This is a genomic window from Vibrio mexicanus (genome assembly GCF_001012815.1).
In the GTDB taxonomy this organism is placed as follows: domain Bacteria; phylum Pseudomonadota; class Gammaproteobacteria; order Enterobacterales; family Vibrionaceae; genus Vibrio; species Vibrio mexicanus.
In genome coordinates this window covers 1-57,671 of the sequence record NZ_JYJP01000001.1, presented here as the reverse complement: position 1 = coordinate 57,671, position 57,671 = coordinate 1, and the positions used below count along the sequence as shown (strand labels likewise).

Genomic DNA, 57,671 nt, shown 5'->3' with positions numbered 1-57,671 from the left:
CCTTTTTCATTTTTCAGACTTACTATTTAGTGTAAGACTGAGCAATGTTGTCGATACGCTCGTTAGCGCGCTCTGCTTCTTCTTGAGCAGCCATAGCCGCTTCTTTCGCTTTCATAGCATCAGCAGCGTGCATTTCTTTTAGTGAAGACACTTCTTGAGAAAGTTGACTTACTTGGTTGCTTAGCTCGTCTAGTTTGTCTGTTGTTGCTTGGTCTGGAGCTGCACAACCAGCTAGTAGAAGTACAGAAGACGCCGCAGCTGCGATTAACACTTTGTTCATAGATTAATTCCTTGCTTTAAAGTTCGTATCAATATCGTCCTATACATTCTTTATCATATAGTGACGCCATAAATTGTAGTCATAAACATAGAGAACACATAGCGATAAAAAGTCAAAAAAACCCAAGATTTTAGGTAATTACTGCAATAATTGACGCAAGTCTCATTCTTGGGAGCAAATATTGGTTAGAGCAATCATCATAAATTGATTAAATTTAGTGTGATCTCTATCCATTTTGACGGTTTTCACGGTATCATTACGTGTTAAAACTTTTTCGCTGCAAAAATGAGGCGGCGATTTGAAACTCATACCATTGGAGAATCCTTTGCACTTTAAAGATTTAGGCTTAGATAACCGCTTATTAAAAAACCTTAAGCACTTTGATTTTAAACAGGCGACAAAAATTCAGCAGCAAGCCATTCCGGTTTCGATTGCTGGAAAAGATCTACTTGCTTCATCAAAGACAGGTTCTGGTAAGACACTAGCGTTTGTACTGCCAATGCTGCATAAGTCTCTAAAAACAAAATCATTTTCTGCAAAGGATCCGCGTGGACTTATTCTTGCACCAACACGTGAGTTGGCAAAGCAAGTGTACGGTGAGCTGCGATCAATGTTGGGCGGCTTATCTTACGATGCGACTTTGATCGTTGGTGGTGAAAACTTCAATGATCAAGTGAAAGCGCTACGCCGTTACCCTAAGTTTATCGTGGCAACGCCAGGACGTTTGGCTGACCACCTAGAGCACCGTTCGCTCTACCTAGATGGCTTAGAAACGCTTGTTCTAGACGAAGCTGACCGCATGCTAGATCTTGGCTTTGCACCAGAACTGCGCCGTATCCACAATGCAGCCAAACATCGCCGCCGCCAAACATTGATGTTTTCAGCAACATTAGATCACGCGGAAGTTAACGATATTTCAGCGGAAATGCTGGATGCGCCAAAGCGTATTTCTATCGGTGTTTCGAACCAAGAACATAAAGACATCACTCAAAAATTCTACCTGTGTGATCACCTGGATCATAAAGAAGCCATTTTAGACCGTGTTCTCGATGAGGCTGAATACAATCAGGTGATCATTTTCACTGCGACTCGCGTCGATACCGATCGCCTGACTGAAAAGTTGAACGAACGTAAACTTAAAGCGATTGCCCTGAGTGGTAGCTTAAATCAGACTCAACGTAACACCATCATGAGTCAGTTTGAGCGCAATGTGTTCAAGATTCTAGTCACTACCGATGTAGCATCACGTGGTTTGGACATTCCAAACGTGACCCACGTGATTAACTTCGACATGCCTAAACACACGGAGGAGTATGTCCACCGTGTTGGTCGTACTGGTCGTGCGGGAAATAAAGGGGACGCAATCTCTTTAGTTGGCCCTAAAGATTGGGACAGCTTCAAGCGCGTTGAGTTATATCTTCAGCAAGATCTAAACTTCTCTGAACTGGAAGGTCTAAAGGGTAAATTCAAAGGAATTAAGCCGAAGAAGCCGGATTTCCGTAAAGGGAAACAAGCGACCAAAGGTAAGCCTGCACAGCGTAAGAAGGTGGCGAAGAAGCCTGTTAAACGCGATAAGAGCTTCCATCAGAATGTTGCAGTGGGTGATAGCGTGTTTATTCCGAAGAAGAAAACGCCACCGAAAGCAGAAGACTAGTCTGTACCAGCACTATAATAATTAGAGCAGTAAGTATCTGAACAATAATAAAGAGGGCAAACCAATGGTTTGCCCTCTTTTGCGTTAGATGTGCTTACAGGAGAGCCCTAAACCTTGAAGTAGCTCAATTGAGATTTCTGTCTCTCTGCTAATTGAGAAAGCTCCTGACTTGCCGCAGCTGATTGGGTAATGCCTGTTACGTTTTGGCTCACCAACTCATAGATATTGCCCAAGTTGTTGTTGATATCTTTGGTGACTTGGCTTTGCTCTTCAGAGGCCGTTGCAACCTGAGTATTGATGCCAGATAGTTGCTCAATCGACTGACCAATTTCAACCAGTGAGCTGCTTACTTCACCCGCAAGCGCTTGGTTGTTTTGCAGCATTTCAAGGCTAGAAGTCATGCTGTCGTTGGCACGGCCAGATTGGCTCTGTAACTCTTCAATGATTGACTGGATCTCTTTGGTTGACTCTTGTGTGCGCGCCGCGAGCATTCTGACTTCATCAGCAACCACGGCAAAGCCACGGCCGCTTTCACCTGCACGAGCCGCTTCAATGGCCGCATTGAGCGCTAACAGGTTGGTTTGCTCGGAAATGCTTTCGATGACTTCAATCACTTTACCAATTTGCTCAGATTGCTGTTTTAGCCCGCTAACTACATCAGCGGCTTCGGTGAGCTGATCTGCCATGTTTGCGTTTGCTCGGTTTGATTGCTCGAACATCTCGACACTTTTACGCGAAAGCAGGCTCGCACTCTTAGAAGCGTTATCTGCTGCGGCTGCATTATCGGTAACTTCTGCAGCAGCGCCATCAAGCTGATTAACCGCAGAGGCCACATGCTCAACTTGCTTTTTCTCCTCATCGGAGTTGACCGTTGCTTGTGTCATTACAGCAGCAAGCTCAGTCGAAGCAGACGCGACATCGACACTGATTCTGACCAGTGAGTCGACCGTTTCACGCAGTTGAACCACGGTACTATTCACATCTTTCGCTAAGGCCGTCACCTCGTTGTTGCCATTGACTTCAGCTTCAACAGTTAAATTCCCAGAGGCAACCTCTTTCATGACTGCTTGAAGACGTTTAATTGGCGCAACTATCCAGCCAGCTAGCACCCAACTCACCAGAGCTGCAAGAGTCAAAACGCCGATAAGACCCATTAGAGTTTGCGTTAATTCACTAGCATGCTCTTGTTCGTTAGCTTGCACTTTTCTTATTGCTAGCTTGTTGAGTTTGTCTGAAAGCTCTGAGATTGCTTTGACCATCTGCTTACCCGCATCGCGGTAGCTATCTGAGGCCATTAGATACTCTTGGTCAAACGATGCATCTAGTGCCATTCCACTGTGCTTCTTTTTGAGTAGCGGCAGCATGGTGTTGTTGGAGTAGTTGACGTAGTGAGTCATCGCATCGCGCATCTGGCGCACTTCATTTTGTAAGCCGTCAACGCTGTTAAGGGAATCTAACAAAGTGTGGTTATCGCGAAGACGTTCATTTAGCACCGTAGGCAGAACTCGAATCTCTTCGGCTTTAAACAGGCTGTAGATAGCGCTGATTCGCATGCCATAAGTATTGTCGATGATTTGCGTTAGGTGATCTTTATGAGTCACTAAGTCTTCAGTGGACTGGGAAACCTGTGAAAAAACGGATTTGAGATTATTGGTACTGTAAGTCACGCCTGATACAAGTAGTACCAAGGTGAGCAGAACAGGGACAACAACTTGAATCTTAATTGACAAGTTGCTGAGAAAAGTGCGCATTGTAAACCCTCTATTAATACTTCGTAATAATTATCATTATTACTTATGAGGGGTTGATTCTAATTCTATAGTGAAATAAATCAATTGCAATGTGGAGTAAGAGTTTCATTTTTGCGACAGAGCAATATGCACCTTAACTGACTGTAAAATAGACAATTAGCAGGCTATATTTTGTGATTGAAAATATTCCCTTACAAATCTGTATCAATTTTGTGCACCTGGTCTGGCTAGATCTTAACTGTCATGTAGCCTTCAAGTTAGTGAAACACAACTGTCATATTCGCATCCTAAAGTGAGCACCGTTCAAGTAAAACATAACGGCAATTCAGCCAACAAAGGAAATTGTGATGAAAAAGACAGTAATCGGTGCAATCGCACTTTTAAGCGCAATGGCAGTGACTTCAGTTTCTGCTAAAGAAACTATCTCTGTAGTGGGCTCAAACAGTGCTTCTCCGCTGGTTGAAGTTTTTGCAGAAACTTACATGAATAAAGGTGAACCAGTATTTATCGAAATCCAAGCACCTGGTTCTTCTGCGGGTATCCGAGCAGCGAAAAATGGTAGTGCAGACCTAGGCATCTCTTCTCGTAACCTAAAAAATGAAGAGAAAGAAGCGAGCCTAAAAGAACTTGTTATCGCTCGTGATGGTATTGCTGTTGTTGTTAACCCAAAGAACGAAGTTAACGCGTTAACAGCTGATCAAGTAACAGCAATCTACAAGGGTGAAATCACAAACTGGAAAGAAGTGGGTGGTGCAGATAAGCCAATCGTTGCAATCACACGTGACACGGCATCAGGTACTCGAGGCGCATTCGAAGATATCCTAAAACTTAAGATGAAAGTTGCAGGTAAGAAAGTTTCTGCAATCTCTCAACGAGCTCAAGTAGCTAACGGGAACGGTGCACTGAAAGTATCTGTCGCAAGCAACCCATACGCTATCGGCTTTATTTCTCTAGGTACTGTTGACGAAACAGTTCAACCTCTAGCGATCGACGGCGCTGCTGCAACGGTAGACAACGTTAAGAACGGTAGCTACAAAGTTGCACGTCCATTCCTAGTACTTTACAAAGATGGCGCTCCGTCAGCTGAAACTCAACAGTTCCTAGACTGGATGGTTCAAGACGAAGCTCAAGGCCTAGCAGCTAAAAAAGGTTACATCACAGTTAACTAATCTGTGACCCACTAAATTACGATTATTTGCTCAGCCTGCTTTTGGGCTGAGCCTTTTGCTTCTATTTCAGCATTTGCTTGAAATTGAGAGATTTATTATGACCATCGCGACAGATAGTAAAAATTTAACTAAGGCTAAGCCAACTGCCTCGCTGCGCTCAAAAAAACGTATTGATTGGCGTGAACGTATTTTCCATGGCTTATTCTTAACCAGTGCCATTATCGGCATCGTTTCATTGGCTGTTATTGCTTACTTCATTGTTATGGAAAGTATTCCTGCATTCCAAGAAGCGGGCGTAACAGGTATTGTTCTCGGCACACATTGGTTGCCACCAGCGCTCTACGGCGTTGCAACAATGATTGTAGCTTCAATGGTTTCTACCTTAGGTGCGGTTGTTGTCGGCGTACCCATTGGTGTACTTACTGCCATCTTTATTGCCGAAATCGCACCAAAGCGTGTGGCAGATATAATTCGCCCAGCAGTTGAGCTATTAGCGGGTATCCCTTCGGTGGTTTATGGCTTTTTCGGCCTTGTAATTATCGTGCCACTGATTCAAGACGTGTTCCAAGTTCCAGCAGGTAACACCATTCTGGCAGGTATTATTGTTCTTGGTGTGATGATTCTGCCGACAGTGATTACCGTATCGGAAACCTCAATCCGAGCAGTGCCTCGCACCTATAAAGAGGGCTCACTTGCACTAGGTGCATCGAATATCTTCACCATTTTTACTCTACTAGTACCGGCTGCACGTTCGGGCATCATGACTGGCGTTATTTTGGGTATCGGTCGTGCTTTAGGTGAAACGATGGCGATTATCATGGTAATGGGTAATGCCCCTGCTATGCCTGAAGGCATTCTTGATTCAGCTCGTACACTGACCGCAAACATCGCGATTGAAATGTCGTATGCAAGTGGCGTTCATGCAAATGCACTATACGCAACAGGTGTTGTTCTTTTGGTATTCATCATGATACTGAACGCTGCACTTCTGTACCTAAATCGCGAAAAAGCTCACTAAGCGCTCGGAGTAACAATGATGGATAGAGTTAAATTAAAACAATCTCGCGAGCGTAAAGACAAGATTCTCAATGCGTTCGTATGGTTTGCCGCTGCAGTGACAGTGGGCTTTCTGTTCTGGATTATCTGGTACATTTTGTCTAATGGCTTACAACATGTAGATTGGGCGTTCGTTACTGGTGACTACTCGCGCACGGGTGACTCACAAGGTATTTTCCCAATGATCATCTCAACCATTTACATGGTGATTGCATCCATTGCTGTGGCAGCGCCACTTGGAATTATGACTGCGATTTACTTGACTGAGTACGCCAAGGTCGGCAGTAAACTGGTTAAAGTCATCCGTTTCTGTACCGAATCTCTAGCGGGTATTCCTTCGATTATCTTTGGTCTGTTTGGTATGACATTCTTCGTTGTCATCCTAGGACTAGGATTCTCCATTTTGTCGGGTGCTTTAACACTGAGTATCCTAATTCTGCCAGTCATTATCCGTACCACGGAAGAAGCGTTAATGGCAGTACCACAGACGTACCGTGAAGGCTCATATGGCCTTGGCTCGTCAAAGATTTACACTATCTGGCGTCTAATCTTGCCTAGTGCAATGCCAGGTATCTTAACCTCGGTCATTCTAAGTATTGGTCGTGTAATTGGTGAATCGGCTCCGGTCTTCCTCACCGCAGGTATGGTGGCTCGTATTCCTGACTCTCTATTAGATTCAGGTCGTACATTAACAGTTCACCTATTTAAGTTAACTACTGAGCTATTCAGCGTTGATGAATGGAATCAGGCTTACGGTACAGCAACAGTGCTTATCGTGGTTGTGCTGCTGATCAACATGCTCACTAAGCTGATTGCCAAGCGTTTTAATACCGCTACTTACTAAACGTTATCTGAACCGAACAATTACACAAACTGAATTTAAGAATTACGAGAGATAAGCAAATGAACAAGTTTAATATTGAGAATCTAGACCTTTTCTACGGTGACAACCAAGCACTTAAATCGATCAATCTTCCTATTCCCGTTCGTCAAGTAACGGCGCTGATCGGCCCTTCAGGTTGTGGCAAATCCACGCTACTTCGTTGCCTAAACCGCATGAATGATTTGATTGAAGGTGTCACTATCACAGGTACGCTAGACATGGATGGAGTAGACATCTACGGCAACATCGACGTGGCAGATCTTCGTATCAAAGTGGGAATGGTATTCCAGAAGCCTAACCCATTCCCAATGAGCATCTACGAGAACGTGGCTTACGGTCTTCGTGCGCAAGGCATTAAAGATAAAAAGCATATTGATGAAGTGGTTGAACGCTCACTTCGTGGCGCGGCGCTTTGGGACGAAGTAAAGGATCGTCTGAAATCTCATGCATTTGGTCTTTCTGGTGGTCAGCAGCAGCGTCTATGTATTGCTCGTACTATCGCAATGGAACCAGATGTCATTTTGATGGATGAGCCAACGTCGGCACTTGACCCAATTGCAACGCACAAAATTGAAGAGTTGATGGAAGAGCTGAAGAAAGACTACACCATTGTTATCGTAACGCACTCTATGCAGCAGGCACGTCGTATTTCAGACCGAACGGCTTTCTTCCTAATGGGTGAGTTGGTTGAGCACAACGATACGCAAATCATCTTCTCTGAGCCGAAAGATGACCGCACTAAAGGTTATGTAAACGGCGACTTCGGTTAATCGAATTCACAAGGCAAATAATAACTATAAGCGATGGAAACTTTTGCCCCTCCCTAGAGGGGCTTTTTTGTGCCTGTGAACAATGGTCAGTTGTCGATTAGGTAATTATCGAAGGCTACTCTGCTTTTAGGCTACTGAGGGAGTTGGAATCATAGGTTGGCTTACAAAGTTAAGAGATAGTAGAAAAGAAAAAGGTGAAGACTAGCTTCACCTTTTGAGAGAGAAATATTAGATAGATTTGATATTAGTTTTGCTCTACGTAAACAGCATTGTAATTTGAATCATTAAGCGAAATATTTGCGTAATCGTAGCTTGATTGCACGACTTGGATGCCGCTTGAATCTGTTAGTGTATTTTCGCCACGGTTGCCGCTTGAGCTCACTAGGCGAATTTCGACGCCAGACTCGCTGCCGTTTTGATCAACGTCGATTTCGTTACGATCAGAGCTAGATAGGGATACAGTTGCTAGGTTTTCGTATGCCTGATCCAAAGTGATCACGTTTTTGTTAGACGAAGTAAGGGAAATGTCTGTCACGTTTTCGTAGTTTTGATTAACCGTGATTTCATTTTTATCAGATGCTCTAAGAACAAGCTTCGCTTCATTATCACGAGCAGTCTGTGTTACAGACAGTGTGTTTCCATCTGAATCATCACCACCTGACTCGACAACCTGGATTAATGTGTCATTCCAGTAAGACTGCTGATCTGAAGTAATTGTGTTGCCATTACCGCCATTGACTAAAATGTCCACATCCTCTCGGAAGTTTTGGTCAACGGTTACGACGTTTTTGTCGCCGTTATAAAGACGCACACGAGCTTCGTTGAATGTAGTTTGTTGTTCAACATCCACGGTGTTTCGATCTGCTGTGTTTACAACAACTTGAACCGTGTTTCCACGAGTTGAATACCCACCATCACTATTTTGGACGATTCGAACGTCATTGTGATCAGCTGATTGAAGGTCAATATCAGCTTGGTTATCAGAATAACCACTGTCTCGAGTTAATTGTAATTCTGGGACATTTGCAAGCACAGATGTTGACCCAATAAGACCAGCGATTAATATTGCTAACTTTTTCATGAATAGATCCTTGTTTTATCCGTTATTTTATTAATATCCTTTACGTAAACGTTCACTGTTTAACGTAAATACTGCGATTCATATGATTAATGAGGGTTATATTATCGCCCCCACTTTGTTCTATGCCGTAGCTGGCATTAGTTGTATCCACCACCCGGGCATAATTTCCGTCATTGTTTTGAATAATACTAATTTCACTACCACCGTAACTTCCGCTACATATAATGTGGTTGCATTGAATTAAATTAGCTTCGTTATAACTTCCGTTTTGCTCGATATAACCTGTATTGTCATGACCAATCTGGGTAAGCTCGGCGATATTTTCTGTTCCGTTGGTTTGTTTAACCAATGCCAAATTGTCATAGCCATACTGAACAACAGAAGCTGCACTGTTTGAAGATTGATCTTGAATGACCTTGGCTTTGTTAGTGCCAAAACCGTAACTATATTGAATAACCTTAACGCTAGAGTTATTGGTGTTGTTGAGTTCGACTTCGGCGTGGTTGTTGGCAGATGTGTTGAGGCTCTCGAGTTCATCGTATACAAGAGAACCGTCAAAAAAGCTCCCAAGCTGTGAAGGGGAGTCGATAGAGTAATTGACAGAAGCGAAGGCAGTAGGTGCAACACATATGAGTGTTGCAGCCCCTAATTGCTTTATCAGTTTTAATATTTCCCTTTCCATGACTATTAAACTCATTGCCGATGACTTGGGACTTATTATGTTTTACTGAGATAAATAGACAATAAACTTACCCTGTAAAATGCATGTTAAAAAAATAGATTAATGGTTGAGGATTTTTGTTACATATAAACTTAAGAACTATGGAACCTAAAATAGGTCTAGTTATTATTAATTATTTTTCTATTAATATGATTGTCGATGGCTAAATAGAAAATGCCGTCTCAGTTTTGAGATGGTCTAGAGCGTAGTATTCCAACCTGCATATTCGAGTTGAGTTTATTTGTGGAAATAAACTTGGCTTTAAGAAACGTATTCTCCTAGCTAGTTTCAGCTGGACTTGCAAATCGAGGTAGAAAGTCATGAGAGTTTTGCTTTTGATATTGGTCTTTTTACCTTCACTTGCTCTATCCAGTAACGCAGATGACAGTCTCCTTGAAGAAGAAGTCGGGGGACTGATTATCGATAGGACAGTGACTCGTTTAGGCGAAGATTTTTACTTCTTTTTTTCTCAGTTGATGAATGAACAGCATGAATCATTGCAAGAGAACTTTACGGTAAAAGAGCGTCCAACGGCGTTGTCAGGCAGCATTATCGCTGTTTCTCACCGACAACGAGTGCTGTATCGAACAGCGTTATCTCCCGGCAGAAGGCAAGCTCAAGATAAAGCGAAAGAGGCCTTGGGGGTAATGAATTCCTATTTAGTACGTTGGGAAGCGGAAAGAGCTTTTATGGATACATTTGACTTGGAACGAGATGAGTTTTAGAGGGATTGGTATGAAATGGAAAGCAGGTCTTTTCTTAGTGGCAGGGATAGTGGTTTCGCAGTCAAGTTTGGCTTCTGAGCTCGTTTATAAACCCGTAAATCCTAGCTTTGGAGGCAACGCGCTTAATAGCTCTCACCTGTTTGGTGTGGCGAATGCTATCAATGATTATAAACCGCCAGAAGATGAGTTGGACTTCGAAAGTGAATCGGCTTTAGACAGGCTAACAAACAGCTTGGAGTCTCGTCTGATTAGCCAGCTGTTGTCTGACATCGGCAATGGAAATACAGGCCATTTGGAAACGGATGACTTCTTCCTTAATGTGGTGGATAACGATGGCAACTTGACGGTTCAGATTGTAGACAAGATCTCCGGTGAATCGACAGAAATCCAAGTTGCTGGCTTGCAACCAGACCAATAGGGTAGAAAGGAATGAACATGAAGCTCATAATTTCCTGCATCCTAGTTTTGGTCATGACCGGATGCTCAAACTCAATGGGGATCCCTGAAGCGGATTCAGCTCCCACTTTGATGCCACGTGGTGCAACTTATCAAGATTTGGTTAGATTACCGGAGCCAAAAGGAAAGATTTTGGTATCGGTGTATGACTTTCGTGACCAAACAGGTCAGTATAAAGCACAACCGAACAGTAACTTCTCTACCGCGGTCCCTCAGGGTGGTACAGCCTTGCTAACCACATCACTGCTTGATTCAAGATGGTTTATTCCACTTGAGCGAGAAGGTCTTCAGAATCTACTTACAGAGCGTAAGATTATTCGCGCTGCACAGAAGAAAGGTGAAGGTGCGTCGAATCATGGTGATGACCTTTCTTCACTTAGCTCAGCAAACGTTGTGATTGAGGGCGGCATTATTGCTTACGATTCGAATATTCGAACGGGCGGCTTAGGTGCACGTTACTTGGGGGTTGGTTCGTCGGGTGAGTATCGGGCTGATCAAGTCACGGTTAACCTGCGTGCGGTGAATGTACGAACAGGACAGATTTTATTGAGTATCACCACAAGTAAAACGATTTTCTCTCACCAAATCAGTGCTGGTGCGTTTCGCTTTGTTGATTACAAAGATCTACTCGAAATCGAAATGGGGTATTCGAACAATGAACCCGTCAATATTGCCGTAATGTCTGCGATTGATGCCGCCGTCATCCATTTAGTGGTGAAAGGTATGGAACGTGGTATGTGGCAGCCAGCGGCGACTGAAGGTGAAGGCTTTGATGTTATTGAGCGCTATGCCGCTCAAACTCAAGTGATTCTTTAGTTAGTCGTATCACCATTGAAATAGAAAAGGGAGCACTCGCTCCCTTTTTACATTCTAATTTTTGGCGTTTTAGGCGAACTCTTTTTCCAAGTAGTTCACAATATCAGAAGACTCATACATCCACTCGATTTCACCATTGCGTTCTATTCGTAGGCAAGGGACTTTTACTCGACCGCCACCTTGCTCTAGCTCTTGCCTATGCTGTGGGTTACTCTTGGCATCTTTAAGCTCAATCTGTACCGATTGGCGTTTCATTGCTCGGCGAACCTTTACGCAGAAAGGGCATGCTTCGAACTGATAAAGGGCAAGAGACTGAGCTTTAGTATCCACTGATGCTTGTTGCTCTTGGGTGCGTTTGATTCCACGCGGTGAAAATACTGCATTCAGCAGTAAAATGATTTTTCCGAGTATCCAACGAATAACGGTCATGACTTTCTCTCTTTATTAGTATTTGTTGCAGCATTGTAGCGATTCAATGCAAGAGGTCAAAACTTCGATTGAATATTGCCAGACGTTACTCAATACGATGCTTTTTTGTCACTTGGATACCTAATCTCTTAGCTAGCCGAATTAGGTTTGCTCGGTCAACGCTTAGCTTTCTTGCTGCCTTAGCCCAATTGAAGTCTGCTGATTCTAAGGCGTTAATGACGGTCTTGCGCTGAAAGGCGTCGGTCGCTTGTTTCAGCGTGACAGTGTTTACTTCATCCGCTCCTGTACTTTGAGTGGTTTGCGATTCAGAGCTACCAGTTTGTACATCAAGTAGGGCAAGGTCGTTTTTACCGACAGAAACGATGGCATTCGAGCCAAATTTGGCTCTGGCTTTCAATGCGGCCCGGTTGACAACATGTTCGAGTTCTCGAACGTTCCCAGGCCATTGATAGATAGAGAGAGTATCCAGCGCTTCTGCTTCCCATTTAATGTTTCGGATCCCCAGTTTTCTTCTTGCTTGCTCCAAAAAGAAGCCCGCTAAAATCGTCACGTCGCCCTCGCGCTGGCGAAGTGGTGGAACGGTGAGAGGATAAACACTTAATCGATGGAATAAATCTGCTCTAAAGCGTCCTTCTTTCACTTCTACTGCTAAGTCTCGGTTAGTTGCAGCAAGCACACGCACGTCGATGACTTCGACATGATTTTGGCCCACGGGCTGTATTTCATTGCTCTGTAACGCTCGCAGTATTTTGCTTTGTGCGCTGAGTGGCAGCTCGCCGATTTCATCTAGAAACAGGGTCCCGCCATTGGCAAGGGCAAACTTACCTAAGCGGGAAGCATCTGCGCCGGTGAATGCGCCTTTTTTATGGCCAAACAGTTCACTTTCCACCAAGTTTTCTGGAATCGCGGCGCAGTTTACATAGATGAGAGGTTGCTTCTTTCGATCGGATTGGTGGTGGATGGAGCGGGCGACAAGCTCTTTTCCTACCCCTGTTTCGCCGAGAATCAGGATATTGAAATGCGAGGGGGCAACGACCTGAATGTCGGTATTGAGGCTTTGCATAATCTCACTTGAGCCAATCATATTGCTGCCGTCTCGCTCCCAAGCTTCCGTGTTGAGCTCTTCAATACGCTGCTCCGATTGCTGAGCTTTGAGTTCAAGTTTTGACACGGTCAAAGCCATTTTCAATGTAGAGGCGGCAAGGGCTGAAAGCGCTTCTAAACTGCGAGGCGAGATATTATCGAACACGTTTGGCATAAGGCTGTCTAGGGTGAGAACGCCCAGTAACGAGTCACCAAATATAAGAGGGATTCCCATGCAAGCATGCATAGGGAGATCGCCATCATGGTCTATCAATAAACCATCAAATGGGTCGGGAAGTGGGCTATCAGAGTCAAACCGAATAGCACGGGCAGATTGGCAGATTTGCTCAAACCTAGGGTGGTCCGAAACCTTGAAGCGTCTACCCATGGTATCTTTGGTGAGCCCTTGCATGGCAAGCGGCGTCAGGATACCGTTTTGCAATGACATCAAGGCAATGCAATCACATTGAATGGTTTTTCGAATGGCGTCGAGCAGTTTATCGAAGCGTTCTTGATCATTTTTGCCTTGGGCAAGGCCGATCGTCATATCAACGAGGGTGGAAATAGAAAGCTCTTGCATGTGTTATCCCAAATCAGTGTGTCATATTGACTGAGTGAAAGTCAGTATGACACAGACTGGCGATAGGTATCTAGATTAACTCATACTAGAGAGGTTTACTTGGCCGTCAATCCATAGGGCAAAGAACTAAACACTTTTTTGTGAGTCGAGAATTTTGGAGCGGCGTTAACACCTTGCCAGTCGAGTAGCATGATGGCTAAAACATTACGATGCTCACCGTAGGCGATATTGAAATCGCCAGTAATGGACGGGATCATCTTCTGTTCTGCGTCGATGGATTTTTGAATCGCTTGGCGAATCTTTTCGACAACGGGGTCGTCATCTAATCCCGCGAGTAGGAAAGCAATGCCGACTTCAGCCAAGATGTCTTCTTTGGCTCTGATTAAGATCGTGTCAATATTGGCGCGAAAGTAATCATAGATCCACTGATGTTCTTCCTCGCTGACGGCATATTGGTAGTACTGCGAATCGCCGAAAATAATATGTGTCATGCCATACAGCTTGTTACCGAACTGCTGAGTTGAGAGAGCAGAGTCTTTGGCATCAGGGTAGGCAAGGCGGAAATGATGAATGAACTCATCCACAACATCTTGCTCACCCAGTTGTCTTAACCAATACACTTGATTGGCCAGCTGGGCGGCCCATGCGGTGATCATGGACTCGTTAGTCACGTATACTTTGAAATCATATCGACGCAGTATTTCTCTTAGCTTCTCATCGCCTGGGTGTTTTAGTCCATACTCATCGGCTCGCGCCATAGAGCCAAGAAGGTCAACCCCTAAATACAAGTACTCAGGGTGGTGCTTAGTAATGTTGTAACGTCGTACACTTCGCTCATCCGTCTCGTCTGCATAGCTGAGAAGTCGATTTTCTGAATACAAAATGATTTCTTCCGGAGTATGAACTTGGTGTGCAAACTGATTAAGCTTACTTGCCACCCTTGCCATATCACTCCAAATAGCAGCGCTGTATTTACTATCTAGCGTTTGGCGGTACATACGCAATCCATAGTGACCTGCTTTGAAAGCTGGAAGCGTGTATAGGACTTGCTCATAAGTGGTTTTGATTTGTTGGGCTGACTCTTCATATGTGAGCGTATTTTTGGAGACTGGGTTGGCGAAAGATGGCAAGCAAACAGTCATTGTTAGCAGAATAATCGGCCATCTGTTCATGAGGCGTTTGTTAATCTGGTCTGTATTATCTGATTGGCTAAATTGAAGATTATTGTTACCCAACATTGTGCATCCTAGCGATTAATGTAGCGTTAAATCATAAGCCATTTTACGAACTTCACGTCAGTAGATTGTTAGCAGTACTGAATTTTTAGGTCTTCAAGTACTTAGGTTCAATATTAGGATTTCTATCAATTAAAGAGAAGTAACGCTCTGTTAAAGGTAAAAAATGTGTTTATGATGTGCTTGTATAGACGTGGTTTGTCCAAATCCTAACTATAGTAAAAGATACAATTATAAGTAGCGACAATGTTAGTTGGTTAGGTGATCTAGGCTTAAAAAGGCGGAAAGCGCTCAATATTGACTATACAAGAGGCCATGAATGGATGAACGGCAAAGCTGGAGACGGCTGTCCTATGCATTGATCATTCTTTTTATTTCTATCTCAATCACCTTAATAGAGTACGTTGATTATAGTCACAAAAGTTTCATTGCAGATGGTTTACAGACTCGAGCGAAAGAAGAGCTTTCAGTGATTCGATCAGAACTCGAAGCTGCCGTTGTGTCTGACATTTATGTGGCGCACAGCCTCTCTACGATCGTCACGCTTAACCCCATAGAGAACATCCGCAACTGGGAAGCTATTGCATCCAATATTATTTTGGAAGGGCGACACATTCGTATCATTGGTCTCGCCCCAGACGATGTCATTGAATATATCTATCCTTTTCCAGGAAACGAGGCCGCACTTGGCTTAGACTACCGCACGATTCCAGAGCAATGGGAATCGGTGAAGCTGGCTAGAGAGCTTAGGGAAATTTTCATTGCAGGTCCCATCGAACTCGTTCAAGGTGGGCAGGCGTTGGTCGCGCGCATTCCAATTTTTTTAGATCCTCCTTTTTACAATCAATATTGGGGGTAGTAAGTGTCGTGATCGATTTTGATTCTTTACTGATTGATTCCGGTTTAGAAACTTACGCTCATAATTACAGCGTAGGTATACGTGGCCTTAATAGTTCTGGCAGTGAGGGGGCCCAGTTTTATGGCTCCCAAGAATCGTTTGATAACAGTTTCGTCAGTGAAACTGTGCATTTTCCTCATGGTAGTTGGCAAATATCAGCTTCTGAAAACGAAGATCTATTAAAAAATCAGCCATGGTATCGGGTCAACTCGCCGAGGATTGTCGGCTATCCGGTTCTAATTTTTCTGTGCGTAGCGTTTGTCATCATTTATCGGTTGTATTGCGCCGCCAACGAAAAGGCATTGCACGATGAGCTGACGGGATTACCAAACCGTCGATACTTTATGTACTCGTTACAGCACCATTTTGATTCAGTGTCGGAAAAAGACCTTGAAGAAAACTTCGCGGTAATGAACATCGATTTAGATAAATTTAAATCCATTAATGATACCTTTGGTCATGCGGCCGGGGATAAAGTACTGATTGCTTGCGCGGAGAGGATTAGCAGCGTGTTGAGAAGTTCAGACTTAGTGGCAAGAGTCGGAGGCGATGAGTTTTTGATCATTCTTTATCGAATTTCAAATACGGAAGATATTGATGTCATCAGTATTGAGCTTCAAAAGGCCATTCGCCAAACCCCTGTGATCTATGAAGAACATCTGATTAATATTAATGCGAGTATTGGTTACGCCTTGTATGATGGGCACTATGAAACCATCGATCATCTTTTGAAGAGAGCGGATCAACGTATGTACGCTGAGAAGAATCGTCAGCAAATCGATACACTCAATTAAGATGTAGTTGCAGTTCCTGAGTAAAACCCCCAGAATAGCGCACCTTTGCAAGCTGCTCAGAGATGGTGCTGCTTTACCCTACTAAATTAAGAGAACTGTATGAGTTTTTCCTCCCTAGGTCTGTCTGATTCGATTTTAAAAGCTGTTGAAGAGCAAGGTTATCAAACGCCTTCGCCTATTCAGGCCCAAGCAATACCAGCGGTATTGAAAGGCCAAGATGTAATGGCTGCCGCCCAGACAGGAACAGGAAAAACTGCGGGTTTCACGCTTCCAATTTTAGAGCTGCTTTCCAATGGCCCTAAAGTGCAAGGTAACAATGCTCGAGCGCTTATCTTGACGCCAACGCGTGAACTCGCCGCTCAGATCCAAGATAACGTAGAGAAATACTCACGCTACTTAGATCTGAAATCAGCAGTCGTTTTTGGCGGGGTTAAGATCAATCCGCAAATGATGAAACTCAGACAAGGGTGTGATGTACTGGTGGCAACACCGGGGCGTCTGCTTGATTTGTATCAGCAAAATGCGATTAAGTTTAGCCAACTGGAAGTGTTGGTGTTGGATGAAGCTGACCGCATGTTGGACATGGGTTTCATTCGCGACATCAAAAAGATCCTTGATTTGCTACCAAAGCGTCGCCAGAACTTACTGTTTTCTGCAACTTTCTCAGATGAGATTCGTCAGTTAGCGAAAGGTTTAGTTAACGATCCAATCGAAATCTCTGTAACACCGAAGAATTCTACTGCGAAAACCGTTGAGCAGCATGTGTATTGCTCGGATAAAAAACGCAAAGCGCCGCTGCTTGCCAATTTGATCAAAGAGGGCGACTGGCGTCAAGTGTTGGTATTTAGCAAGACCAAACATGGCGCGAACCGATTGGCACGTTTCCTAGAAGCAGAAAAGATCACAGCGCTGCCGATCCACGGTAATAAGAGCCAAGGCGCACGTACTAAGGCGTTAGAACAGTTTAAATCGGGTGAGATTCGAGTGCTGGTGGCTACCGATATTGCGGCTCGTGGCCTCGACATCCCTCAGCTACCGCAAGTCGTGAACTTTGATTTACCCCATGTCGCAGAAGACTATGTTCACCGTATTGGACGCACAGGCCGAGCGGGAGAGTCTGGAAAAGCGTACTCATTGGTTTGCGCCGATGAAGCTAAAGAGCTATTCGCCATTGAACGTTTGATTCAAAAAGTGCTGCCAAGAACTGAACTTGAAGGATTTGTACCTGTTCACAAGCTTCCAGAGTCGAAGTTAGATACTCGCCCAATTAAGCCGAAAAAACCAAAGAAACCAAGAAAGCCTAAAGCTCAACAGGGTGGTGAAGTCGCTAAATGTGAACACAAAGATGGTCAGCGCAGCGGCAACAATGCGAGAGGCAATAAACCAAAGAGTAAGAACCCTCGTCACAGAGCCGACGGTAAGTCATCTCAGGGAAACAAGCCTCGCTCTCGCAGACCGGCAAACAAACAGAGCAAGCAATCGAACAAGTCTGCTTAGCCACTGACTTATCTTATCGATGAGCCCCTTGTTAGCGATGTTTAAGGTATTGGCTAACAAGGGGCTTTTTCACTACTTCTGATTCACTTTGTATACGGAGTAAATTACCAACACCATACCGATGATGTGATAGATACCAAAGGGTTCATCCAGTATCGTCACCGCGAATATAGCAGTGATTAGTGGGCCGACGTTACTTGATAGACTCAGTTCACTGGGAGTTAGCCGCGCCATCGCTGCTGAAATTAAGTAAGACGGAATCACTGTGCAAAAGATACCGAGTAAAACTCCGATGGTGACCAGCTCCGCACTCCAATCTGAAATGACAGCGCCTGAAACTTGCAAGTGAATTAGGATCGCAACCCCTGCGCTTCCCATGCCTATGCTGGTAAAAATCTGACTTCCCATTCGACTAATTAACGGTTTACTCCAAACTAAGTAGAATGCAAAAGCAAGAGCTGAGGCCACAGCGAGTCCACTACCCACTAAAATGTCTTTGCCAAGCTGCGAGAAGTCGTGCATCACAATGATGGATACTCCCAAATAGCCAATGGCTGTAGCAAATACGGTTTTTTTACTGGGTTTCTGCTTGAAAATGAACCAGCTAATTAACACCACAAAGGTTGGAAACAAGTAGATTAAAAGGCGTTCCAGTTGAGCAGAAATAAACGCCAGTGCTGCGATATCCAAGTAGCTGGCTGCATAGTAACCGAGTACTCCGATAGCGATGGCAGGCAGAGCATTACTGCGTATCTTAGCTCGATTTTCTGCGCTTCTAGCAAGGTAAATCAAGATAGCTAAATAGGCAGGGAGTGAGCTAAAAGCTCGCAGTGACATGATAGAGGCAGGATCGCCGCCGGCTTGATAAGCGAGCTTTACCATAACGGGCTTTAGCGAAAAGAGTAGGCAGCCCACTAGCGCCAAAATGACTCCAAAGCGATGTTGATTCAAACTTTGGGGAGGGCCAGTTCGTTCTGTTGGGCTATCAGTCACTGTGGTTGTCATAGCTCATTTCCTTTGATTGATGGTTAAGAAATGGCTACGAGACAGGGGCCTTGGCTACGAATCTCGTAGCCTAAGGATGTGCGAATACCTACCGGCTACAGGGTATAGAGAGAAGAAGCCAGAGGTTAAGATTTAAAATTCGCATAACGATCCTTGAATGGTGAATTTTTAGCCTAACGCAATATAGCGCATGACGACAAGCTTTAATTGTTGAAATGGCGAATAAAAAGTTGGTGAAGATCGGTCAAGTGCGGAAGAGCGATGGTGGCCATATCGGCAAAATCGAGGTCTCGTCCATGTGTCATCAGACAAGACGGCATTCCTGCGTTGTCGGCCGCTTGAAGGTCATAAATGTAATCACCGACGTATAGAATGTGTTTACACGGGTAATCCCACTGTTCAGCCAACGCCAACAAAGATGTTGGGTCAGGCTTAGGTGGATAATGTTCGCGGCTAATGACGTGCTCTATGGTGATATTGTTGTGTTCCAACTTCAGCGCTGTTGCGGGTTCACAATTTCTCGTGACGATCGCCGTCTGAAGATTTTCTTGACACAAGTACTTAAGGAACTCGATACAACCTGGCATAGGTTCAGAGGACTTAGCGTCCGACATTTCATGGTCGATGACCTGCTGGTGGGCAGCCTGAGTTTGGATTGGACAATCAATCTCATCGATAAAGGTGAGTAAATCGTATTGAGGCGGACAACCCATTTGTTGCCTTAACGCTTGAAAGTCCATGTCCGATGATACTAGCGTATTATCGAGATCAAACACAACTGCTTTGATGTCAGCAATTAGCTTATCCAAACTCAATCCTCGACGTTGAAAGTTACCCTTGGTTCTACGAGTATATCGCTAGTTAGATCAATTCACGACACCATTACTTAGACGTTGCTCGCGAGAATGTTTCATTTGGTACATCTTCATATCTGCGCACGCGATAAGTTCATTGATGGTTTCCGCTTCATCTGGAAATACGCTGTGACCAATACTTGTAGAAATGGACTGTACGTTGGTCTCTGACAGGCTGATTCCACGTTTGAACGATCGGAAGATCTGATGCTCAACACTAATGATGGCGTTATTCTCGACAGTATGCAGAATAATTGCGAACTCATCTCCGCCAATACGATAGATATCGTAAGAGTAGCCCGAGATCTCGCGAGACAGTCTTCGAGAAATAGCGACTAAAACGGTGTCTCCCGCCTGATGGCCGAATTGGTCATTGATCGGTTTGAAACCATTAAGATCAAGCAACATGAGAGTAAAAGGCTCATTGTGCTTTTGCAGTTTAGTCAGGCTGTGAAACATCGCCAGTCGGTTACCAATACCGGTTAACGGGTCGGTGAAGGCCAATTGCCGATTATATATCGCTTCTTTATGCAATATGTAAGTGACGAGCAACATGCACAGAAACAGAAAGATCATCAGCATATACTGCACATAGTTTAGCCATTGCGCTTGCTCAGCTTGCTTCTGATAAAGCGGACTTTGGATGCGGAAGTTGCTGTTGACGTACTGGATCATGTCGTCGTAAAGCGCCATGGTGTAACGGGTATAATTCAAGGCGTCGTCTGGGTTTTTCAAACCGAGTAGCAGCTGCTCACTTTGTTGAAACTCAATAAACAGCTGGGTAAAAAACTCTCTTGCACCTTCCGTTTCCAGAAAGTTGTCGGCTTCGTGGCTGTTAAGAATCAGGTCGAATCGACTCCAAGTGAGCTCGTATTTGAGTTTGGTCTCTTCTAGGCTCTCTTCATCGTTCATCGAAAAAGGGGCGATAGCAACTAATTCAGAAAACTCTTTAGTTAACTGAAAGAGAAACCAAGTGGCTTGATTTCGCTGCTCGTTGTATGACTTAGCTAGCTTACGCGTCTCGGTAAGATAGAAAATATTGGCGCATATAAGCAGTACAGAAAGCACGATGAGTAAACGTTTCGTGCGAATAATCGTTGGGCTTAAAGCGTGGGTTTTTTTGCTTCTTATCATGGTGCTTCGTGGATCAGTACTTCGTCTATTTGCCAAACCATCTGCGTGTAATAGATTTGGTTGTCGATTTCAGGATGTTTATCCAGATTGAAGACCAGCCAAAACGGGCCTTTATTTCGAACCTTCATTTTCTTGCCATTCAGGTGATAGGCAATAATCGGCTCGTAATCCAAAATATCTTTGATTTGAGTGGATGAAGCATAGTCGTTAAGGGCGACAAACGAGACGGACGCGACATCAGAGACACCAAGATAATCAAGTAGATCCGTTACCTTCACACCAGAAAAGGTGTGAGGCCCATCTAACCAAGGTAGATGAGTGGTGAATGAGTCCAGTGGCAGTGTCGATTCGATTGTCTTCAAAGAGACACTCTTGTGACTTTCGTCAGCAAATCGAACGACCAGTTCTGCGGCGACCAGAGTGGGGGCAAACAAACAAGAAAGACAGAGCAAAATCCATTTCATATACAGCGTTTCCTATAAAAAAGGCTTTGTTTTTATTATTGATATAAATGTAATTATACGTTGGAGTGATGAAAATTTGAACGAAGATATCACTTTTTATCCAGATGCCATAGTGTTAACAACAAAAAAGCCTTTGTAATCAATACAAAGGCTCGTCGCTATTTTGTTGCTCTGACGTCCAAAACAGACTCTAGACATTTGCCACTTAGAGTCTGAAGCCCGTTTTTCAGAGAAGGTTAGTGCGAGTTAGTCTTCTTTAAACTTCCTTTTGACATCAAAATAGCAGCTTGTAACCTACGCTGTAGACAGATTGCACAACATCTTTGTCGTTATTAACAGCATTGAGCTTTTTTCTAAGTTTCTTGATGTGGCTATCAACAGTTCTTTCACTTACGACGCGATGATCTTCGTAGATATGATCGATGAGCTGCTGACGTGAGAATACCCGCCAGGTTTGCTTGCCAGTTGGTTGAGTAAGTTGAACTCGATAGCGGTAAGCTCAATTTCTTGCTGTTTAAACGTTGCAACAAGGCGCTCTTTGTCTAATTCAAGTACGGGTTTTGGTGCGGAATACAAATCCTGCTCACCCTTGTTGGCGTGTAGGGTACGACGAAAGACCGTTTTGACTCTTGCCACGACTTCTCTCGGCGAGAAAGGTTTACAAATATAGTCATCAGCACCGAGCTCAAGGCCAAGTAGTCGATCTATCTCTTCAATTTTTGCGGTGATCATTATGATCGGCACGTCATTAGTGGCGCGGATTTCTCGGCATATGGTTAGGCCGTCTTTAACGGGCAGCATGAGATCGAGAAGGATCAGATCCGGTTGATTTTACTCGACCCATTTTACGGTATGCTCACCATCAAACTGCTGTGTGGCCTCATGCCCCGCTTGGACCAAGTAATCACTAAGTAGCTGAGATAGCTTAGGTTCATCTTCTACGATGAGAATATGTGGCATGGTGTGTTCCTTTAATCGATATAGCGTGGCAATGTCACCACAAGCATTAGGCCGCCAAGCGAAGAGTGCGATGCGGTGATCTCTCCAGCATGGGGCTCGACAATTTTTTTCACAATGGCTAAGCCAAGTCCTGACCCGCCCTTGCTTCGGTTTCTTGAGCTCTCAACGCGGTGGAGCTTTTCAAACAACCTCGGTAAAGCAGCATCCGGCACACTTGGCGCAGTGTCTTCAAAAATGAGGGTGACTTGTTGCTCATTTGCATCAAGCGTGACAGATACCTCACCAGGGCTATCGGTGTATTTTTCGCTGTTGCTCAATAGGTTTTCGATGAGCTGCTTGATACGTGTATCGTCGCCGTCAATGTACAAAGCGGGCTTTTCAATATGCCAGTTTAAGCTGAACCCTAACTGCGCCATTTGATGGGACTTCTTCTGACACGTCTCTTCAAGCAACTCACTTAAATCAAACGGCGCCATTTGATAGCGATAAGCGCCAATGTCTGCATTTGTGAGTTCATACAAGTCTTCAATTAACTTTTGAAGATGGAAGATCTCTTCTTCTATTGAGGCGAGTGTTTTCGAGTTTGCCGGCCGAATGCCATCTAAGATGGCTTCAAACTCACCTTTGATTACAGACAGCGGCGTTCTGAGTTCATGAGCGGTACTGGCTAACCAATCTCGTCTTGCACTCTCCGCGGCTTCTAACGTGACCGCCAGCGTGTTGATGTCTGCAGCCAGCTTAGCGATTTCTGTATTGCCCGCCACATTCGAGCGAGCAGCATAATTACCCTTGGCAATTTGGCCTGCCGTTTTGGTGATGCGAGTGACAGGCTTAATGAATGCACGTGAGAAAAAGTACGCGGCAATGGCACCAAAACTCAAAGCAATCATTGCAATGTAAATAAACGCGTACTTTTGGCCTTCGGCAAATGCAATGTCGTAAGATGCTGTTGGTGTTCTTGATGGCGGCCAAGCTAAGTAGGCTATCGTAGTGCCATCGACGATGATGGGCAAAGTACGGAAGTCTTCTCTGTATGGGCCTTTTATCGACGCGAAATTGGTGTCGAGCAAAGACACTGGCGCGTGATCTTGCGGTGGCGGGCGGCGGCCTGGCTAGGTTGAGAGGGGCGATTTTCACCGGATTTATCAAATTTTGTCGGAGGCCTGCGCTTCTTATTCGTATCTGAGCCTTTCTCCGCGATCCAGTTTTTCATCGTTTCAGGGGTAAGTAGCTCCCTCCTTGAGAGAGAAAAATAGCTTTGCGCCAGTAGTAACTCTGCTTGAGTAGAGAGATATCCCCATTGATTTCGTGAAATGTCGCGATGTTATTTGCAAGTATCTGATAGGTAACTGCTTCACGCTCGTTGATGTAGCGTATCAGGCCTCGATCGAAGCTCCATTGAATCGCTACATAGAGCAGCAGTAGCACCGCTCCTAGTGTGACTAGAAAACTCATCCATAAGCGTAAAAACAGCGACATATCCACTCCAACATCTTGACGCATAGAGAGTATATGCTGTTTCGTTCAGAAGCGAACCTATCTCGATAAACTTGCACAATTGATCCACATTTCTTGCTCAAGATGTGCACTTTCGTTGTTTAGCCTTGTAGTAACTGCCAATAAACAAGGGAATGATATGTTTATCTCAAGCAAAAATACGCGAGTATGGTTAGCTGCAGTATGTTCTGCGCTTATTGTAACTGGCTGTGGTGGTGGCGACGGAGATGGCTCTGGCGCGACTACCGATGCGAATGCAGGAAATCAGCAGACTCAATCAGAGTCGGAACTTGAGTTAATCATTGCCAACTTCAATTTAAACACCGACCCAACCGCAAATCGAACAATCCCCGATATCAACGATCCATTACCACAGCTGGGCAAGAAACTGTTTTTTAGTAAAAGTCTGAGTGGTGACCAAGATGTCGCATGTGCAAGCTGTCATCATCCAACGTTGGGCGGTGCTGACGCTTTGAGTCTACCTGTTGGCGTGAATGCTGTTCAGCCGGAGGTGATGGGTCAAGGGCGTGTCGATGGCGATGAACTGCCAGACGTACCGAGAAACAGCCCAACAGTGTTTAATGTCGCTTTGTGGGATACCAGTCTGTTTTGGGATTCTCGAGTTGAGAGCTTAGGAAAAGAAGCGGGGCAAAATGGCGCAGGCTCTGGGATCAGCACACCTGATTCAGGCTTTGGCGTTGCAGATAGTAATGCTGGTAATAACCTAGTGACTGCTCAAGCTCGCTTTCCTGTTACGTCTGTAGAAGAGATGAAAGATACTACCTTTGAATCGAGTGAAACGAATGAATCGATTCGCGATCACTTAGCAGCTCGAATTGGTGATTTTGGCGAAGGTTTTGGAGAGCTCGCCACCAACCAGTGGCTGACAGAGTTCCAAACGGCCTTTAATAGTTCAGCTGGCGCATCAACACTCATCACTTTCGATAATATCGCCCTCGCACTGGGGGAATATCAACGTTCAATGGTGTTTGTTAACTCGCCATGGCAAGATTATTTGGAAGGGGATCTTGAAGCGCTTAGTGATGCTGCTATTGAGGGAGCATTGCTGTTCTTTACCGCGACAAGTGAAGGCGGCGCAGGATGTGTAAACTGCCATAGCGGCACACTATTTAGCGACGGCCAGCAGCACACGGTTGGCTTTCCTCAAATAGGACCGGGTCAAGGAGTTGGTGACGATGACGACTTTGGGTGCGAGCTGATCACTGGTGACTCTGATGATCGTTATCGTTACAGAACGCCATCTTTGCTCAATGTTGCAGCGACGGCACCTTACGGCCACGCTGGCGCATATGCGACTCTAGACGATGTATTACGTCACTATAATAACCCTCGTGGAACCGTTGATGACTTCTTTGATAATGACGAGCTGTGTGACTTGCCCCAGTTTGTGAACGTCACGGTATGCAACAGGCTATATTCTGATGCTCGAGGCAATTCATTTAGCGCGCTGAACAAACTCCGTGATGAGCAAAATGACGGTACCTCTTTGTTCAATAATACCAATATCAATGGGAATGAAAGAGCCCAACTGGAAGCCTTTTTGAATGCTTTGACCGACCCTTGCGTATTGGATCGTGACTGCTTAAGCCCTTGGATTGCAGATGAAGTGAGTGATAATCCAGACGACAATGTACTCATTGCCCAAGATCAGTTTGGGGATCCTCTCTAGATGTAGAAGGCAAATAGCTTGAAGACAAAAAAGGCTTTGTACTTAGTACAAAGCCTTTTGTTTATCGAAATTTAATTATAAGCGCTTGATGTCATATCAATCACTTAGAAGATCATGTGCGCTACACCTGCGATTACAGGCAGTGTGATTAGCGTACGTAGGATGAAGATAGCGAACAGTTCGAAAATGTTCACTGGGATCTTACTACCTAGTAGCAGCGCACCAACCTCAGACATGTAAATCAGCTGAGTAACAGACATTGCCGCGATAACAAAACGAGTCATTTCGCTATCGATTGATGCCGCAAGAATCGCAGGGATGAACATATCTGCAAAACCGACAACAATCGTTTTAGATGCTGCAGCCGCTTCAGGGATTTGCAGTAGCTCTAGGAATGGAATGAAAGGCTGACCTAAGATGCTAAACACCGATGTGTACTCAGCAATGACTAGGCAATGGTACCTAAGCCCATGACAACGGGTAGTACGCCAAACACCATATCGACTGCGTTACGAACGCCTTCACCAAACACAGATTTTAGCGATTTAACTTTACCCGCTTTAACTAGCGCTTGCTCTAAACCCCACGAGAACGTTGAGTGACCTGCAGGAATGGCATCAGCGTCTGCGGCAGGTTTAGTGCCATCAATAAACGTATCTTTCTTCATGCGAAGTGGTGGCAAGCGAGGAATAATCACTGCCGCAACCAAACCGGCTAGACAGATAGCGCCGTAGAAAGGCAGGAATAAGTGCTCAAGATTCACCTGCGCAATAACAACCAAACTAAACGTGATAGATACAGCTGAGAAGGTGGTACCAACAACCGCCGCTTCACGCTGAGTGTAGAACTTGTTTTCGTACTGCTTACTTGTTAGCAAAATACCGACACTGCCGTCGCCTAACCAAGAGGCCATACAGTCAATAGCACTGCGTCCTGGAAGATTGAATACAGGGCGCATGATTTTACTAAGTAGCGTGCCAAATAGCTCAAGTAGGCCAAAGTTAAGTAGTAGTGGGAGAAGAAGGCCAGCGAAAATAAACACAGAGAATAGTGTTGGTAACAAGCCTTCGAGTACTAATCCGCCCGTGTTCTCTTCCCAAATAGCCTCAGGACCGACTTGAAAGAAAGCCATCACCACCGAAATACCACCAATTACTCGAACTGCGAGCCACAACGGAGATGGGTTGAACAGACCATTTAGGAATGGTGACTGAACAATAAATGCAGGTTTCGCCAGTTTGGTAAGCACTGACGCGAGTGCCATAAATGCAATGATCACCGTTACGATGCTCACAAGGTGATCACCCAGTACGGCTTGAATTGATTTCGCTAGCACTGCGACAGGGATAGTAAGGTCTCCGTTATAGCTAATTGGCGCCATAAACAGAAATAGACCGATCAGTGATGGGATGAGAAACATCCAAAAGTTGCCTTTATTACTAGGCTTTTCAATTGATTGAGCGTTGTTTTGCATTGTTTTACTCGTTTAACTATTCGCAAAAAAATAGCGGCTTTATCCGGCATAGGTATGCATGAAAATGTCATGAATACTCAATATGCCGCAAGAATAACTGTTTGATGCACTCATTGCAATACTATTCAATAAATTCATTTAAATATGCATAACGTTACTCTGTAATAAAAAGATAAAACAGAATTTTGTATTATTAATGTTAAGTTGTTTTCGATATTGTTGCGATGTTTTTATTGAGATGCTCTTGCTTGGATGACCCAATAAAATGTGGCAAGAAGAAGGGCTATTGCGGCAGGTAGTAGTAAGGTATTGATTTCAAAGTTTGCGTAGCAGACAGCGCCGATCGAACCACCCAGAACGAACCCGGTTAGAAGAGAAAAGAACAGAGTCGCTTTTGTTTTATCGAACGGTTTACCCCTTAGCCTAGCACCTAGCATGATGCCCAGATCTGTGATGATTCCGGTCATGTGCGTGGTTCGAATAATCGCACCACTGAATGTGGTTAACATCGCGTTTTGAAGTCCACAGGCCATAGATGCAAGATATTGGCCTCCAGAAATATCGTTTCGTAGCAACCACCAAGCACCGATAAGAAGCAATACTTCAAATAATAGGGCGACGCCATAGTGTCGTCCGAGTTTGAGCGCCGTTCCTTCGATAAAGAAGCCGCTGACGATCGCCCCCATAAGAAAGCTCACCATGATCATCAAAAGATGCACTGTTCCATAGTGTGAATCAGTGAGGCTAACGCCTAGCAAGGTCGCAGTCCCCGATACATGTGATACCGCTTGATGCTGAAAACTCAGAAGGCCGACACTGTTTACAATCCCCGCGAGTAAAGTGAGAAGGAATGCGCCGTATTTAACCCAATTTGGTAAGCGAGATATCATTGCGAGTCTGCCTGATGAAAAACAAGGCCGAAGTATAACGGTAACCTATGGCTTAGGCGATGGAATATTCGCTGAATGCAAATTCAAGTTCACTGGGTGAAATGATTATTGAAATTCAGTTCGGTGATTATGTTAATGTATGGGGAAGTCCTTATCGCGTTATCACGCCAGCTTTACTGAGTTAACTCCATGAAAAAACGACGCCTTCCTATTCCACTGATCTTGCTTATACCGATTGTCTTGTTAGTTATTGTTATCGTTGCTGGGTTGTATCGGTTTTCGTTAAGTGATGAAGAAATTCTCGCTAAGTTTCCGCAGGCTCCCGCAGCTTCTGCGAATTTGGTCATGGAAGAGGTCTTCGGTATTAAGACTCCCAACCCTTGGACTATTTCGGTACCTGAAACTCAAGCGTTCTCCTTTATAAACTCGATCGATGCTTCACGCCAAAGTGCTCAAGGAAATTATGACTCTGGGGCGGAAAGAGGCACGGTAACCGTTTCTTTGGACAAGCTAGTGTCGATGGGGTCAGATGACATGGCAAGACAGTATGCCTCGTACTTGGTGGTTTCCAATCAAGGTAGCGGCGCGTTTTACTATTTAGCTACCTTTGAATACGATAATCATCGACAGCGCATGGTGCTCAAAGATAGCGCCTTTGTGGGCGACCGAGTATCTGTGAGTGAGCTACGTTATCAAAATGGCCGAGTTGAACTCGTCGTTTTGGAACACGGTACTGACCAAGCAAAATCGTCGACTCCAAAGTCCCAAGCAATCTATCAGTACGATATTTCATCACGTCTTAAAATAAAGGCGTTATAACGCCATATCATATTCACAGTTGTATTGTGTGATAAATTGCCTATTATGGTGTTTAGTTAATATGAAATTATTTGCTGTCTTATATGGAGTTAAGGATGATTAATAAGCGCTTTTTTAAAACAAAAAATGAGGTCGAAGTAACCTTTGAAGTACCAGCAGCGCAAGCGGAAAACTCAGTTGCGTTAGTAGCCGATTTCTTAGATTGGCAACCAACGGAAATGAAAAAAGTGGCGAAAACTAAGTCATTTAAGTTTAAAACTCGTTTGCCAAAAGATAGCGAGTTTGAATTTCGCTACCTTGTTGATGGTCAAAAGTGGGAAAACGATCCTCAAGCGGATTTGTACAGACCCAACGATTTTGGTGAAGACAATGGACTGGTTTCGACCCATTCATAGGTTGGATTAGTTAGATTTTTAAAAGGCGCTTTTTGCGCCTTTTTTACTTTTTAATTGCATGTACTTTGATGTCGCTAGGGTGACTTTTTTATGAGAAACCCTTAGTCTTAGGGCTTTCTAGCAGTAATGAACAGGTCAGAATGTGAGCCCTAATTCTCTAATTATGCGTTATTCTTCGCTTTCTATGCGAAAGAAATTGATCGCAACTTGCCTTCCTTTAGTGGCCGTTATTGTCCTTTCTCCTTTTAGTGACAATAGCTTACAACGTACCATTGAACTGTCTCTTCCTGAGTCTACTATCATTGATACTCCTATCTCAGGCGTGGTGAATGTTGAACCTCGTCCAGACTACGAGTATCAGATTCAATCAGGGGACAATCTAAGCTCCATCTTCAATCACCTTGGGTTTGGTTACCAAGAGATGATGAAAGTGATGGAGACCGATCTCAACTTTCTTGCTTTAGATACTCTGCAACCAGGAAATACGTTGCGGTTCTGGAAAGGTGAGAGCGCCAATGAGTTATCTAAAATGGAGCTGGTTTTCAGCGTTGTGAGAAGTGCTGTTTATACCAAGCAAGATGATGGTACGTTTGATTTTGAAGATCGCATTATCCCCGGTACTTGGCGTGAGACTGCGCTGGTGGGCGAAGTTCGCGGTAGCTTCTCACAATCTGCCAATGCTATTGGCTTAGCCAGCGCCGAAATAGAGCAGGTGGTTTCGCTGCTCAAAGACAAAATCAACTTTTCACGTGACTTTAGAGCAGGTGATAAGTTTGAAGTGGTTCAGTCTCGACAATTTGTTGGGCAGACCCTAACTGGCAATCGCGAAATTCAAGCGATTAAGATTTACAACCGAGGCCGTGAGATCACCGCTTATCTACACAGTGATGGTCAATACTACGATGCTAACGGCGAAAGCTTACAGCGAGCTTTCCAACGTAAACCAGTGAACGGAAATTATCGTTTAAGTTCGCACTTCAATCCTAAACGGCTGCACCCTGTTACAGGACGGGTTGCGCCACACAATGGCACCGATTGGGCCACCCCAACGGGAACGCCTATTGTTTCAACCGGCGATGGTGTTGTGGCTATGACGCGCAATCACCCATACGCGGGCAAGTATGTTGTGATTCAGCATGGCAGCACTTACAAAACTCGTTATCTTCATTTGAGCAAGATACTAGTTCGTAAAGGCCAAAAGGTATCTCGTGGCCAAAGAATTGGTTTAGCAGGGGCAACGGGTCGTGTTACAGGGCCTCATATCCATTATGAGTTGCTCGTGCGAGGCCGAGCAGTTGACCCGATGAAGGCAAACATTCCGATGGCGAATTCGGTGCCGAAGGACCAGCTTAAAGCTTCATAGCTCGTCGTGATGAGTTGGATACTATGATGCGCAGTAAAGAGCTTGAGTTAGCGAGCCAGCAAACAAACACAGAAATCGATGCTTCTTAATCATAAACATCCAGTGAGTAGAGGTTAGATCTAATAGACAAATGAAAGGCACTTATCATCCACTCGGATATCAGTGCCTTTTTTAGTCATTCTTATGGTCAGCTAGCTGATTTTTGTCTGTGGTCTGGCTGATGAAAGGGCCGAATATTTTTAAAATAGTTGATAATTGCGCTTGGAGACTCGGGGCGGGAATAGTAGTAGCCTTGAATTTGGTTACATCCCATATCAAACAGTTTATCCAACGCCTCTTGCGTCTCAACACCTTCTGCAACGAGCGAGACATTGAGTTTTTCGGCCAGTTGAATGATTAACCACACTAAACTTTCGGATGTCACGCTATCTAACATATTACGAGTGAAAGATGCGTCTATCTTAATGCAATCAATGGGGTAGCTGTGTATATAGTTTAAGCTCGAGTAACCCGTTCCGAAATCATCTAACGCGACTCGGAAACCAAGTTGGCGTAGTTTATCGAGAATAAAACGGACCTCACTGGTTTGAGTCAGAAGCACGGTCTCCGTGAGCTCGATGGTAAACTCACTGGGTTCAAAACCATAATTCTCAATCGTATCAATCAGGTGGGCTAAGTAACGACTCGAGTCGTTTAGCTCGTGAGCTGAACAGTTGAGACTAAATCGCACTTTGTAGCCTAGGCCTTGTTCAAGTTCTAGCTTCGCCGCACAAGCCAGCTCGACAATACGCTCACCGAGATCAACGATTAAACCAGATTGTTCGGCCGCTTCAATAAACTCAATTGGGTAGACATCCCCCAATGTTTGGCTTTTCCACCGTGCTAACACCTCAAAATAATCCCATAGCTCTTTGTCGCGATGCACGATAGGTTGGGCGAGAATGTAGATTTCGCTTGGTGACGAGTTGGGTTTGAATAGCTCCTCTCTCAGAGCGTTGATCACCATAGTACGGCGATAGTATTTAGCGCTCAGATGCGTGTCGTAACACTGGATGCGCAAACTGCGTGAGCGCTTACAATCTTTCAATGCCAAGCTGGTATTGAGAATCAACTGGTCTGGTGAAACGCTTTTTTCGAAGCGTCTTGCAATACCAATACTCGCATCGATTTTAATCTCATGGGCAGGGTCAGAATAGCCTTGTTCGAGGCGGCGAATGATCTTGCTGCAAATCTTGAGCGGATCTTCAGAGTAGGTAATGAAGGCGAATTCATCGCCGGCAGTTCGAAAGGTGAGCTGCTCTTCTGGGATTGCTTGCTGAATCACTTTCGCAACGAAACAGAGAACTTGGTCACCGATATACGTTCCATAAAAATCATTGATTTGTTTAAAATTATCGATATCAAGATACGCGAGACTGAACGGTTCTTCGGTAGTCTCAATCAACACTTCTAGCTTGTCTGAAAGGTAGCTACGGTTCATCAAATGGGTCAGGTTGTCGTGAGAAACTTCGTAACTCAATTGATTGACTAAGCTGTCTGATCGTTCTAGTAACCAATCGGCTCTTAAACCATGTACGACAAGATTAGCAAACATCTTGTGGTCGCTAATGAGGTTTTGGTTGTCTGCTTCTTTTAATGGTTCACAGAAAACAGATAACAATACCCCCAGTACTTCACCAGTTTGCGAAGTGAGGGGGATACCTAAGTAACTCCGTATCGCTTCATGAGGGATGTTTGGGTCATTGGGAAATAGTTCTTGAATGTTGTCGCTACACCAGAAGTAGTCGTCTTCACTACGAGCAACATATTCTGTTGGTGTGCCACTTAACGGGAAAGTGCTATCCGCCTCTAGTGCCCCATATTTTGCATGAGCTAGAGTTTGAGCGTTGTATCTGAGCTTATCGATTGAGACGATACAAGTGCAATGAGATTGATAGTGCGCGTGCAGTTCTAATGTTACCTGGTCGAGAAGGGCAGCACCTTCAAGGGGTAAAATACTGTTAAGCACGTCTAAGCCGATAGAGGCTTTATTCATCGTACGTCTAGCCATAGTGCAAACTCACGTTTGGGGGACATCATATCGTTATTTATAATTATATTTACATTATCAATATGAGTCAGATCGCACTGTTTTTCAAACCGTATTCTGATGTTTTTTTCATCGATTTTGCTAACTTGATGAAAAACAAAAGAATGCGTGAAAAGGCCGACAGACTAGGGCTCGCTGTTGGACTTCTCTTCTTCTAAGCGACGTTTTAAATACTCCAAAAACACCTTTGTTCGGGTATGTTGATAATCGAGTTTAGGGTAGTAGGCGTAGACGGTTGTTTCGTCGACCAAAGTGCCAGGAAGTAGCCGAACTAAGCTACCTTGTTCAAGCTCTTCTTTAAGCATTACGTCATTCGAAAGTAGGATCCCCAGCCCGTGCTTGGCGGCATAGAACAGCGCTTCAGGGTTAGTTGTTGAAAAGTTTCCGGTAAGCGTGACCCGTTTCCCTTTGTGTAACTTAACTTCACGGTGCGGTTTTTCGCCCCATATCAGCACATTGTGTTCAGAGAGCTCTTTCACCGTGGTGGGCGTGCCGTGCTGCTTAAGATATTGAGGTGAAGCGTAAAACCCAGCTCGATGTTCAAACAGAGGCGTGGCTTTGAAACTTAATGAATTGAGTTGATCAATTTCGCGGCTAATGAATAGATCAAGGCTCAGTTCTGGTAGTTGGCCAGGTGTAGTCGTGGTGAGCTGGATTCGGATGTCAGGATAACTGGAGAGAAAGTCATTCAGATACTTTGCTAGAAACTTAGATCCAACCGCTAATGTGGCGCCAATTTTTAGTAGGCCAGCAGGGTTTTGATTCACGGAGCGCGTTTCGTCGACCAACGACTGCCATCCGTCGAGTTGATCTTTTGCTCTTTGGTAAAACAGAGCGCCCGCTTCGGTTTGAGTGACCGAACGAGTCGTGCGAATAAGTAGTTGAACGCCAATTCTCTCTTCTAGCCAATGAATCCGTTTGCTAATGGCAGAGCTGGTCGTATTCATTTTTCTGGCTGCACCGTTGAAGCTATTTTCCTCAACAACTTTAAGATAGGTTTCAACGCCTTGAATCCAATCCATGCTAATCCTCAACTCGATGAAATGATTTCTAATACAGCATGATAGCAGTAAGTGAAGGGGTTTTGTTATGGCTGTTGTCGAGCATTTCGTTCAAACAGCGCTTAGGGGAAAGCCTCAACCGATGAGGTTGAGGCTTATTTGTCCTAAGCGATAGCTTTATGAATGATCAACTAGCATAACTTGGTAGTCGTGGATGACGACACTAGAGTTTTCATCAATGGACACCTGCCAAACTTCATTCACTAGCATATTGATAGGTTGCGCCTCAAAATCTGAGTCGGGGTAGGTTTCCGCTTTAAGGCGAACGCGCAGTTCCACAGTATATTGGTCGCCTTGAGAGGTTACCTCAATCTGCTCAACATCGTGGTCACAGTTTGGCTTGAACACATTGGTTGCGATGGCATACCAGTCCCTAAACCCTTCCGCGCCCGAAAATTTGCCCTCAGGCATGGACATCGAAAAGTCAGAGCCAATGTGTTTTTCAAAGTACTCAGTCTCTTTCGGCAGTTGATCAAAGGCTTTAAACCACTGGGCGACAAATTTATTGATGATGTTACTTGGCTCTTGAGTCAAATCGTTCACAAGAGATAGCAGACGGCTGGCATGCTGCCTTGCGCGTGACTGTACTTCTTCCAGTTTGTTGTATACGCCTGAAATATAAACCATTCGATGAGTATAAACTGGCTTGTGGTAGTTCATACCTGCTAAGTAGGCTGTTTGCTGCAATGGGCGCATCAGCTCTTCTATTGAGAAGTGGTTATAGCCAAGTGGATCATAAGACTCTTCTGGTCCGCCAACGGTGAAAGAGAGGATGAAGTCTTTGCCTTGCAGCTTATCGCCCTTTGAACCGTAAGCGAAGTTGTAGCCAAACACGTCGTCGATCCATTTCTTCATTAATGCTGGAACCGAGTACCAATAGAAAGGAAACTGCAGAATAATCACGTCAGCTTTGACTAACGCTTGTTGCTCTGCTTCGATATCGATGTTGTAGTCAGGATACAGCGTGTCTAATCGGCGGACATCTAGGCTAGAAATGTTCTGTTTTAGTTCATCCAAGATGACGGTATTCGTGTTTGAAGATTCAAGATCTGGATGACCAGAAATAACAACTACGTGGCTCATAGTGACGCTCCCATCAGGTTTAATTCGGTTTTGGTGTCGATGGAGAGCAGTATAAGGAGAAGTATTAGTAATGATTAGATGTGCTTTGTCTAATATATTGTTAGCTAAGAGCTAATAATTGAGGGTGAGCAATGAATGGTGCGATATTTAATCAGTTGAGGATATTTCAGGCCATTGTGGCAGAAGGCAACATTACTAATGCTGCAAAAAGGCTTCAAATGGCCCCGCCTTCCGTGAGTAACGCACTCAAATCTCTGGAGGAAGATGTCGGTTTACCTTTATTCACTCGCACCACACGCAGTATTGAAGTGACGGAAGCTGGCAAGCGGCTTTATGATGATATTTCAACTTCCATGAGTGAGCTTGCGTTCGCCTATGAAAGTATTAGCGATTTGGGCAAGGTGCCCTCGGGAAAAGTGCGTCTAACGATCCCTCGCTTTGTTTATGTTCACTATTTTCAGCCAGTTTATGCTGAGTTCTGTCAGCGTTATCCTAATATTGAGCTTGAGGTTTCTATCTCTGATGCCAATGTCGATATCTTAAATCAGGGATTTGATATGGGGATACGGTTTGGCGATCGTGTTGAAGAAGGTATGGTAGCGAGGCGTTTGACGGGTGCCATGCATGAAGCTTTGTTTGCCACGCCGGACTACCTCGAAGCCTTTGGTACCCCCAAGACGCCCGATGACCTCAAGTCTCACAAACTGATTCAGTATCGCTTTATTGCATCGAATCAGGTGGCACCTTTATTTCTTCGAGGCGTCGCAAGTGATATTACAGTGGAGATGCCGACGGCATTGGTGGTCAATGACACCGATGTGATGATTGATGCTAGCTTGAAAGGTTTGGGAATTGGTCGCATCGTTGAACCTGTGGTCGCCGATCTCATTGCAAGCGGTGAGTTAATCCCGGTTTTACAAGACTATTGGTATCCTTATTCAGAGCTCTACGTTTATTTTCATAAGAATGCACAAAAAGCGAGACGAGTAAGAGTCATGGTGGATTTCTTGTTAGAGAAATTCAGTTAGCGGATAACTCTTGATTTAGGCGGGCTTAAGTAGCTGCTCTTTACTGCGATTAAGGATACAATGCGCGAAATTATTTTAAGGTGTCGACAATGCAACAGAATGAATTTGAACAGTTAGTGAAAGCGCTGTGTGAGAAACAGAACCTACCAGAGGCGCTGGCACTGCTTAAAGAAAGTGATGACCAAGAGGTCGCGGAAGCTGCAGAAGGACTAACAGGCCAGTTCGCATTGGCAGAAGTCGAAGGCGAAAAACGCATTTACCACGTAACAATGCAGCAAAATGACGAAGGTCAAGAGGAAGAGTTCATCGAGCATGTGATGAATGAAGGCGATGACGTTATTCGATTTGTCGCTTGGTTTTTTGATGCCTTCTTTGATGTAAAAATGAAAGAGACGTATCAGGCGGCAGGTAAAACTTATAAGCAGCCAAAGCGTACGCATTAATCTGTATAAAAAGAGCCTCGGTTGTAATCCGAGGCTCTACGAAACTTGATATAGCGACAGTTTAGAAGGCATTAGCCTAACTGTTTCGCTCTTTAGCCGTTACCCATTTCAACCACATTATCTGGTACAACGGTCAGGCCTTTCTGTTCCAGCCAAGCTTCTAAGTTGTCTGCTCCGCCAATATAATGACCGTCAATCCAAATTTGCGGTACGGTGACGGGTGTCTTCAAGCCAATATGCGCTTTAACTTCTGGAATCATTCGGTAAAGGGCAGCGCCGTCTTTTACAACGTCATGGTATTGATATTCAACCCCCGCTTTATCTAACATCGCTTTGGCTTTTACACAAAATGGGCAGGTTTCTTTGCCGAAAACAATATTGCCTTTTAAGTCGTCTTGCTTTGTCCACTCGCCGATAATCGATTGAACTAATACGCCGCGATTCAATGCTTCACCTTGCTAATCACTTTGCCTTCAACCATGATGATTGGGCATGCCAAGCACCAACTTTAAGGGGCTCCCACCAGTGTGATAGCCAGTCTTTTACTTCTAGGTCGATTGGGATACCTGCCAACTCGTTATTAAAAGTGTCCGCAAGGATATCCTTGGTTAAGGTACATTCCCCACAAGGGATCTTAACTTTGAATGGCCCCCAGCTTCCGCCCCAGCGATATAGTGTCACTTTAATTGGTGTTGTCATTGCATCCCCCTTTGCTTGTTGTCCCTTAATAAGAACAGACCAAAACCGAAAAAATTTCATTAAATCTGAGTTTTATTACTATACCCAAGTAACCTCAAGGTGCATGGTTCAGCGAGAATTACCTAGCTTGCAAACGCGGCAACGATTCGACAATCTAGTGGTTCTATATTGAGAATCGTTAACAAAGTATGCGAGCTAGGCAAACTCGCCCTTCGGGAGCGTGTCACGGACTCAATTTCTACGTTAAATGACTTGGAAAGAACCCGTTATTCCACTGCGTCATTTGCCTTGAACTTGAGCCCGTGACAACGCTCTGAGTCCAGCATCTTGAAGTCACTTGGGTATGAATAGTCAAATCTTACATCTGGCGTAATGAATAGAGTCTTTGTCTTTAGATCAAAGAAAGTTTGGTTTTAGTGACTAGTTTGTTGCTTAGTATTGATTTTTTATTCGAAATAAATGATATTTCATGCCCTGTTTCAAAATTCGATGATTTAGACATGTCTCAAGCCCAAACGGATGTGCAGCCACAAGTGCAAAAAGCAAAATCTTGGCAGATGCCAGATACGCTTATTCTGATTTTTATCGTTGGTATTCTTGCCAGCTTACTGACCTACATAATTCCAGCAGGTCACTTCGACAGCCAACAAGTCACTTATATTGCTGATGGCGTAGAGAAATCCAGAACGGTTATTGATCCTCAGTCATTTACGTACACTACGGATGATAACGGTGAGCTGGTTTACAATAAAGTCGGTTTCTTTGCGTCTGGTGGTGGCATTGGCTTGATGAACTTCCCATTTGAAGGCTTGGTATCAGGCTCAAAGTGGGGCAGTGCAATCGGCGTCATCATGTTCATGCTGGTGATTGGTGGCGCATTCGGCGTTGTCATGCGCACGGGAACCATCGATAACGGTATTCTCCGTTTAATCGATAAAACCAAAGGCAGTGAATCGCTCTTTATCCCAGTTTTGTTTGCTCTGTTCTCTTTAGGCGGTGCCGTCTTTGGTATGGGTGAAGAAGCGGTTGCTTTTGCCATCATTATTGCACCTTTAATGGTTCGACTCGGATACGATGGCATCACTACCGTAATGGTCACTTACGTCGCAACGCAGATCGGTTTTGCCACCTCTTGGATGAACCCATTTTCGGTCGCCGTTGCACAAGGTATTGCTGGTATCCCAGTCCTTTCGGGTATGCAAGCTCGTATGGTGATGTGGGTGGTGTTCACACTGATCGGTATTGCGTTCACTATGCTATACGCGTCACGAATTAAAGCATCGCCAACTTTGTCCTTTAGTTATAAGAGTGACGACTACTTCCGTAATCAAGAAGTGGGTGAGCAAAGCTCGCGCTGGAACTTGGGTGACACACTCGTAATCCTTACGGTGATCGCCAGCATGGCTTGGGTGGTGTGGGGCGTGGTTGTTCATGCTTGGTACATTCCTGAAATTGCTTCCCAGTTTTTCACAATGGGTTTCATCGTCGGTATTATCGGTGTGATTTTCCGCCTAAATAGCATGACGACTAACGATATTGCGGCAGCCTTTAAAGATGGCGCAAGCATCATGTTGGCTCCGGCATTACTTGTAGGTTGTGCGAAAGGCGTGCTGCTAATCCTTGGCGGCGGGTCTACGGACGAGTCGAGCGTACTTAACTCTATCTTAAATGGCGCAGGTGTGGCGATCTCTGGTTTACCCGATGTGGTAGCCGCTTGGTTAATGTATGTTTTCCAGTCGATCTTTAATTTCTTTGTGACATCAGGTTCGGGCCAAGCGGCGCTGACCATGCCACTTCTTGCACCACTGGCAGACATCGCGGGTGTGACACGCCAAGTGGCGGTTCTAGCATTCCAGTTGGGTGATGGCTTTACTAACATTATCGTTCCTACTTCTGCGTCGCTAATGGCAACACTCGGTGTATGTCGTATCGACTGGGGTGACTGGGCGAAGTTCTGTTGGCGCTTCATTGTGCTGCTATTTGTGCTTTCAAGTTTTGTTGTTGTTGGGGCGCATTTAGCAGGCTTTGCATAGGCCTACTCCCTTCAGCTAAACTTATTCAAAAGGCGAGGAGACTCGCCTTTTTTGCGTTTTTTAATTATCTGTAATTCGGCAATTTGCTGTAAGTAGACAGTTTTCGGAGATTTTTTGTGGCTAATCAGAACGTTACTCAGGATGTGATTCAAGGGCATTCGGTTATTGAGTCGTTAAATGTGGATGAACTCGCCAGCGGTGAACATCGATTTTGGTTTCAGGTTGCCAGTACGGCAATCGGACAGTTCCAATATTTGCCAGTGATCGTGTTAAAGGGCGAAGCTCAAGGGCCGAAAATCATGGTGACAGCGGGGGTTCATGGTGATGAACTTAACGGTGTATTAGCCGCGCAGAAACTGGCTCGTACTCTTAAAGGGAAAGTAACATCTGGTGTGGTAACCATCGTGCCTACTGTCAACCTTCCGGGTATGCTTAACCATAGCCGCGACTATTCCAGCTCAGATCCTGACGCGTCACCCTGTAACTTGAACCGTTTCTTCCCTGGTAATAGTCAAGGGGATGCGGCGAATCGTTACATTGATAATCTTTGGACTAATCTATTGCGTCCGAATGCAGATTTCGCCATCGATCTTCATACCCAAACGTCTGGTGCTATCTATCCGCTTTATGTCTTTGCAGATTTTCGTATCGAGACATCACTGCAAATGGCGCGTCAAATCCAACCAGACGCGATTTTGAACGATCCCGGCGATGCAGGTGTGTTGGAAACTGTATGGAATCAATCAGGGATTCCCAGTATCACTATTGAAGTCGGCACCGCAAAGGTGATTGAACAGCCTTTGATTGACCGAACAGTCGAGGGCATTGAAGAGGTCTTACGTGGTAAAGGCGTGCTTGAGGGTGAAACACTAAGCGAGTATTCGCAGGCGGTTGAAGGCCAAGCGATCACCTCAATTAGAGCCAAACAAGGCGCGTTTGTCTTACCGCAGGTGACGTTGATGCAACCAGTTAAAGAGGGCGATCTTGTTGCCATTGCTTATGATGTGTTTGGTGACGAACAAGACAAGTATCTTGCACCGCGTGATGGGATTGTTCTCAGCCACAACATCGATTCAATGCGTGAACCAGGTGCGTTAGTTGTACGCTTGATTCACTAAGAAAGTGAGAGAAACAAGCGTTAGAAATAGAAAAGACCGAGCCATAGGCTCGGTCTTTTGTTTTTTAGGCTTTAAAGCAAGATTAGAACTTGTACTTAAGACCTAGGCGAAGCGTATCTTCACCCGCAGTTACTACGCCGTTTGCATCTTTCACGTCAGTTAGACCGTTAGACATGTAAGATACGTAAGAGCTGATGTTGCCGTTGAACTTGTAGTAACCCACAACCTCGAAGAAGTCATCAGAATCCGCTTTAGTGTTCGCACTCTTGTCTTCTACTTCAGCGTTCGCGTAAAGCGCTTTTAGCGTGAACTGGTCAGTAATTTTGTACGCAGCAACCACTTCAAGAGCGTTGAACTCTTCTTTGGCTTTGTCGTTGATGTCGCCCATTGAGTAAGTTGCACCTAGGTATAGTGCTTCCCAAGTGAAACCTGCACCAAGTAGGAACTGGCTTTCAGAACCAGCATCTTGGCCTAGGTCTGCACCAGAGTACGCTAGGCCTAGGTCTAGGCCCATTGGCAGTGAGTAAAGACCAGAGATACTGTAGCCGTCAGTGCTCTTTGTGCTGTTTGCAGTATAAGTCGCTTCAACTTGTAGAGCATCGAAGCTGCCACGGTATGCAAACGTTGAATCTTCTTTATCAGACGCTGAGTCGATGTACTGTTGAATACCAGAGAACTCAGTCACATCCGTTAGGTCAGAGATGATGACCGCTGCCATATCTTGACGACCTGCTGAGAAAGCACCGATATTGGTGTCTAGACCAGCATACATGTAGCGGTTATCAAACTCAGAGTCACCTGAGCCTTGTTCTGCTTCATAGAATGCGAAACCTTTTAGGCCGTCAGCGATTTCTGTGCTGCCTTTAAGGTTTAGACGAGCGCGAGACTTGTCTTTCATTGTACCGTCAACTTCTGCGCCACTTGAACCGATGAAATCGCCACGGAATTCAACTCGGCCGCCTACTTTTAGCTCAGTTCCATCGTTATCGTAAACTGTTGCTGCAAGAGAAGAACCTGAAACCAACGCGGAAAACACTGCTGTTGCTATCGCTGCTTTATTCATTTTGAAAGTACCTTATTAGTATTGTGAGCATCATTGCTCGAATCAAATGAGTTGCCACTAAGGTAGAACGACTGGATTACGATTTCGTGTCTGAAATATTACGGTTTTATTTTGGTTTTATGTCGCTGTGGTGAATAAATAAACAGCTTTAAGAAGGGAATTCTGCTACCAAAACTTTATGCTAGTTCGCCAATATACGCCTCATCTATTGGATTTTATTAACGAGGTGTCTACATAAATGCAAACTATTTAAAGTTGGGTTTATAGGTTGTTGTTTTTATATTTATTTCACTGATTGTTTTTAGGTCAAAAATCTAAATATTTCATTTTGTAATCTAAAAATAAAACATCATTTTTTAACAAAAATAACCGCTAAATAATTGTTTTTGAATGATTTATATTTCTCGCTCAACTTTTATTGTAGATTTTATATTATTTTGTGCAACTTTTTGGAGTTGAGTGGGTAAAGTCCTAACCACTTGTTAATCGAGCTGTGAAGCAGTCGTTACATTAGCGATTGGTGAACATTGTTCGATTAAATGGTGGACATAACTTTTGTTATATATGGACTTTAAAATGAACAAAAAAATCTTAGCTGTTGCAATCTCTGCTGCTGCAATCTCATCTCAAGCATTCGCTGTTGAACTTTACAACAACGAAGGTACTACTTTCGCAATGGGCGGCCACGTTTCTGTAAACCTAAACGGTTCAGAAGAAGGTAACACTGATGTAGGTACTAACTCTCCACGTCTAAACTTTACTGCTACTCAAGACATGGGTAACGGTTTCACAGTTGACGCACGCGGTGAGTGGGCTCTTAACTACCTAACTAACTCAGACAACGCATTCACAACTCGTCTAGGTTACATCGGTCTTACTCACGACGAACTAGGTCGTGCAGTAGTGGGTACTCAGTGGGCACCATACTACGACGTAGCTGGCGTTACTGACCTTCCTATCGCGTTTGCGAACGATTTCCTATACGCAGGCGACGATTTCGCTAAGATTGGTCTGACTCGTGCAGATAACATGGCTTCTTACCGCAACGGTTATGACTTCGGTGACGCTGGCTCTCTAAACCTAGGTGTTGCATGGCAGGGTACTACTGATAGCAAAGGTACTGCTGGTCTTGAATACAAAGACCGCGTACAAATCGCTGCTGGTTACGAATTCATGGGTGCTAGCCTAGGCTATGCATACAGCACAGGTGATGTTGCTCAAGGTGTTGCTAAAGGCGCTCTAGACCTACACGCATTCTCTGCATCTTACGGTACTTACGGCAACGGTCTATACCTTGCTGGTCTTTACCAAACTTCTGAAGACAAGTACGTTAGCCAAGCAGAAACTGATGCTTACGAACTACTAGCAGCATACGCTCTAGCGAACAGCCTAAACCTAAGCATCAACTACGAAACAGTTGACGTTAAAGATACTCAAAGCAGCGCGAAAGAAACAACTCGCGAAGAGCTAGCTCTTCAAGCTGAGTACAACTTCACTCCTAAGCTAGTTGGTTACACTGGTTACCAGTTCGACCTAAACGACAAAGACAGCTCGGGTGCTAAACTAGCTACAGATGACAAGTGGGTTATCGGTGCTCGTTTCTACCTATAATTTAGTCAGCTAACCCTGTCTAACTTATAGAAAACGCCTGCAACTTCGGTTGTGGGCGTTTTTGTTTTTCCTGCATCTGTCCCTTCTACTTTTCGAACAGTTAAATCGCCCATTGCAAAGTTGAGCCAAGATCTGATTTTCGCAATAAAGTGCTTTTAGTTAGGTTAATCGGTAAACACTTTGCATTACACTATGCGCCTTGTTTTTGAATCATGTTGATGAAGATAAAGGATCGGATATGCGTACCATTAGACTGGGTGACGAGCTCATAGCACCATCAAAAATTGTTTGTGTTGGGCGAAATTACCTAGAGCATATTCAGGAACTTAATAATGCTGTTCCAGAGCAAATGGTGTTATTCAACAAAACCAATGCGAGCCTTTCTGAACGCCTGACTTCTTTCCATCAAGAGCCTTTGCATTACGAAGCGGAAATTTGTTTTGTGGTGAAACATAATCAGCTTTATGCCGTGGGAATTGGATTAGATCTGACCAAGCGTGAATTGCAGTCAAAACTTAAGAACCAAGGTTTACCGTGGGAAAGGGCGAAAAGTTTTGAAGGCGCTGCGGTTATGAGCCGATTTATTGCTCTTGATGGTATCGACATTAAGCAACTGCAAGTTGAGCTCTACATCAACTGTGTCCGAGTTCAATGCGGCGCAGTTACACAAATGATCTATTCACCAGAAACCATCTTAGATGAAGTGAGCAGCTACACACCACTTGAAGATGGCGATGTCTTGATGACGGGCACACCCAAGGGAGTCGGTGAGGTACACCAAGGCGATATCTTTCTGGGCCGTTTAAAGTACGGTGACAAAACCTTAATTGAAATTGAGTGGGTTGCTGAGTGATTTTTACCACTTTAATCAATAAAAACTAATTTCATCCAATTTTTATGGTTGTTCTGAATGTAACCCCTTAGACTTCGGGTCTGTTTACTCGTGGTTAATTTGATTGAATGAAAGAGAAACTGATGAAGAAAAATGTAATGTCTCTGACTCTGATGGCAATGTTTGCTGCCACGCCATTGTTTAGCCCTGCTGTATTGGCAGACAACACTGATGATCAAATCGAAGAGATTGTTTCGATTTTGAAGAGTCACCCAGAAATCGTGGGGACTTTACACGAAAGCCTAAATGGTTATGTTGTGCAACAGAAGCAGTTCAAGAAAGCCCTGGTGGAGTTGGATTCGTATATCACCAGTTCGGTTCACCCTGTTATGGGAAATGACGAACCTGAATTGACCATCGTCAATGTGACAGATTACAACTGCCCGTACTGCAAAAAGTTAGAGCCGGAGTTAGAAAAACTGGTTTCTAATTACCCTCAAGTCAAAGTGGTAAACTTCTTTACGCCGCTAAAGGAGCTTATGCAAGGGACTGATTCCAACACCGCAGCCTATGCGCTGAAGGTTTGGCAGGATCAGCCTGAAAAATACAAGGAAGTGCATGACCTGTTGGTTGCGAATCGCACTATGCATAACGAGGATACGTTAAAAGCGGTGGCAGAAAAAACGCAGACAGTTAAACAACTTGAAGAAAGTGGTTCTATGATGGATGTGGTTGATAAGAACTACCGCTTATTCACTGAGCTGGGCTTAAGAGGTACGCCAGCAATGATCATGGGCGATCAAGTGGTTCCTGGTTATCTCCCATACGATAAGCTCGAGCAGATCGTTCAGCAACAACTATAAGAGCAATTAAGAAGTGGGTCTAACCCACTTCTTTTACATTTGTGCGACGTTTCTTCAGCTCGTACCAACTTTTTCCTCTCTATCCAACCTTCCTCAAAAAACAGCCATCGCTTGCTTTTAATTGCAGTGCCCCTAGTGACCAGAGTAGTACTTTTTTATTTTGGTTTAGCACTTTCTTGCGCTATTTAGAAACATTAACTAACGTTTATTAACATAAATATAACATTAATTTAGGCTCATTTTACGCCCTAAAGCGGCCTATGAGCACTAATCGATCGACCAGTAAATCCAAGAGCATTATGGAAGGTGCTCGATACTGAGGAGAGCTCGTGTGAGAAAGCTAAAGGCAAAGATCTGGCTCTGGTTGAGCTTTATAATGGGTTGCCTTACTACCCCTGCATACTCTGCTGAAGAAGCGCAGACTTTCAACCTAACCAGAGGCGTCACTCAGATCAGTGAGCAAGTGTACGAGCTGCACATGCTGATTTTTTATATCTGCTGTGTCATTGCTCTAGTCGTTTTTGGCGTGATGTTCTATTCGATCATCAAACACCGAAAATCTAAGGGAGCGGTTGCTGCCCATTTCCACGAAAGTACTAAAGTAGAGATCATTTGGACGGTCATCCCCGTTCTAATCTTGATCGGTATGGCTATACCTGCCACCACAACCCTAATGGCGATGGAAGATACCTCCGAGTCAGATCTGACGGTAAAAATTACAGGTTCACAATGGAAGTGGCACTACAGTTATTTTGGCGAAGAGGTTGAGTTCTTCAGCCTAATGTCAACGTCCCAAAAACAGATCGATGGCATCGATGAAAAAGGGGCGCACTATCTATTGGAAGTGGATAACCCTTTGGTCCTGCCAATTAACCGCAAAGTACGATTCTTGATGACTTCTGATGATGTTATCCACTCGTGGTGGGTTCCTGCTTTTGCCGTGAAAAAAGACACCATTCCGGGCTTCATTAACGAAGCTTGGACTCGAATCGATAAACCTGGTGTCTATCGCGGTCAGTGTGCCGAGCTTTGTGGCCAAGCCCATGGCTTCATGCCGATTGTAGTGCATGCCATGGAAGAAGAAGAGTATGACCAGTGGTTAGCAAACAAAAAACTTGAAATCGCTGAAGAGAAAAAAGCCGCGCAACTGGCTCTTGAAAGCTCGATGACAATGGATGATTTGATGCCAATGGGTGAAAAAATCTACGTAGAGCGTTGTGCTGTCTGTCACCAAGCCAATGGTGAGGGCTTGGCTGGGGCGTTCCCTGCGATCAAAGGCAGCGCTATTGCGTTGGGCCCGTTGGATGACCATCTGGATATTATTGTAAATGGCCGATCAGGAACGGCGATGCAAGCATTTGCCAACCAGTTGAGCGATAAAGAAATAGCTGCAGTCGTGACCTATCAGCGAAATGCTTGGGGTAACGATACTGGTGATGTGGTTCAAGCATCGGATGTGAATGCCTTCAAAGAACAAGGGCAGTAGTCCACTAAGGAACAGTCCAAGGAGTGACAATGAAAACGTCCACACCCAACTCGTCCGTACATAAACAAGTGAAGTCATCGGCGGTGAATGAAGCGCAATCGGTCAGTACTAACTCTGTTGCGATTGAAGCGGATGATCATCACCATCACGGCGCTCCCTCAGGTATCGGCCGTTGGCTCTATTCGACAAACCACAAAGACATAGGAACGCTTTATTTGTGGTTTAGCTTTGCGATGTTTTTAACCGGCGGTGCGATGGCGATGATCATTCGTGCAGAGCTTTTCCAACCCGGTTTACAACTCGTCGAGCCTAATTTCTTTAACCAAATGACCACGGTACACGGTTTGATCATGGTGTTTGGTGCCGTAATGCCAGCCTTTACAGGCCTTGCTAACTGGATGATTCCGATGATGATTGGTGCACCAGACATGGCCTTACCGCGAATGAATAACTTGAGCTTTTGGATCTTACCCTTCGCGTTTTTGATCCTTATCGCTTCTTTGTTCACGGAAGGCGGCGGCCCTAACTTTGGTTGGACATTCTACGCGCCGCTCTCAACGACATACGGACCGGATAGTACCGCTTTGTTTGTGTTCTCCGTTCACATCATGGGTATCAGCTCGATCATGGGGCGATTAACGTCATCGTGACGATTGTAAACATGCGTGCACCGGGAATGACATGGTTCAAGATGCCGCTGTTTGTTTGGACATGGTTAATCACTGCGTTTCTGCTTATTGCGGTGATGCCCGTGCTTGCCGGGGCGGTGACCATGGTGCTTACCGATAAGTACTTCGGAACCAGCTTCTTTGACGCTGCTGGTGGCGGTGATCCAGTGATGTTCCAACACATTTTCTGGTTCTTTGGGCACCCAGAAGTTTACATCATGATACTGCCTTCATTTGGTATCGTTTCTGCCATTATTCCTACGTTCTCTGGTAAGAGACTGTTTGGTTATCACTCCATGGTTTACGCCACTTGTAGTATCGCTTTCCTCTCATTCTTTGTTTGGGCGCACCACATGTTTACCACCGGAATGCCCGTGTTTGCTGAACTCTTCTTTATGTATTGCACGATGTTGATAGCGGTGCCGACAGGGGTGAAAGTGTTTAACTGGGTAGCAACGATGTGGCGAGGGGCATTAACGTTCGAGACGCCAATGCTGTTCTCAATTGCCTTTATCGTACTGTTCACTATTGGTGGATTTTCTGGCTTGATGCTGGCGATTGCGCCAGCGGATTTCCAATATCATGACACCTACTTTGTGGTAGCGCACTTCCACTATGTATTGGTATCGGGAGCGGTCTTCTCGATTATGGCCGCGGCTTACTACTGGCTACCTAAATGGACGGGGCACATGTACGACGAGAAGTTGAGTTTATGGCACTTCTGGACGTCGGTGGTTTCGGTCAATATTTTGTTCTTCCCTATGCACTTTCTAGGTTTGGCGGGTATGCCACGACGCATTCCCGACTACGCTATCCAGTTCGCTGACGTGAACCAAATTGTGTCGATAGGCGGCTTCGCGTTTGGTTTGTCGCAGTTGATCTTCTTGTGGGTGGTTATCAAATGTGCTCGTGGCGGTGAAAAAGCCAAAGCGAAACCTTGGGATCGAGCAGAAGGTCTTGAGTGGACGGTTCCAAGCCCAGCACCGCACCATACGTTCGAAACACCGCCAAAAGTGGACTAGGGGATTCCTATGGAAAACCAAAATCAAACGCAGAAATCGCACAAAAAACTCACGCTCAAGTTAGTGGGTGCAGTGGTGGCTATGTTTGGCTTTGGTTTTGCGCTTGTTCCTTTATACGACATCATGTGTGATGCCTTGGGTATAAATGGCAAAACCAATACTGCGTCGGCCGTTCAGCCCGTGGGTATGGTCGCAGACATTAGCCGAACGGTGCGGGTTGAATTTATGGCTCATATCAATAAAGGCATGCCTTGGTCGTTCACACCAGAAGTGACAGTGATGGAAGTCCACCCCGGAGAAGTGATTCAAACCCATTATGTCGCCATGAACAAAGCGTCTTCCGATTTGGTGGGGCAGGCAGTGCCATCGGTCTCTCCGGCTTAGGTGCCAACTACTTCAATAAAATCGAGTGCTTTTGTTTTAACCAGCAGCCACTTGCGGCCAATGGACAAGCTCAGATGCCGCTGATCTTTTACATAGAGCCAGATATTCCTGACTCCATTCATACGCTAACCCTCTCTTACACCCTCTACAATATAACGGATTCGGTCGAGACTACTCAGGCCACGGGTGAAGGCAAGGTGGTAGCAGCATTACTTTCAACTGCAGATCCCTTTACTACAAAGCAATCAGGTAAAGAGCAAGACGAGGTTCGTTCACAATAGAGCGATGCTCTCACGGAGTGATTGAATAAGGAAACAATACCATGAGTTCAAAGCACGAAACCTATTACGTACCTGCCCACAGTAGTTGGCCTTTAGTGGGCGCTATTGCCCTGTTCCTTGTTGCCGTGGGGCGGGGCTGACGGTTCAAAGCACCCAAACGGATGGTGGCGGCGTGTTTGGTAAAGTGGTGCTGTTTATTGGCTTTGCTGTGCTGCTGTTTATGTTGGCAGGCTGGTTTAGCAACGTTGTGTCAGAATCTATGTCAGGGCTCTATTCTGCGCAAATTGCTCGGTCATTCAAGCAGGGCATGAGCTGGTTTATCTTCTCTGAAGTGATGTTCTTTGGTGCTTTGTTCGGGGCGCTATTTTACGCTCGAATGCTTTCTATACCTTGGCTTGGCGGCGCAGACAATAACGCGATGACCCATGAGGTTCTTTGGCCAACGTTTGAAGCGATGTGGCCTTTGACAACAACGCCAGATGGCACGACAACCCAAAGCATGCCTTGGCAAGGTATTCCGCTCACCAACACCATTTTGTTGCTGCTTTCATCTATTACTTTGCATATGGCGCACGTCAGCTTGGAAAAAGATCGCCGTATGGCACTCATCGTTTGGTTAGAAATCACGATTGTTCTGGCTGGATTCTTCCTTTATTACCAAGGGGTTGAATATGCGCACGCTTATGCAGACCTTGGGTTAACTTTCCAATCAGGTATTTATGGCAACACCTTTTTCTTACTGACAGGATTCCATGGCCTACATGTATTGCTTGGTACCATCTTCTTACTGGTGTTGCTGTTTAGAATTGCCAAAGACCATTTCACTCCAAAGGATCACTTCGCTTTTCAAGCGGGAAGCTGGTATTGGCACTTTGTAGACGTGGTGTGGCTGTGTCTATTCGTGTTTGTTTACGTCCTCTAAACATCGCTTTTTGAATTTGCTTTGGGAGCGTCGAGTGAGTAGAGGAACTGAAAACAAAACGAGGGTGTTAATAAGGCCGTGGGTTGGGTTCAATCCAGCCCAGCAAAAGTGCTGAGATTAATAGAATGATGATCGCCGTGGAGATGACGAGTCGTCGACCTAAATAAAAGCTCATCGGTTTGGTAGATGTACTCTCTTGAGGTTCTCTAACCATTTGAAATAGTGCAAAACCTAGGTTGACGATGACGAAAAGTAGTAATAGGACTAGCGCAATTTTGAATAGTAATGTCATGCAATCCTCACAATATCCTTTTGTTCGTTCTGGCCGTTTTTGGCTGGGGTTAACTCTAACTGTGGGATTGTTTTGTCTATTGGTCAAATTGGGTTTTTGGCAGATGTCACGGGGTGAAGAAAAACAGTTGTTCGAAGAGCAACTACTAAAGCAACAGTCAGTGATATTTGAGGGTATGGATGCTTTGCTTGAGTCTTTTTCATCACGCGGCATTGATGTTAGCCAGAATAACGCGCTGTCACCGATTACAGGCACGCGCATAGAGATGGATGTAGTACCGATTGCGGGGCAGTACCTGCTACTTGATAACCAAACATACCAGGGGAAAGTGGGCTATTTGGCCTACCAGTTGGTGAAGTCGCAAGGTCACTACGTTTTGCTAGAACGTGGCTTTGTCAATGCCAAAAGTAGTCGTGACGTGTTACCTATGGTGGATTGGCTAGTGGATCCAATTCGATTAGTGGGTCGAGTGTATCAAAAGGGCAGTAACCCTTTGAGCCAAGAATTGAATCTTGAACTGACGTCGCCAAATCGGGTCCAGAACTTAAATTTACCGGAGTTAGGTGACGTATGGGGTGTAGAGCTACTCAACTTTGTTGTTCAACCTCAACTAGAAGGTTGGCCTTATCCTCAGCCTTGGCAGCCCGTCCCTTTGAGTTCGCAGAAGCACTTTGGATACGCAGTTCAGTGGTTTTCCATGGCAGCCGCATTGTTCGTTTTGAGTGGTTACGTGTTGTTTAGGCTAGTTAAACAGAGTCGTCGTGAAGGAGATAACAAATGAGTGAAGAGGTTAAAAACTCGGTTGAGTCTAGCAATGATCAAGAAGCGGTGAGAAAGAGCCGTATTAAGTTGCTGTCGCTGATTGCTTTGTTTGCTCTGCCTGCGATTTTGGCAAAGGTAATACTGATGAACAATTGGTACAACTCGGGGGTAACCAACAAAGGGGTACTGATTGAGCCTACTGCCAGTTATGACTCATTAGGAGCAGAGAACCCATTAGAAAACAAGAGTTGGCAGTTAGCGTATCTTGTTCCGGCTGAATGTGGCGATGTATGTCAGGCTCAAGTCGACATCATGCGTCAAAGCTATATCGCACTCGGCCGCTATCGCAATCGCGTTGAGCCAGTCCTACTAATGAGTAGCGATAGCGATAGCAGTATAGAACCACTGGAAGGCTTCATACAAATACCTGTATCCAAACAGTTTTTAACAGAATTATCACCGTCTGATTATGTGATCGTTGACCCGCGTGGTCAGTTAGTCATGCGCTACCCTGAAATAGAAGACACTGAAAACCTCTCGATTCAAAACAAAGGCTTATTGGCGGATTTGAGAAAGCTATTGAAGCTTTCCCGAGTGGGCTAAATCAGGCAGTGAATAACGAGATAAATGCAATATAAATCGATGAGCAAGGAACGCCTATGAAATTTATCGTATTGCTAAGAGTCACTTTGGTGATGACATTCGTAGTCATCATGCTTGGAGCTTATACCCGACTCGCCGATGCGGGCTTGGGTTGCCTGATTGGCCCGGTTGCTATGGACATTTGACTGTACCTACATCTGCAGAAGCCTTGGACAAGGCAAATATGCTGTATCCCGACTTATCCGTTGAAGCCGAAAAAGCTTGGCTTGAAATGATTCATCGCTACTTTGCTGGAGCGTTAGGCCTTCTGGTTTTTGCGATTTCATTTATTGGTATCAAGACCAAGCGAGTCCCGCTAACTTCGTCGGTGGCAGCAACAGCCATTGTTATTTTCCAAGCTTTGTTGGGTATGTGGACAGTCACGCTCAAACTGTGGCCTGTGGTTGTGATGGGCCACTTACTGGGCGGGTTCGCCCTGTTCAGTTGCTTGGCGATGATCTATTGGCAAGCTCAATTAGAACGAGACCCCATCGATCATTTGCAGATATCTCAATCTCTAAGGCCATGGGCGGCGTTGACCCTCGTTGTTGTTGTACTGCAAATTGCTCTGGGAGGATGGACGTCCTCAAACTATGCAGCTCTCATGTGTACAAGCTTACCTATCTGTGAAGGCGACTGGATGAGCCACCTAGACTTTGCCAATGCCTTTAAATTGATCCACCCGGGCTTTGATAACTACGAATTTGGAATTCTAGATTATGGCCCACGAATGACGATTCATGTCGCACATCGTATCGGCGCGATTGTGACAGCCTTGGTTGTTGCTGTATTCGTATTTCGTTGCCTCGCTGGCTCGGAGCGTGCACTGAATCGAACGGGCTGGATTATGTTTTTACTGCTTCTAATTCAAATTGGATTAGGGGTCAGTAATGTTTTATTTAGTCTACCAATTGGAGTTGCTGTTGCGCATAACTTAGGTGCTGCGCTGCTGCTCTTATCTGTACTGCATGCCAATGTTCTGCTTTGGCAGCCAAACGAATACATTGAGCTAACGAAGGAGACGTTGCATGAGTAAGTCTGCTGTTATTGCGACGCCAAGGGAAGGGAAGTCCTCATGGCGTTTGTACCTGACATTAACCAAGCCGAAGGTGGTGGCTCTTATGCTACTGACTGCCTTGGTTGGTATGTGTCTAGCGATGCCGGGCGCTCTTCCTCCTATCCAAACAATAGCGGGATTGTCAGGCATTGCGTTAATGGCGGGTTCCGCTGCCGCGTTTAACCATCTAATCGATCGCCGAATTGATGCCATTATGGCGAGAACCTATAAACGTCCTTTGCCATCTGGAGATATCAATGCAGTGAGAGTTTTTGCATTCGCTCTCTTTATTGGTGCTGTCGGGTTTACTATATTAATGCTCTGGACAAATTCGCTAACCGCGTGGTTAACTTTGGCAAGTCTTTTTGGTTACGCTGCGGTTTATACTTTGTATCTCAAACGGGCGACACCTCAGAATATTGTGATTGCAGGTATTGCAGGTGCGATGCCGCCTTTGTTGGGTTGGACAGCCGTAACGGGCGAACTTCATGCCAATGCTTGGCTGCTGGTGATGATAATCTTCATTTGGACGCCACCACACTTTTGGGCTCTGGCGATTCATCGTAAAGATGATTATGCGAAAGCCGACATACCAATGCTCCCCGTGACTCATGGTGTGAGCTATACAAAAACATCAATTCTGCTTTATACCGTGTTACTGAGCTTGGTGTGTTTGATGCCAGTATTGGTTGGCATGAGTGGTTTACTCTATTTAGCCGTTTCATCTTGTTTAAGCGCGGGGTTCATCGCTTCGGCTTGGAAGCTGAAGTTTAACGCAGATGAAAGCTCAGCGATGGACACATTTAAGTTTTCTATCTACACTTGATGCTCTTGTTTACCGCGCTTTTATTGGACCACTACTTCATCTAATGTCAGCATTTGAAACTACATTAAAACCCTACCGAAAAACGGTAGGGTTTTGTGTTTGGGGCTTTGCATGTAAGTGAGGCTGACTCTAATCAATCACTTTTCAAATGTCTCAAACTGCGTTTTTCAATTTTCTTGAAACCAAGGGAGAGCAGTAAGCAAAGCATCAGATAACAACCGCCAACAATTAGCCAAATTTCAAAAACTAGCCCAGATGAGTTAGCCATTTCGGTACCAACAAATGTCATCTCTTGAATGGATATTAACGATACGATGGACGTGTCTTTTATTAAGGATATTGCTTGGCCAGCAAGAGCCGGCGTAATCAAAGTCAGTACCTGTGGAGCAACAACGTAGCGATACTTAGTCCAAGTCGATAACCCCAAAGAATCAGCCGCTTCCCATTGCCCCTTAGGAACACTGTTTAAGCCCGAACGAATGACTTCTGCGACATATGCTGAAGAGAGCAGCCCTACGCATAGAACACCCGATAAGGTGTTTTCCCATAGTGAGGCAGGGCCAAAAAGCACCAGTTGGAAGCTATTGGGTTCTCCTGTGAATTCGCGAAGAACAGTTTGTAAACCAAGCAATGGAATCAGCTGATTAGAGATGAAAAAGTAAAAGATAAAAACGAATACCAGTGGTGGGATGTTGCGCACCAGCTGAACAAAAAGGTTAGCGGGTACACGCAGTATAGAGACAGAGGAAAAACGAGCGATACCCACAACTGTGCCAAGCCCAAGTGCGAGGACCATACCCCAAATGGACAATCGAACGGTAGCGATCAAGCCCTGTAAAAAGTAAGGAAGCGAACCGTCTGAACGTGCAGTAAAGATTAAATCAATGGCCTGTTGCCAGCGCCATTGGTAATTGATCCCATGAGCAGCACGGTAGTAGAGCCACACTCCCGCTATTACTAGGACGAGTAGCAGAATCAAATCAAGAGAGTTCAGTTTCCATTGCGTTTGAATGGCACCGTTAGATTGGCGAGGTGTTTTTGCTTTTATTATCTGCACTGAGCTTTTAATCTTTGTATTGATGATTTGAATGTGCAGCGGCTAGGAATGATGACCTAGCCGCACAGCTTTTAATTTAAGTATTACTGACCGGATGCGATTTGATCTTGCCAATCTAACGTCGAGAACCAGTATTCGTAGCGCTCTTTTAACCAACCGTCTTCGGTGCGAGCTTGAATCCACTCATTGAAGAAAGCAGCCTTATCCTCTTCACCTAAACGAACTGCGAAAGCCTCATTACCTTTCGACAAACGTTCTGTAAACGGAATGAATAGCTTATCATTGTTTTTCACTGCTTCGTGCTCAGGCTTCGGGCTAGAAGCGATAACCGCGTGAGCGTTGCCATTCAAAACTTCTTGGAAGGCTTGTGCATCGTCATCGAACTGAAGAATTTTCGCTTTAGGGAAGGTTTCACGCGCAACTTGAACCGTGAATGCGCCGCGCCTTGCTGCAATTTTTACTCGGCGAGAGTCAAAATCGCTAAGCTCCGAAAAGCCTTCTGCAAGTTCTTTGCTGGCTGCAACTTGAACACCTGAGTGTGAGTATGGCGAGGTGAATAGAACACTCTTCGAACGTTCTGGAGTTATCGACATACCACCGATAATAACATCAAATTTTTGAGCAAGTAGGGCTGGGATGATGCCATCCCACGCTGTTGGTACAAACTCGACTTTCCATCCTGAGTCTTCCGCGAGTCGTTTGGCAACGTCTATTTCAAAGCCAATTAAGTCACCTTGCTTGTCTCTCATCGCCCACGGGACAAAAGTCGACATGCCTACTTAGAGTGCCACGTTCATTGATCTTGTCTAAGTTTGGTGTTTCTGCCGCTAAACTACTGGTTGCAAAACTAAGGCTTAATACGCTGGCGAGCAGCGCTTTAAAGCTCGCGCGTTTCAGTAAATCCATTCCTAATCGCTTCATTCTATTCTCCGTGAAGTTCGTGTTATAAAGCCAATTCTGTTCGAGGTTATGTTGTAAGTTGTTTATATTTAGCTAATTTGTCGCGAAGCCCTGACGTTAAGCTGCGCCACTGAGATCCTAACTTGTGTTCCAGCCAAGCCGAGAAACCAGACAGTGATAAAGTCAGGAGCAAGTATATTCCGGCTACGGTGAACCAAATTTCAAAAGGCATTGCTGTTTCTGAGACAATATTTCTCCCTTCAGTCGTCAGGTCAAAAATCGCCATTACGCTGACAATAGAAGAGTTTTTAATCAATGACACTACTTCGTTAGTTAGCGGTGGCAACGTCTTTTGCAGAAGCTGAGGGATGATCACATCTTTATATGTATGAAATGGAGATAGGCCCAATGTTTTAGCGGCTTCAAACTGGCCTTTTGGAATACTATTGAGGCCACCACGAAAAATTTCAGCAGTGTATGCCCCCTGAAAGAGAGCGAGAGCTAACACTGCTGTTGAAAACCGATCGAGTCCAATGACAGGCCCAAATACAAAATAGAGCAAGTAGATCTGCACTAGCAGCGGAGTATTACGAATCAGTTCAATGTAGAGGGTGGCAATCGTTCGCCCAACGATAGAGTTTGAGCGCTTGAGCATAGCTGTCGTAAGGCCTATTGCCAGAGTGAAAAATAGGCTGATAGCTGAAATCTTGATAGTGACAATAAGGCCTTCAATCAGTTCAGCAGGCCACCACTCGCCATCCTCAAAAAAGAACAGATAGTCGGGGACTCGATGCCACTGCCATTGATAATTCATCGCTTTTGCACCCGAATCCAGCAGCAAAAACATCGCTAGCATAAGTAAGATGATTTGAAGTATGGCAGAGCCGACGGGCTTTAACGTTTTAATGATCATCAATGGGCCAATATTTGGTTTAGGAATTGTTGAGTCCGTGGGTGATTCGGCTCGTTGAACAATTGTTCGGGAGGCGCAACTTCGATGATCTCCCCCTCATCCATAAATATAACGCGATCGGCGACTTTACGAGCAAACCCCATTTCGTGCGTTACACACATCATGGTGATGCCGTCATTGGCAAGATCGATCATCACATCCAACACTTCGTGGATGGTCTCTGGATCCAGTGCAGAGGTGGGTTCGTCAAAAAGCAGAATCTCAGGCTCCATACAGAGTGAACGTGCAATGGCGACACGTTGTTGCTGACCTCCAGAGAGTTGCACAGGGTACTTGTCTGCTTGTTCCGCGATGTTGACTCGCTCTAGGTAATGACGAGCTCTGTCTTGCGCTTGGGTGCGAGATAGCTTGAGAGTTCGAATCGGCGCCAACGTTAAGTTTTCCATCACTGTAAGATGAGGAAAGAGGTTGAAGTGCTGAAAAACCATACCAATTGCCCCAGGAGCGGATGAAGGTTGCTCGTGAGAAATCTCAATGATGCCCTGAGAAATGGCTTCTAATTGATTCACAGTACGTATCAAAGTGGACTTCCCTGACCCAGATGGACCACAAATCACCACGATCTCCCCTTTTTTTACTGTGAGGTTGATCCTTTTTAGGGCGTGAAAATTTCCATACCATTTGTCTACGTTTTCGAATTTTATCGCATTCATACCAATTTAGAATATGGCGTTCGTGATGAGGTATACCATAGCAATATCAAAGGGATATTGCATCAAGTTCACAGTGGTTTTCATTAGGCTGTAAGAGCAAAAAATGAGGTGTAAATTATGTGTTACGCCTTGGTGTTATTCGAAAAATACAGTGATTATTGAATTTTGTTGAAATTAATGATTGAACTTCTCGTTTTTAGTCGATAAGTTACAGGGAAATAGGATGTAGATAGATGAACAAATTTGCAGCAAAAGGAGTTGCATATTGTTCAAAGCCAGATAAATAGGAAGAAGTAAGCAATGTTTCAAACTGATGATGTAAGAATTAACAAAGTAAAAGAGTTATTACCCCCAGTAGCGGTTTTAGAGAAGTTTCCTGCTACAGAAGTTGCTTCTTCTACCACTTTTCAAACTCGTAATGCGATCCACAATATCTTGGAAGACAAAGATGATCGCTTGCTAGTTATTATTGGTCCATGTTCAATTCATGATCCAGAAGCAGCATTAGAGTACGGTAAAAAGCTAAAAGTTCTACGTGACGAGCTTGGCGAAAACCTCGAAATCGTGATGCGCGTTTACTTTGAAAAACCGCGTACTACCGTAGGCTGGAAAGGTCTTATCAACGACCCATACCTAAACGATACGTTTAAACTTAACGACGGTCTTCGCATGGGACGTAAGCTCCTGCTTGACCTTACAGACATGGGAATGCCCACGGCGAGTGAGTTCCTAGACATGATCACACCGCAATACGTTGGCGACTTGATCAGCTGGGGTGCAATCGGTGCCCGTACCACTGAATCTCAGGTTCACCGCGAGCTAGCGTCGGGTCTATCGTGCCCAGTAGGCTTTAAAAATGGTACCGACGGCAACATCAAGATTGCGTCTGATGCGATTCGCTCAGCGGGTGCATCTCACCATTTCTTGTCAGTAACTAAATACGGTCACTCTGCAATTATCGAGACGGCGGGCAACCCAGATTGTCATATCATCCTTCGTGGTGGTAAAGAGCCGAACTACAGTGCACAGCACGTGGGTGCAATCAAGCAAGAGCTAGAAGCTTCTGGTTTGCCTCAAAAAGTGATGATCGACTTCAGCCACGCAAACAGCTCTAAGCAGTTCAAGCGTCAAATGAATGTGTGTGAAGACGTATCACAACAAATCGCTGGTGGTGAAGACGCTATCTTCGGTGTGATGATCGAATCTCACCTAGTTGAAGGTCGCCAAGATCTCGTTGACGGTTGTGCTCCAACTTATGGCCAATCAATTACTGATGCATGCATTGGCTGGCAAGATACTGAGCTTGTTCTTCGCGAACTCGCTTCAGCAGTCGCTAAGCGTCGCGCCGCTAAGTAATTCAGTTTGCTATATAGAGAAAGGCTCCGTTAAGGCTGTCTCTT

The 57,671-nt window shown here is 44.9% G+C and carries 48 protein-coding genes and 10 pseudogenes; 30 read left to right on the top strand and 28 right to left on the bottom strand.

Features of this window, described 5'->3' with window-relative positions; genetic code table 11:
• Window positions 1-22: 22 nt before the first annotated feature.
• Entirely contained in the window at window positions 23-280 is a 258-nt protein-coding gene (locus tag UA76_RS00280; protein ID WP_047042038.1) for an Lpp/OprI family alanine-zipper lipoprotein, read from the bottom strand.
• A gap of 325 nt (window positions 281-605) precedes the next feature.
• Here UA76_RS00280 and UA76_RS00275 point away from each other — a divergent pair, with 325 nt between their 5' ends.
• Window positions 606-1,934 carry a DEAD/DEAH box helicase gene (locus UA76_RS00275; protein WP_202906888.1) on the top strand — a complete coding sequence of 443 codons (1,329 nt, stop codon included), beginning with the start codon at window positions 606-608 and terminating at the stop codon, window positions 1,932-1,934.
• Between the two features lie 107 nt (window positions 1,935-2,041).
• Here UA76_RS00275 and UA76_RS00270 read toward each other — a convergent pair whose 3' ends face one another.
• Complete coding sequence (locus UA76_RS00270) at window positions 2,042-3,685, bottom strand: methyl-accepting chemotaxis protein (protein ID WP_047042037.1); 1,644 nt, start codon at window positions 3,683-3,685, stop codon at window positions 2,042-2,044.
• 347 nt (window positions 3,686-4,032) lie between these two features.
• On the opposite strand from UA76_RS00270, the gene UA76_RS00265 reads away from it, so the two are divergent.
• The 4 genes from UA76_RS00265 to pstB all read left to right on the top strand — a co-directional run bounded on the left by UA76_RS00265 (window position 4,033) and on the right by pstB (window position 7,563).
• Window positions 4,033-4,854 (top strand): phosphate ABC transporter substrate-binding protein, encoded by an 822-nt coding sequence (locus UA76_RS00265; protein ID WP_047042035.1) that lies wholly within the window; start codon window positions 4,033-4,035, stop codon window positions 4,852-4,854.
• A 97-nt stretch (window positions 4,855-4,951) separates the two neighbouring features.
• Window positions 4,952-5,872 (top strand): phosphate ABC transporter permease subunit PstC, encoded by a 921-nt coding sequence (gene pstC, locus UA76_RS00260; RefSeq protein ID WP_047042032.1) that lies wholly within the window; start codon window positions 4,952-4,954, stop codon window positions 5,870-5,872.
• Between the two features lie 18 nt (window positions 5,873-5,890).
• Entirely contained in the window at window positions 5,891-6,754 is an 864-nt protein-coding gene (pstA, locus tag UA76_RS00255; protein WP_047042158.1) for a phosphate ABC transporter permease PstA, read from the top strand.
• A 59-nt stretch (window positions 6,755-6,813) separates the two neighbouring features.
• Complete coding sequence (pstB, locus tag UA76_RS00250) at window positions 6,814-7,563, top strand: phosphate ABC transporter ATP-binding protein PstB (protein WP_047042030.1); 750 nt, start codon at window positions 6,814-6,816, stop codon at window positions 7,561-7,563.
• 244 nt (window positions 7,564-7,807) lie between these two features.
• Here pstB and UA76_RS00245 read toward each other — a convergent pair whose 3' ends face one another.
• Window positions 7,808-8,644 (bottom strand): hypothetical protein, encoded by an 837-nt coding sequence (locus UA76_RS00245; protein ID WP_047042028.1) that lies wholly within the window; start codon window positions 8,642-8,644, stop codon window positions 7,808-7,810.
• Between the two features lie 52 nt (window positions 8,645-8,696).
• Window positions 8,697-9,326 carry a hypothetical protein gene (locus UA76_RS00240; protein ID WP_047042027.1) on the bottom strand — a complete coding sequence of 210 codons (630 nt, stop codon included), beginning with the start codon at window positions 9,324-9,326 and terminating at the stop codon, window positions 8,697-8,699.
• A gap of 359 nt (window positions 9,327-9,685) precedes the next feature.
• On the opposite strand from UA76_RS00240, the gene UA76_RS00235 reads away from it, so the two are divergent.
• The 3 genes from UA76_RS00235 to UA76_RS00225 are packed head-to-tail and all read left to right on the top strand — an operon-like array spanning window position 9,686 to window position 11,362.
• Window positions 9,686-10,090 carry a curli production assembly/transport protein CsgE gene (locus UA76_RS00235; RefSeq protein ID WP_047042025.1) on the top strand — a complete coding sequence of 135 codons (405 nt, stop codon included), beginning with the start codon at window positions 9,686-9,688 and terminating at the stop codon, window positions 10,088-10,090.
• 10 nt (window positions 10,091-10,100) lie between these two features.
• Window positions 10,101-10,508, top strand: coding sequence for a curli assembly protein CsgF (locus UA76_RS00230; protein WP_047042157.1), 408 nt, complete (start codon window positions 10,101-10,103; stop codon window positions 10,506-10,508).
• 17 nt (window positions 10,509-10,525) lie between these two features.
• Window positions 10,526-11,362: a CsgG/HfaB family protein gene (locus UA76_RS00225; protein ID WP_047042023.1), complete on the top strand. Its 837-nt coding sequence runs from the start codon at window positions 10,526-10,528 to the stop codon at window positions 11,360-11,362.
• Window positions 11,363-11,431: 69 nt separating this feature from the next.
• Here the strand turns inward: UA76_RS00225 and UA76_RS00220 are convergent, their stop codons facing one another.
• The 3 genes from UA76_RS00220 to UA76_RS00210 form a co-directional block, all read right to left on the bottom strand.
• Window positions 11,432-11,791 (bottom strand): glutaredoxin family protein, encoded by a 360-nt coding sequence (locus UA76_RS00220; protein ID WP_047042021.1) that lies wholly within the window; start codon window positions 11,789-11,791, stop codon window positions 11,432-11,434.
• An 85-nt stretch (window positions 11,792-11,876) separates the two neighbouring features.
• The gene (gene norR / locus UA76_RS00215; RefSeq protein ID WP_047042020.1) at window positions 11,877-13,454 is read right to left on the bottom strand and encodes a nitric oxide reductase transcriptional regulator NorR; all 1,578 of its coding nucleotides are present in this window, start codon (window positions 13,452-13,454) and stop codon (window positions 11,877-11,879) included.
• 95 nt (window positions 13,455-13,549) lie between these two features.
• Entirely contained in the window at window positions 13,550-14,596 is a 1,047-nt protein-coding gene (locus UA76_RS00210; protein ID WP_238322114.1) for a DUF3541 domain-containing protein, read from the bottom strand.
• Window positions 14,597-15,008: 412 nt separating this feature from the next.
• Between UA76_RS00210 and UA76_RS25510 the strand changes: the two are divergent.
• Window positions 15,009-16,381, top strand: a pseudogene (locus UA76_RS25510) (diguanylate cyclase domain-containing protein).
• A gap of 99 nt (window positions 16,382-16,480) precedes the next feature.
• Window positions 16,481-17,878: a DEAD/DEAH box helicase gene (locus UA76_RS00200; protein ID WP_047042018.1), complete on the top strand. Its 1,398-nt coding sequence runs from the start codon at window positions 16,481-16,483 to the stop codon at window positions 17,876-17,878.
• 72 nt (window positions 17,879-17,950) lie between these two features.
• Here the strand turns inward: UA76_RS00200 and UA76_RS00195 are convergent, their stop codons facing one another.
• From UA76_RS00195 to UA76_RS00165, 9 genes are all read right to left on the bottom strand, one after another.
• The gene (locus UA76_RS00195; protein WP_052771885.1) at window positions 17,951-18,883 is read right to left on the bottom strand and encodes a DMT family transporter; all 933 of its coding nucleotides are present in this window, start codon (window positions 18,881-18,883) and stop codon (window positions 17,951-17,953) included.
• Window positions 18,884-19,086: 203 nt separating this feature from the next.
• A complete protein-coding gene (locus UA76_RS00190; protein WP_420340880.1) occupies window positions 19,087-19,692 on the bottom strand; it encodes an HAD family hydrolase in 606 nt (201 codons plus the stop codon).
• Window positions 19,693-19,749: 57 nt separating this feature from the next.
• Window positions 19,750-20,871, bottom strand: coding sequence for a GGDEF domain-containing protein (locus UA76_RS00185; protein ID WP_047042014.1), 1,122 nt, complete (start codon window positions 20,869-20,871; stop codon window positions 19,750-19,752).
• Window positions 20,868-21,335: a putative pterin-binding protein gene (locus tag UA76_RS00180; RefSeq protein WP_047042010.1), complete on the bottom strand. Its 468-nt coding sequence runs from the start codon at window positions 21,333-21,335 to the stop codon at window positions 20,868-20,870. Before UA76_RS00180 ends, UA76_RS00185 begins: the two co-directional genes overlap by 4 nt.
• A 274-nt stretch (window positions 21,336-21,609) precedes the next feature.
• Complete coding sequence (locus UA76_RS24160) at window positions 21,610-21,750, bottom strand: winged helix-turn-helix domain-containing protein (RefSeq protein ID WP_238322113.1); 141 nt, start codon at window positions 21,748-21,750, stop codon at window positions 21,610-21,612.
• The gene (locus tag UA76_RS24155; protein ID WP_238322102.1) at window positions 21,726-22,136 is read right to left on the bottom strand and encodes a response regulator; all 411 of its coding nucleotides are present in this window, start codon (window positions 22,134-22,136) and stop codon (window positions 21,726-21,728) included. The genes UA76_RS24160 and UA76_RS24155 overlap by 25 nt, the downstream gene beginning before the upstream one ends.
• A 30-nt stretch (window positions 22,137-22,166) precedes the next feature.
• Window positions 22,167-22,295, bottom strand: coding sequence for a response regulator (locus tag UA76_RS25060; protein WP_272945990.1), 129 nt, complete (start codon window positions 22,293-22,295; stop codon window positions 22,167-22,169).
• A gap of 11 nt (window positions 22,296-22,306) precedes the next feature.
• Window positions 22,307-23,371, bottom strand: a complete 1,065-nt coding sequence (locus tag UA76_RS00170) for an ATP-binding protein (RefSeq protein WP_052771884.1) — start codon at window positions 23,369-23,371, stop codon at window positions 22,307-22,309.
• 133 nt (window positions 23,372-23,504) lie between these two features.
• Window positions 23,505-23,774, bottom strand: coding sequence for a hypothetical protein (locus UA76_RS00165; RefSeq protein ID WP_047042008.1), 270 nt, complete (start codon window positions 23,772-23,774; stop codon window positions 23,505-23,507).
• Between the two features lie 157 nt (window positions 23,775-23,931).
• On the opposite strand from UA76_RS00165, the gene UA76_RS00160 reads away from it, so the two are divergent.
• Window positions 23,932-25,482: a cytochrome-c peroxidase gene (locus UA76_RS00160; RefSeq protein ID WP_047042006.1), complete on the top strand. Its 1,551-nt coding sequence runs from the start codon at window positions 23,932-23,934 to the stop codon at window positions 25,480-25,482.
• A 104-nt stretch (window positions 25,483-25,586) separates the two neighbouring features.
• Here UA76_RS00160 and UA76_RS00155 read toward each other — a convergent pair.
• Together UA76_RS00155 and UA76_RS00150 are read right to left on the bottom strand one after the other, a co-directional pair.
• Window positions 25,587-26,956, bottom strand: a pseudogene (locus tag UA76_RS00155) (YjiH family protein).
• A gap of 230 nt (window positions 26,957-27,186) precedes the next feature.
• The gene (locus UA76_RS00150) at window positions 27,187-27,846 is read right to left on the bottom strand and encodes a YoaK family protein (RefSeq protein WP_047042004.1); all 660 of its coding nucleotides are present in this window, start codon (window positions 27,844-27,846) and stop codon (window positions 27,187-27,189) included.
• 189 nt (window positions 27,847-28,035) lie between these two features.
• Here UA76_RS00150 and UA76_RS00145 point away from each other — a divergent pair, with 189 nt between their 5' ends.
• From UA76_RS00145 to UA76_RS00135, 3 genes and pseudogenes are all read left to right on the top strand, one after another.
• The gene (locus UA76_RS00145; protein ID WP_047042002.1) at window positions 28,036-28,665 is read left to right on the top strand and encodes a hypothetical protein; all 630 of its coding nucleotides are present in this window, start codon (window positions 28,036-28,038) and stop codon (window positions 28,663-28,665) included.
• A 95-nt stretch (window positions 28,666-28,760) separates the two neighbouring features.
• The gene (locus UA76_RS00140; RefSeq protein ID WP_047042000.1) at window positions 28,761-29,060 is read left to right on the top strand and encodes an isoamylase early set domain-containing protein; all 300 of its coding nucleotides are present in this window, start codon (window positions 28,761-28,763) and stop codon (window positions 29,058-29,060) included.
• Window positions 29,061-29,202: 142 nt separating this feature from the next.
• Window positions 29,203-30,512: pseudogene (locus UA76_RS00135) on the top strand (peptidoglycan DD-metalloendopeptidase family protein).
• Window positions 30,513-30,610: 98 nt separating this feature from the next.
• Here the strand turns inward: UA76_RS00135 and UA76_RS00130 are convergent.
• From UA76_RS00130 to UA76_RS00120, 3 genes are all read right to left on the bottom strand, one after another.
• A complete protein-coding gene (locus tag UA76_RS00130; protein ID WP_047041998.1) occupies window positions 30,611-32,473 on the bottom strand; it encodes a bifunctional diguanylate cyclase/phosphodiesterase in 1,863 nt (620 codons plus the stop codon).
• Window positions 32,474-32,637: 164 nt separating this feature from the next.
• A complete protein-coding gene (locus UA76_RS00125; RefSeq protein ID WP_047041996.1) occupies window positions 32,638-33,534 on the bottom strand; it encodes a LysR family transcriptional regulator in 897 nt (298 codons plus the stop codon).
• Between the two features lie 156 nt (window positions 33,535-33,690).
• A complete protein-coding gene (locus UA76_RS00120) occupies window positions 33,691-34,656 on the bottom strand; it encodes an NAD(P)H-dependent oxidoreductase (protein WP_047041995.1) in 966 nt (321 codons plus the stop codon).
• A 131-nt stretch (window positions 34,657-34,787) separates the two neighbouring features.
• On the opposite strand from UA76_RS00120, the gene UA76_RS00115 reads away from it, so the two are divergent.
• Both UA76_RS00115 and UA76_RS00110 read left to right on the top strand, forming a co-directional pair.
• Window positions 34,788-35,684, top strand: a complete 897-nt coding sequence (locus tag UA76_RS00115; protein ID WP_047041993.1) for a LysR family transcriptional regulator — start codon at window positions 34,788-34,790, stop codon at window positions 35,682-35,684.
• 89 nt (window positions 35,685-35,773) lie between these two features.
• Entirely contained in the window at window positions 35,774-36,127 is a 354-nt protein-coding gene (locus UA76_RS00110; protein WP_047041991.1) for a hypothetical protein, read from the top strand.
• Window positions 36,128-36,219: 92 nt separating this feature from the next.
• On the opposite strand, the pseudogene UA76_RS00105 reads toward UA76_RS00110, so the two are convergent.
• Window positions 36,220-36,826, bottom strand: a pseudogene (locus UA76_RS00105) (glutaredoxin domain-containing protein).
• Window positions 36,827-37,383: 557 nt separating this feature from the next.
• On the opposite strand from UA76_RS00105, the gene yfcC reads away from it, so the two are divergent.
• Entirely contained in the window at window positions 37,384-38,859 is a 1,476-nt protein-coding gene (gene yfcC / locus UA76_RS00100) for a putative basic amino acid antiporter YfcC (RefSeq protein WP_047042149.1), read from the top strand.
• A gap of 116 nt (window positions 38,860-38,975) precedes the next feature.
• Entirely contained in the window at window positions 38,976-39,977 is a 1,002-nt protein-coding gene (locus tag UA76_RS00095; RefSeq protein WP_047041989.1) for a succinylglutamate desuccinylase/aspartoacylase family protein, read from the top strand.
• A gap of 82 nt (window positions 39,978-40,059) precedes the next feature.
• On the opposite strand, the gene UA76_RS00090 is transcribed toward UA76_RS00095, so the two are convergent.
• Window positions 40,060-41,040 (bottom strand): porin, encoded by a 981-nt coding sequence (locus UA76_RS00090; RefSeq protein ID WP_047041987.1) that lies wholly within the window; start codon window positions 41,038-41,040, stop codon window positions 40,060-40,062.
• 576 nt (window positions 41,041-41,616) lie between these two features.
• On the opposite strand from UA76_RS00090, the gene UA76_RS00085 reads away from it, so the two are divergent.
• The 7 genes and pseudogenes from UA76_RS00085 (at window position 41,617) to UA76_RS00055 (ending at window position 49,109) form a co-directional block, all read left to right on the top strand.
• Window positions 41,617-42,651, top strand: a complete 1,035-nt coding sequence (locus tag UA76_RS00085) for a porin (protein WP_047041985.1) — start codon at window positions 41,617-41,619, stop codon at window positions 42,649-42,651.
• 238 nt (window positions 42,652-42,889) lie between these two features.
• A complete protein-coding gene (locus UA76_RS00080; RefSeq protein WP_047041983.1) occupies window positions 42,890-43,504 on the top strand; it encodes a fumarylacetoacetate hydrolase family protein in 615 nt (204 codons plus the stop codon).
• A gap of 122 nt (window positions 43,505-43,626) precedes the next feature.
• Window positions 43,627-44,346: a DsbA family protein gene (locus UA76_RS00075; RefSeq protein ID WP_238322101.1), complete on the top strand. Its 720-nt coding sequence runs from the start codon at window positions 43,627-43,629 to the stop codon at window positions 44,344-44,346.
• A gap of 376 nt (window positions 44,347-44,722) precedes the next feature.
• Window positions 44,723-45,832, top strand: coding sequence for a cytochrome c oxidase subunit II (gene coxB, locus UA76_RS00070; RefSeq protein ID WP_047041981.1), 1,110 nt, complete (start codon window positions 44,723-44,725; stop codon window positions 45,830-45,832).
• Between the two features lie 29 nt (window positions 45,833-45,861).
• Window positions 45,862-47,522 (top strand): annotated as a pseudogene (gene ctaD, locus UA76_RS00065) (cytochrome c oxidase subunit I).
• 9 nt (window positions 47,523-47,531) lie between these two features.
• Window positions 47,532-48,187, top strand: a pseudogene (locus UA76_RS00060) (cytochrome c oxidase assembly protein).
• A gap of 41 nt (window positions 48,188-48,228) precedes the next feature.
• A pseudogene (locus UA76_RS00055) lies at window positions 48,229-49,109 on the top strand (cytochrome c oxidase subunit 3).
• Window positions 49,110-49,176: 67 nt separating this feature from the next.
• Here UA76_RS00055 and UA76_RS00050 read toward each other — a convergent pair.
• A complete protein-coding gene (locus UA76_RS00050) occupies window positions 49,177-49,401 on the bottom strand; it encodes a DUF2909 family protein (protein WP_047041980.1) in 225 nt (74 codons plus the stop codon).
• Between UA76_RS00050 and UA76_RS00045 the strand changes: the two genes are divergently transcribed.
• The 4 genes and pseudogenes from UA76_RS00045 to cyoE all read left to right on the top strand — a co-directional run bounded on the left by UA76_RS00045 (window position 49,352) and on the right by cyoE (window position 52,732).
• A complete protein-coding gene (locus tag UA76_RS00045; RefSeq protein WP_272945988.1) occupies window positions 49,352-50,182 on the top strand; it encodes an SURF1 family protein in 831 nt (276 codons plus the stop codon). The two genes, UA76_RS00050 and UA76_RS00045, sit on opposite strands and share 50 nt — an antisense overlap.
• Window positions 50,179-50,766 carry a hypothetical protein gene (locus UA76_RS00040; protein WP_047041975.1) on the top strand — a complete coding sequence of 196 codons (588 nt, stop codon included), beginning with the start codon at window positions 50,179-50,181 and terminating at the stop codon, window positions 50,764-50,766. Before UA76_RS00045 ends, UA76_RS00040 begins: the two co-directional genes overlap by 4 nt.
• A gap of 56 nt (window positions 50,767-50,822) precedes the next feature.
• A pseudogene (locus tag UA76_RS00035) lies at window positions 50,823-51,841 on the top strand (COX15/CtaA family protein).
• Window positions 51,834-52,732, top strand: a pseudogene (gene cyoE, locus UA76_RS00030) (heme o synthase). Before UA76_RS00035 ends, cyoE begins: the two co-directional pseudogenes overlap by 8 nt.
• Before the next feature lie 89 nt (window positions 52,733-52,821).
• On the opposite strand, the gene UA76_RS00025 reads toward cyoE, so the two are convergent.
• The 4 genes and pseudogenes from UA76_RS00025 to UA76_RS00010 form a co-directional block, all read right to left on the bottom strand.
• Complete coding sequence (locus UA76_RS00025; protein WP_084705438.1) at window positions 52,822-53,739, bottom strand: amino acid ABC transporter permease; 918 nt, start codon at window positions 53,737-53,739, stop codon at window positions 52,822-52,824.
• An 89-nt stretch (window positions 53,740-53,828) separates the two neighbouring features.
• Window positions 53,829-54,666, bottom strand: a pseudogene (locus tag UA76_RS00020) (transporter substrate-binding domain-containing protein).
• Between the two features lie 46 nt (window positions 54,667-54,712).
• A complete protein-coding gene (locus tag UA76_RS00015) occupies window positions 54,713-55,558 on the bottom strand; it encodes an amino acid ABC transporter permease (protein ID WP_047041973.1) in 846 nt (281 codons plus the stop codon).
• Window positions 55,558-56,271 (bottom strand): amino acid ABC transporter ATP-binding protein, encoded by a 714-nt coding sequence (locus UA76_RS00010; protein ID WP_047041972.1) that lies wholly within the window; start codon window positions 56,269-56,271, stop codon window positions 55,558-55,560. Before UA76_RS00010 ends, UA76_RS00015 begins: the two co-directional genes overlap by 1 nt.
• A 300-nt stretch (window positions 56,272-56,571) precedes the next feature.
• On the opposite strand from UA76_RS00010, the gene aroG reads away from it, so the two are divergent.
• The gene (gene aroG / locus UA76_RS00005; RefSeq protein ID WP_047041969.1) at window positions 56,572-57,627 is read left to right on the top strand and encodes a 3-deoxy-7-phosphoheptulonate synthase AroG; all 1,056 of its coding nucleotides are present in this window, start codon (window positions 56,572-56,574) and stop codon (window positions 57,625-57,627) included.
• Window positions 57,628-57,671 lie beyond the last annotated feature (44 nt).

Bases quoted from the DNA above. Each gene is read 5' to 3' on its own strand.
- UA76_RS00180 (WP_047042010.1), bottom strand. From the start codon at position 21,335: ATGAAATGGATTTTGCTCTGTCTTTCTTGTTTGTTTGCCCCCACTCTG.
- UA76_RS00150 (WP_047042004.1), bottom strand. From the start codon at position 27,846: ATGATATCTCGCTTACCAAATTGGGTTAAATACGGCGCATTCCTTCTC.
- UA76_RS00200 (WP_047042018.1), top strand. From the start codon at position 16,481: ATGAGTTTTTCCTCCCTAGGTCTGTCTGATTCGATTTTAAAAGCTGTT.
- pstA (WP_047042158.1), top strand. From the start codon at position 5,891: ATGGATAGAGTTAAATTAAAACAATCTCGCGAGCGTAAAGACAAGATT.
- coxB (WP_047041981.1), top strand. From the start codon at position 44,723: ATGGGTTGCCTTACTACCCCTGCATACTCTGCTGAAGAAGCGCAGACT.
- UA76_RS25060 (WP_272945990.1), bottom strand. From the start codon at position 22,295: ATGCCACATATTCTCATCGTAGAAGATGAACCTAAGCTATCTCAGCTA.
- UA76_RS00210 (WP_238322114.1), bottom strand. From the start codon at position 14,596: ATGACTGTTTGCTTGCCATCTTTCGCCAACCCAGTCTCCAAAAATACG.
- pstB (WP_047042030.1), top strand. From the start codon at position 6,814: ATGAACAAGTTTAATATTGAGAATCTAGACCTTTTCTACGGTGACAAC.
- UA76_RS00195 (WP_052771885.1), bottom strand. From the start codon at position 18,883: ATGACAACCACAGTGACTGATAGCCCAACAGAACGAACTGGCCCTCCC.
- pstC (WP_047042032.1), top strand. From the start codon at position 4,952: ATGACCATCGCGACAGATAGTAAAAATTTAACTAAGGCTAAGCCAACT.
- UA76_RS00050 (WP_047041980.1), bottom strand. From the start codon at position 49,401: ATGACATTACTATTCAAAATTGCGCTAGTCCTATTACTACTTTTCGTC.
- UA76_RS00015 (WP_047041973.1), bottom strand. From the start codon at position 55,558: ATGATCATTAAAACGTTAAAGCCCGTCGGCTCTGCCATACTTCAAATC.
- UA76_RS00225 (WP_047042023.1), top strand. From the start codon at position 10,526: ATGAAGCTCATAATTTCCTGCATCCTAGTTTTGGTCATGACCGGATGC.
- UA76_RS00010 (WP_047041972.1), bottom strand. From the start codon at position 56,271: ATGAATGCGATAAAATTCGAAAACGTAGACAAATGGTATGGAAATTTT.
- UA76_RS00280 (WP_047042038.1), bottom strand. From the start codon at position 280: ATGAACAAAGTGTTAATCGCAGCTGCGGCGTCTTCTGTACTTCTACTA.
- UA76_RS00160 (WP_047042006.1), top strand. From the start codon at position 23,932: ATGTTTATCTCAAGCAAAAATACGCGAGTATGGTTAGCTGCAGTATGT.
- UA76_RS00165 (WP_047042008.1), bottom strand. From the start codon at position 23,774: ATGTCGCTGTTTTTACGCTTATGGATGAGTTTTCTAGTCACACTAGGA.
- UA76_RS24155 (WP_238322102.1), bottom strand. From the start codon at position 22,136: ATGCTGCCCGTTAAAGACGGCCTAACCATATGCCGAGAAATCCGCGCC.
- UA76_RS00040 (WP_047041975.1), top strand. From the start codon at position 50,179: ATGAGTGAAGAGGTTAAAAACTCGGTTGAGTCTAGCAATGATCAAGAA.
- UA76_RS00140 (WP_047042000.1), top strand. From the start codon at position 28,761: ATGATTAATAAGCGCTTTTTTAAAACAAAAAATGAGGTCGAAGTAACC.
- UA76_RS00080 (WP_047041983.1), top strand. From the start codon at position 42,890: ATGCGTACCATTAGACTGGGTGACGAGCTCATAGCACCATCAAAAATT.
- UA76_RS00045 (WP_272945988.1), top strand. From the start codon at position 49,352: ATGACGAAAAGTAGTAATAGGACTAGCGCAATTTTGAATAGTAATGTC.
- UA76_RS00110 (WP_047041991.1), top strand. From the start codon at position 35,774: ATGCAACAGAATGAATTTGAACAGTTAGTGAAAGCGCTGTGTGAGAAA.
- yfcC (WP_047042149.1), top strand. From the start codon at position 37,384: ATGCCAGATACGCTTATTCTGATTTTTATCGTTGGTATTCTTGCCAGC.
- UA76_RS00125 (WP_047041996.1), bottom strand. From the start codon at position 33,534: ATGGATTGGATTCAAGGCGTTGAAACCTATCTTAAAGTTGTTGAGGAA.
- UA76_RS00235 (WP_047042025.1), top strand. From the start codon at position 9,686: ATGAGAGTTTTGCTTTTGATATTGGTCTTTTTACCTTCACTTGCTCTA.
- UA76_RS00075 (WP_238322101.1), top strand. From the start codon at position 43,627: ATGAAGAAAAATGTAATGTCTCTGACTCTGATGGCAATGTTTGCTGCC.
- UA76_RS00115 (WP_047041993.1), top strand. From the start codon at position 34,788: ATGAATGGTGCGATATTTAATCAGTTGAGGATATTTCAGGCCATTGTG.
- UA76_RS00130 (WP_047041998.1), bottom strand. From the start codon at position 32,473: ATGGCTAGACGTACGATGAATAAAGCCTCTATCGGCTTAGACGTGCTT.
- UA76_RS00145 (WP_047042002.1), top strand. From the start codon at position 28,036: ATGAAAAAACGACGCCTTCCTATTCCACTGATCTTGCTTATACCGATT.
- UA76_RS00090 (WP_047041987.1), bottom strand. From the start codon at position 41,040: ATGAATAAAGCAGCGATAGCAACAGCAGTGTTTTCCGCGTTGGTTTCA.
- UA76_RS00230 (WP_047042157.1), top strand. From the start codon at position 10,101: ATGAAATGGAAAGCAGGTCTTTTCTTAGTGGCAGGGATAGTGGTTTCG.
- aroG (WP_047041969.1), top strand. From the start codon at position 56,572: ATGTTTCAAACTGATGATGTAAGAATTAACAAAGTAAAAGAGTTATTA.
- UA76_RS00265 (WP_047042035.1), top strand. From the start codon at position 4,033: ATGAAAAAGACAGTAATCGGTGCAATCGCACTTTTAAGCGCAATGGCA.
- UA76_RS00085 (WP_047041985.1), top strand. From the start codon at position 41,617: ATGAACAAAAAAATCTTAGCTGTTGCAATCTCTGCTGCTGCAATCTCA.
- UA76_RS00240 (WP_047042027.1), bottom strand. From the start codon at position 9,326: ATGGAAAGGGAAATATTAAAACTGATAAAGCAATTAGGGGCTGCAACA.
- norR (WP_047042020.1), bottom strand. From the start codon at position 13,454: ATGCAAGAGCTTTCTATTTCCACCCTCGTTGATATGACGATCGGCCTT.
- UA76_RS00185 (WP_047042014.1), bottom strand. From the start codon at position 20,871: ATGATAAGAAGCAAAAAAACCCACGCTTTAAGCCCAACGATTATTCGC.
- UA76_RS00245 (WP_047042028.1), bottom strand. From the start codon at position 8,644: ATGAAAAAGTTAGCAATATTAATCGCTGGTCTTATTGGGTCAACATCT.
- UA76_RS00270 (WP_047042037.1), bottom strand. From the start codon at position 3,685: ATGCGCACTTTTCTCAGCAACTTGTCAATTAAGATTCAAGTTGTTGTC.
- UA76_RS00120 (WP_047041995.1), bottom strand. From the start codon at position 34,656: ATGAGCCACGTAGTTGTTATTTCTGGTCATCCAGATCTTGAATCTTCA.
- UA76_RS00220 (WP_047042021.1), bottom strand. From the start codon at position 11,791: ATGACCGTTATTCGTTGGATACTCGGAAAAATCATTTTACTGCTGAAT.